This is a genomic window from Clostridium acetobutylicum ATCC 824 (assembly GCF_000008765.1).
In the GTDB taxonomy this organism is placed as follows: domain Bacteria; phylum Bacillota; class Clostridia; order Clostridiales; family Clostridiaceae; genus Clostridium_S; species Clostridium_S acetobutylicum.
Genome location: NC_001988.2, coordinates 57,672 through 115,342 on the forward strand (window position 1 = coordinate 57,672; position 57,671 = coordinate 115,342).

51 protein-coding genes and 2 pseudogenes (2 of these 53 cut by a window edge) are annotated in these 57,671 nt (G+C 31.2%); 25 read left to right on the plus strand and 28 right to left on the minus strand.

All coding sequences use genetic code 11. The features are described from left to right. Positions 1–283, plus strand: partial view of a right-handed parallel beta-helix repeat-containing protein gene (locus CA_RS19500; RefSeq protein ID WP_010890741.1) — the 3' end only. The gene continues 854 nt to the left of window position 1, outside the view; the window shows 283 of its 1,137 coding nt (coding positions 855–1,137); its start codon lies off the left edge, out of view; it ends in the stop codon at positions 281–283. Positions 284–345: 62 nt separating this feature from the next. On the opposite strand, the gene CA_RS19505 is transcribed toward CA_RS19500, so the two are convergent. The 6 genes from CA_RS19505 to CA_RS19530 all read right to left on the minus strand — a co-directional run bounded on the left by CA_RS19505 (position 346) and on the right by CA_RS19530 (position 5,647). After that, positions 346–1,452, minus strand: coding sequence for a hypothetical protein (locus CA_RS19505; protein WP_014519098.1), 1,107 nt, complete (start codon positions 1,450–1,452; stop codon positions 346–348). After that, positions 1,436–2,056 (minus strand): septal ring lytic transglycosylase RlpA family protein, encoded by a 621-nt coding sequence (locus tag CA_RS19510; protein ID WP_010890743.1) that lies wholly within the window; start codon positions 2,054–2,056, stop codon positions 1,436–1,438. Before CA_RS19510 ends, CA_RS19505 begins: the two co-directional genes overlap by 17 nt. Positions 2,057–2,446: 390 nt before the next feature. After that, positions 2,447–3,637 (minus strand): iron-containing alcohol dehydrogenase, encoded by a 1,191-nt coding sequence (locus CA_RS19515; RefSeq protein ID WP_010890744.1) that lies wholly within the window; start codon positions 3,635–3,637, stop codon positions 2,447–2,449. Between the two features lie 198 nt (positions 3,638–3,835). After that, positions 3,836–4,498 carry a CatA-like O-acetyltransferase gene (locus CA_RS19520; protein WP_010890745.1) on the minus strand — a complete coding sequence of 221 codons (663 nt, stop codon included), beginning with the start codon at positions 4,496–4,498 and terminating at the stop codon, positions 3,836–3,838. Positions 4,499–4,669: 171 nt separating this feature from the next. After that, positions 4,670–4,945 carry a CD3324 family protein gene (locus tag CA_RS19525; RefSeq protein WP_010890746.1) on the minus strand — a complete coding sequence of 92 codons (276 nt, stop codon included), beginning with the start codon at positions 4,943–4,945 and terminating at the stop codon, positions 4,670–4,672. Between the two features lie 228 nt (positions 4,946–5,173). After that, the gene (locus CA_RS19530; RefSeq protein ID WP_010890747.1) at positions 5,174–5,647 is read right to left on the minus strand and encodes a hypothetical protein; all 474 of its coding nucleotides are present in this window, start codon (positions 5,645–5,647) and stop codon (positions 5,174–5,176) included. Between the two features lie 312 nt (positions 5,648–5,959). On the opposite strand from CA_RS19530, the gene CA_RS19535 reads away from it, so the two are divergent. After that, positions 5,960–7,255, plus strand: coding sequence for an Nramp family divalent metal transporter (locus tag CA_RS19535; protein WP_010890748.1), 1,296 nt, complete (start codon positions 5,960–5,962; stop codon positions 7,253–7,255). A 373-nt stretch (positions 7,256–7,628) separates the two neighbouring features. On the opposite strand, the gene CA_RS19540 is transcribed toward CA_RS19535, so the two are convergent. Beyond that, positions 7,629–8,516 carry a fructose bisphosphate aldolase gene (locus CA_RS19540; RefSeq protein WP_010890749.1) on the minus strand — a complete coding sequence of 296 codons (888 nt, stop codon included), beginning with the start codon at positions 8,514–8,516 and terminating at the stop codon, positions 7,629–7,631. Positions 8,517–8,923: 407 nt separating this feature from the next. Here CA_RS19540 and CA_RS19545 point away from each other — a divergent pair, with 407 nt between their 5' ends. The 5 genes from CA_RS19545 to CA_RS19565 all read left to right on the plus strand — a co-directional run bounded on the left by CA_RS19545 (position 8,924) and on the right by CA_RS19565 (position 15,279). Then, positions 8,924–10,996 carry a M6 family metalloprotease domain-containing protein gene (locus CA_RS19545; RefSeq protein WP_010890750.1) on the plus strand — a complete coding sequence of 691 codons (2,073 nt, stop codon included), beginning with the start codon at positions 8,924–8,926 and terminating at the stop codon, positions 10,994–10,996. Positions 10,997–11,869: 873 nt separating this feature from the next. After that, positions 11,870–12,847, plus strand: a complete 978-nt coding sequence (locus CA_RS19550) for a mannose/fructose/sorbose PTS transporter subunit IIA (protein ID WP_010890751.1) — start codon at positions 11,870–11,872, stop codon at positions 12,845–12,847. A 33-nt stretch (positions 12,848–12,880) separates the two neighbouring features. Continuing rightward, the gene (locus CA_RS19555) at positions 12,881–13,687 is read left to right on the plus strand and encodes a PTS mannose/fructose/sorbose transporter subunit IIC (protein ID WP_010890752.1); all 807 of its coding nucleotides are present in this window, start codon (positions 12,881–12,883) and stop codon (positions 13,685–13,687) included. 19 nt (positions 13,688–13,706) lie between these two features. Then, complete coding sequence (locus CA_RS19560; RefSeq protein WP_010890753.1) at positions 13,707–14,618, plus strand: PTS system mannose/fructose/sorbose family transporter subunit IID; 912 nt, start codon at positions 13,707–13,709, stop codon at positions 14,616–14,618. Positions 14,619–14,904: 286 nt separating this feature from the next. After that, entirely contained in the window at positions 14,905–15,279 is a 375-nt protein-coding gene (locus CA_RS19565; RefSeq protein ID WP_014519099.1) for a DUF956 family protein, read from the plus strand. A gap of 104 nt (positions 15,280–15,383) precedes the next feature. Here the strand turns inward: CA_RS19565 and CA_RS19570 are convergent, their stop codons facing one another. Beyond that, a complete protein-coding gene (locus CA_RS19570; RefSeq protein WP_010890755.1) occupies positions 15,384–16,235 on the minus strand; it encodes a Cof-type HAD-IIB family hydrolase in 852 nt (283 codons plus the stop codon). A gap of 160 nt (positions 16,236–16,395) precedes the next feature. Further along, the gene (locus CA_RS19575) at positions 16,396–17,766 is read right to left on the minus strand and encodes an RICIN domain-containing protein (protein ID WP_010890756.1); all 1,371 of its coding nucleotides are present in this window, start codon (positions 17,764–17,766) and stop codon (positions 16,396–16,398) included. A gap of 608 nt (positions 17,767–18,374) precedes the next feature. Between CA_RS19575 and CA_RS19580 the strand changes: the two genes are divergently transcribed. The 3 genes from CA_RS19580 to CA_RS19590 all read left to right on the plus strand — a co-directional run bounded on the left by CA_RS19580 (position 18,375) and on the right by CA_RS19590 (position 21,425). Continuing rightward, positions 18,375–18,551 (plus strand): hypothetical protein, encoded by a 177-nt coding sequence (locus CA_RS19580; protein WP_010890757.1) that lies wholly within the window; start codon positions 18,375–18,377, stop codon positions 18,549–18,551. Between the two features lie 147 nt (positions 18,552–18,698). Further along, positions 18,699–20,894 carry a peptidase domain-containing ABC transporter gene (locus tag CA_RS19585; RefSeq protein WP_010890758.1) on the plus strand — a complete coding sequence of 732 codons (2,196 nt, stop codon included), beginning with the start codon at positions 18,699–18,701 and terminating at the stop codon, positions 20,892–20,894. Between the two features lie 12 nt (positions 20,895–20,906). Beyond that, the gene (locus CA_RS19590; RefSeq protein ID WP_010890759.1) at positions 20,907–21,425 is read left to right on the plus strand and encodes a hypothetical protein; all 519 of its coding nucleotides are present in this window, start codon (positions 20,907–20,909) and stop codon (positions 21,423–21,425) included. 108 nt (positions 21,426–21,533) lie between these two features. Here CA_RS19590 and CA_RS19595 read toward each other — a convergent pair whose 3' ends face one another. Continuing rightward, positions 21,534–22,235 (minus strand): YetF domain-containing protein, encoded by a 702-nt coding sequence (locus tag CA_RS19595; RefSeq protein ID WP_010890760.1) that lies wholly within the window; start codon positions 22,233–22,235, stop codon positions 21,534–21,536. Between the two features lie 187 nt (positions 22,236–22,422). On the opposite strand from CA_RS19595, the gene CA_RS19600 reads away from it, so the two are divergent. After that, positions 22,423–23,199 (plus strand): transglycosylase domain-containing protein, encoded by a 777-nt coding sequence (locus tag CA_RS19600; protein ID WP_010890761.1) that lies wholly within the window; start codon positions 22,423–22,425, stop codon positions 23,197–23,199. A 100-nt stretch (positions 23,200–23,299) separates the two neighbouring features. Here CA_RS19600 and CA_RS19605 read toward each other — a convergent pair whose 3' ends face one another. The 3 genes from CA_RS19605 to CA_RS19615 form a co-directional block, all read right to left on the minus strand. Next, positions 23,300–24,331, minus strand: coding sequence for an epoxyqueuosine reductase (locus CA_RS19605; RefSeq protein WP_010890762.1), 1,032 nt, complete (start codon positions 24,329–24,331; stop codon positions 23,300–23,302). 37 nt (positions 24,332–24,368) lie between these two features. Continuing rightward, on the minus strand, positions 24,369–25,547 hold the full coding sequence (locus CA_RS19610; protein ID WP_010890763.1) for an acetyl-CoA C-acetyltransferase: 1,179 nt from the start codon (positions 25,545–25,547) through the stop codon (positions 24,369–24,371). Between the two features lie 102 nt (positions 25,548–25,649). Further along, positions 25,650–26,234, minus strand: coding sequence for a TetR/AcrR family transcriptional regulator (locus tag CA_RS19615; RefSeq protein WP_010890764.1), 585 nt, complete (start codon positions 26,232–26,234; stop codon positions 25,650–25,652). 359 nt (positions 26,235–26,593) lie between these two features. Between CA_RS19615 and CA_RS19620 the strand changes: the two genes are divergently transcribed. Further along, positions 26,594–27,565 carry a tyrosine recombinase XerC gene (locus CA_RS19620; protein ID WP_010890765.1) on the plus strand — a complete coding sequence of 324 codons (972 nt, stop codon included), beginning with the start codon at positions 26,594–26,596 and terminating at the stop codon, positions 27,563–27,565. 230 nt (positions 27,566–27,795) lie between these two features. After that, the gene (locus tag CA_RS19625) at positions 27,796–28,056 is read left to right on the plus strand and encodes a recombinase family protein (protein ID WP_010890766.1); all 261 of its coding nucleotides are present in this window, start codon (positions 27,796–27,798) and stop codon (positions 28,054–28,056) included. 106 nt (positions 28,057–28,162) lie between these two features. Here CA_RS19625 and CA_RS19630 read toward each other — a convergent pair whose 3' ends face one another. Next, positions 28,163–28,813: a Crp/Fnr family transcriptional regulator gene (locus CA_RS19630; RefSeq protein WP_014519103.1), complete on the minus strand. Its 651-nt coding sequence runs from the start codon at positions 28,811–28,813 to the stop codon at positions 28,163–28,165. A gap of 110 nt (positions 28,814–28,923) precedes the next feature. Between CA_RS19630 and CA_RS19635 the strand changes: the two genes are divergently transcribed. Then, positions 28,924–29,688, plus strand: coding sequence for a class I SAM-dependent methyltransferase (locus CA_RS19635; protein WP_010890768.1), 765 nt, complete (start codon positions 28,924–28,926; stop codon positions 29,686–29,688). A gap of 368 nt (positions 29,689–30,056) precedes the next feature. Continuing rightward, positions 30,057–30,380, plus strand: coding sequence for a hypothetical protein (locus tag CA_RS19640; protein ID WP_014519104.1), 324 nt, complete (start codon positions 30,057–30,059; stop codon positions 30,378–30,380). Positions 30,381–30,404: 24 nt separating this feature from the next. Here CA_RS19640 and CA_RS19645 read toward each other — a convergent pair whose 3' ends face one another. Beyond that, the gene (locus tag CA_RS19645; RefSeq protein WP_010890770.1) at positions 30,405–30,608 is read right to left on the minus strand and encodes a DUF1648 domain-containing protein; all 204 of its coding nucleotides are present in this window, start codon (positions 30,606–30,608) and stop codon (positions 30,405–30,407) included. 180 nt (positions 30,609–30,788) lie between these two features. Beyond that, positions 30,789–32,003, minus strand: coding sequence for an MFS transporter (locus CA_RS19650; RefSeq protein ID WP_338121647.1), 1,215 nt, complete (start codon positions 32,001–32,003; stop codon positions 30,789–30,791). A gap of 172 nt (positions 32,004–32,175) precedes the next feature. Here CA_RS19650 and CA_RS20490 point away from each other — a divergent pair. The 3 genes and pseudogenes from CA_RS20490 to fabF form a co-directional block, all read left to right on the plus strand. Further along, positions 32,176–32,427 (plus strand): annotated as a pseudogene (locus tag CA_RS20490) (Tn3 family transposase); the annotation flags it as partial. A 619-nt stretch (positions 32,428–33,046) separates the two neighbouring features. Then, positions 33,047–33,613 carry a TetR/AcrR family transcriptional regulator gene (locus tag CA_RS19655; RefSeq protein WP_010890772.1) on the plus strand — a complete coding sequence of 189 codons (567 nt, stop codon included), beginning with the start codon at positions 33,047–33,049 and terminating at the stop codon, positions 33,611–33,613. A gap of 1 nt (position 33,614) precedes the next feature. Further along, positions 33,615–34,859 (plus strand): beta-ketoacyl-ACP synthase II, encoded by a 1,245-nt coding sequence (gene fabF / locus CA_RS19660; RefSeq protein ID WP_010890773.1) that lies wholly within the window; start codon positions 33,615–33,617, stop codon positions 34,857–34,859. A 637-nt stretch (positions 34,860–35,496) separates the two neighbouring features. Here the strand turns inward: fabF and CA_RS19665 are convergent. The 11 genes and pseudogenes from CA_RS19665 to CA_RS19715 all read right to left on the minus strand — a co-directional run bounded on the left by CA_RS19665 (position 35,497) and on the right by CA_RS19715 (position 48,494). After that, on the minus strand, positions 35,497–36,144 hold the full coding sequence (locus CA_RS19665) for an ABC-2 transporter permease (RefSeq protein WP_010890774.1): 648 nt from the start codon (positions 36,142–36,144) through the stop codon (positions 35,497–35,499). Positions 36,145–36,149: 5 nt separating this feature from the next. After that, positions 36,150–36,992 (minus strand): ABC transporter ATP-binding protein, encoded by an 843-nt coding sequence (locus CA_RS19670; protein WP_014519106.1) that lies wholly within the window; start codon positions 36,990–36,992, stop codon positions 36,150–36,152. Between the two features lie 38 nt (positions 36,993–37,030). Continuing rightward, on the minus strand, positions 37,031–37,261 hold the full coding sequence (locus CA_RS19675; protein WP_010890776.1) for an AbrB/MazE/SpoVT family DNA-binding domain-containing protein: 231 nt from the start codon (positions 37,259–37,261) through the stop codon (positions 37,031–37,033). A 223-nt stretch (positions 37,262–37,484) separates the two neighbouring features. Next, positions 37,485–40,460, minus strand: a pseudogene (locus tag CA_RS19680) (Tn3 family transposase). Between the two features lie 12 nt (positions 40,461–40,472). Continuing rightward, positions 40,473–40,985, minus strand: coding sequence for a tyrosine-type recombinase/integrase (locus tag CA_RS19685; protein ID WP_077836368.1), 513 nt, complete (start codon positions 40,983–40,985; stop codon positions 40,473–40,475). Positions 40,986–41,496: 511 nt separating this feature from the next. After that, the gene (locus CA_RS19690) at positions 41,497–41,829 is read right to left on the minus strand and encodes an inorganic diphosphatase (RefSeq protein ID WP_010890780.1); all 333 of its coding nucleotides are present in this window, start codon (positions 41,827–41,829) and stop codon (positions 41,497–41,499) included. Positions 41,830–41,847: 18 nt separating this feature from the next. Continuing rightward, entirely contained in the window at positions 41,848–42,747 is a 900-nt protein-coding gene (locus tag CA_RS19695) for an alpha/beta fold hydrolase (RefSeq protein WP_010890781.1), read from the minus strand. A gap of 378 nt (positions 42,748–43,125) precedes the next feature. Beyond that, entirely contained in the window at positions 43,126–44,811 is a 1,686-nt protein-coding gene (locus CA_RS19700; protein WP_010890782.1) for an alpha-amylase family glycosyl hydrolase, read from the minus strand. A gap of 425 nt (positions 44,812–45,236) precedes the next feature. Next, entirely contained in the window at positions 45,237–47,126 is a 1,890-nt protein-coding gene (locus CA_RS19705; RefSeq protein ID WP_010890783.1) for an endonuclease MutS2, read from the minus strand. Positions 47,127–47,550: 424 nt separating this feature from the next. Next, entirely contained in the window at positions 47,551–48,126 is a 576-nt protein-coding gene (locus CA_RS19710) for a TetR/AcrR family transcriptional regulator (RefSeq protein WP_010890784.1), read from the minus strand. Positions 48,127–48,254: 128 nt separating this feature from the next. Beyond that, on the minus strand, positions 48,255–48,494 hold the full coding sequence (locus CA_RS19715) for a hypothetical protein (RefSeq protein ID WP_010890785.1): 240 nt from the start codon (positions 48,492–48,494) through the stop codon (positions 48,255–48,257). A gap of 378 nt (positions 48,495–48,872) precedes the next feature. Here CA_RS19715 and CA_RS19720 point away from each other — a divergent pair, with 378 nt between their 5' ends. The 4 genes from CA_RS19720 to CA_RS19735 all read left to right on the plus strand — a co-directional run bounded on the left by CA_RS19720 (position 48,873) and on the right by CA_RS19735 (position 54,063). Beyond that, entirely contained in the window at positions 48,873–52,031 is a 3,159-nt protein-coding gene (locus CA_RS19720; protein WP_014519108.1) for an MMPL family transporter, read from the plus strand. Between the two features lie 199 nt (positions 52,032–52,230). Next, positions 52,231–52,599, plus strand: coding sequence for an ArsR/SmtB family transcription factor (locus CA_RS19725; RefSeq protein WP_014519109.1), 369 nt, complete (start codon positions 52,231–52,233; stop codon positions 52,597–52,599). A gap of 1 nt (position 52,600) precedes the next feature. After that, entirely contained in the window at positions 52,601–53,650 is a 1,050-nt protein-coding gene (arsB, locus tag CA_RS19730; protein WP_010890788.1) for an ACR3 family arsenite efflux transporter, read from the plus strand. 2 nt (positions 53,651–53,652) lie between these two features. Next, entirely contained in the window at positions 53,653–54,063 is a 411-nt protein-coding gene (locus CA_RS19735; RefSeq protein ID WP_010890789.1) for an arsenate reductase ArsC, read from the plus strand. A 49-nt stretch (positions 54,064–54,112) separates the two neighbouring features. On the opposite strand, the gene CA_RS19740 is transcribed toward CA_RS19735, so the two are convergent. Continuing rightward, a complete protein-coding gene (locus CA_RS19740) occupies positions 54,113–55,873 on the minus strand; it encodes a 1-deoxy-D-xylulose-5-phosphate synthase (RefSeq protein WP_010890790.1) in 1,761 nt (586 codons plus the stop codon). 128 nt (positions 55,874–56,001) lie between these two features. Between CA_RS19740 and CA_RS19745 the strand changes: the two genes are divergently transcribed. From CA_RS19745 to CA_RS19755, 3 genes are all read left to right on the plus strand, one after another. Beyond that, positions 56,002–56,460: a MerR family transcriptional regulator gene (locus CA_RS19745; RefSeq protein ID WP_010890791.1), complete on the plus strand. Its 459-nt coding sequence runs from the start codon at positions 56,002–56,004 to the stop codon at positions 56,458–56,460. Between the two features lie 100 nt (positions 56,461–56,560). Continuing rightward, positions 56,561–57,088, plus strand: coding sequence for a PadR family transcriptional regulator (locus tag CA_RS19750; RefSeq protein WP_014519111.1), 528 nt, complete (start codon positions 56,561–56,563; stop codon positions 57,086–57,088). 160 nt (positions 57,089–57,248) lie between these two features. Next, positions 57,249–57,671, plus strand: the beginning of a protein-coding gene (locus tag CA_RS19755) for an MFS transporter (RefSeq protein WP_010890793.1). 1,215 nt of this gene lie beyond the right edge of the window; the window shows 423 of its 1,638 coding nt (coding positions 1–423); the start codon lies at positions 57,249–57,251; its stop codon lies off the right edge, out of view.

A 57,671-nucleotide genomic window follows, 5' to 3' on the forward strand; every position in this document is an offset into this window, starting at 1 on the left:
TGACAATAAGGGTGCTGGATTCTCACAAAACAACAGTGCAGGAAATTTATATCTTAAAAACTGTGATGCTGACAGAAATGGAGCAAACAATATACTAAATGCTAATCAAAAAACTACTAAGTCTAATTTTAATTTCCCGTACAATCCTAATAACGGAAACGTATTTACTTTTGAAAATTGTACAACAACAGGGAAATGTACTATATACTCAGAGGCAAAGGTTATAGGTGGAACTGTATATGCAACAGCTCCTAATAATCCACTTCCAAATATAAATGACTAATTAAAATAAAATATTATTAACTTATCTAATAAAATGGATGCCAACAAAACTGGCATCCATTTTCAATACTTAATATTTAAATCAAAGATTAAACTAGAGGTTTCAGGTTTGAAGACTTCTTGTAGTTTTTTTGAATTTATATTATAACTAAAAACAGCTGTTGGATAACAGGATAAGCCGGCTATGTTTGATTTTTTACTATTTTTTAATACGCCGGTAAAGTATATAGTGTTTCCATCTTCAGAGGCTGCTGCTAAAGGGGGATGTGAAAGCTCGCTGACAATTGAATCTTTTGAGTTTTGTAATGCACTGTTGGTTAATATTGTAGTTAAATTTCCAGTGCTCAAAGTCAATTCGTAAATTCCTAGTCCAGAATTGCCATTTATGTCAGAACCACATATAATAATATTCTTACAATCATGGTCATAAGAAATATTTTCTACCGTCGAAGCTTGCACTTCAGCAACCTGCTTTGAATTACTTCCATTTAAATCTGTTTCAAGTATAGTATGAAGTATTGGAACATTTTTTCCCTTATTTTCATTCCATTTTTGTAACCTTAGGCTACTTGAATCAGTAGACATAATCAATTTATTATTTTTACTATCAAAAGCGTCTACTTCTCTGTCAGAATTGGCACTGTCTATTATGTTTTGAGACTTTGTATTTAAATCTATTTTTCCTACTTTAACCTGTTTTTCATTAGAGCTAGTTAAAAAGAATACAGAGTTATTATCTGAAATTTTAGCATGTGATTTACCGAATTTATCATTAGTAACCCTATGAGTTTGATCATTAGTAAGGTTATGTAAATAAATTTGCCATGGATCATTATCCCCTAAAGCGTCTGCATAGGCTATTTTAGATCCATCATTACTTAAATCTCCGGTGACAGCTACATCTTTATTTTTTATAAGATAATTCTTTGTATTGTTTTTGACATTTATTGATAGTATACTGCCTTTATTGTTTTTGGAGAATGAAGAAATGACAATATTATTATGTGATGGTTTCACTGCTTTAGCTGTTTTATTTTCAAAAGTTGTATTTGCATTATTACATCCAACTAATAAAATTGGTGAAAAACTTATTATTGCAATAAGTTTTTTGTAATTTACTGCAATAATAAGTTTCTTTAAGAGTATGTTTATTTTACCAATAAATTGCACCGTAGAATACTCCATCATCAGTATTTGCAACTTTTGAAAATGATTCTTGTGACATATCTAAGATTCTTCCACTTACATATGGTCCTCTATCTAAAATTCTAACACTGGTTGATGCCCAGTTATTATTTTCATTATAAACTGATACTTGTGTATAGAAAGGTAGAGTTTTGTGTGCAGCACCGTCAGATGCTTGGTCGCCAGAAGCTGTACCACCAGACCATATATCATACCATGAAACATAACCTTGTTCTTCATTTGAATCTGAAGCCTTAAGAACTTTATTAGCTTGTACACTTTTAGCAGCGCTAGAGTTGCCAACAACAACTGGAGCACCTAATGCGTCATAAACTACAGTCATATTAGACTTAATTTCAGGAAGATCAGTAGATGCGGTAGTGTTTACTTTTGCTGATGCTTTTAAAGTGTTCTTTACAGCGCCTTGTTTAACTACCTTCATTTGCTTGTTTGAGTTATACTGTATTACGGTTCCTGGAGTCATGTGAGAAGGTACTTTTTTTGTATCAAGATTTTTAGCAAAAACTGAAGTTGATTGAGCCACACATAATAATGTCATTAAACATACAAAAGATTTAGCTTTTTTCATAAATAAATCCTCCCATATTTTTGCATTTCATACTACTTATTGTAATATGCTCTTACATATTACCACATAATGTATTATATGTAAAATAATAATGTGCTATATATTTTGACTAGTTGCGATATTTTTACACATTTTATGACAAAAAATATGGAATACGCAAGGAAAAATAGATATAATTTTTGTATGTAAACATATTTATGTTAATATATTGTCCGTTTTTGTATGTAATTTAAAAGTTCATTAAATCAAAATATACTTTAAAATTGCGCTCATTAAAAAGCACTCGTTAAGCAGCGAGTGTTTTTAGTGGATAAAGATTAAGTTTTACAATTTAGTAAGAAAATAATGATAAATATGTGAATGATACTTAGCTGCGAGCTTTATTTAATATTATTTCAATGATTCAACAACTTTTTCAAATTGTATTTTGTCCCAGATTACTGGCACAGGATAGCTAGGATTAGCTTCCTTCATAGCTCTATTAATGATTTCAGGAATATCTTCTTTTTTTATAGAATCTAATTTATCAGGAATCTCCATAGATTGATTCATTTTCCTAATTGACAAGATAAAATTTTTAGCTTTTTCCATCTGAGTTTTTCCAGGAACACTAGTAGCATCAGCTAATTCAGCAAGATTTTTGTAAATAGCCTCACCGTAAGCTTCTAGCACTACGGGTAATATAACTGCATTTGCCATACCATGAGGAACTCCATACAAACCGCCTACTGCATGTGCAATTGCATGAACATATCCTACGTAGGATCTAGTAAAAGCAACACCAGCATAGTAGGAAGCTTTTAACATATTTTCACGCACTTCTATGTGTTTTCCATTATCATAGGCTTTTTTAAGATTTTCAAATATTAGTTTGACAGCATCTAAAGCATATTTTCTTGATTCTTTAGAACTATATTTATTGGTATATGCTTCAACTGCATGTGTAAGAGCATCCATTCCTGTGATTGCTGTGAGATTTTTGGGAAGTCCACAGGTTAATTCAGGATCTAGTACTGCGTATTTTGGAATTAGACATAAATCGCTTACCGCATATTTTAGGTGAGTTGAACTGTCTGTTACAACTGCAGCTACTGTTGTTTCTGATCCGGTACCGGCAGTTGTAGGAACAGTGTATAGTGGAGGAAGCTCTTTTCTGATTTTCATAAGACCTGCCATTTGACTTACACTTTTTTTCGGTTTTACAATTCTAGCACCAGTAACCTTAGCGCAGTCCATTACAGAACCACCACCTACTGCTATGATTCCTTCGCAAGCTTCTTTTTTATAGAACTTTACAACAGCCTCGATACATTCAATGGTTGGATCAGGTTGTACATCATCATATATTACATAAGATATATTTTCTTTTTTTAACTCATCAAACATTTCATTTAAACTGCCGCGCTTTATTGATCCAGCAGTTGTAATAACTAAGACCTTTTTTACACCGTCATTTTTTACCTTATAAGGCAGTTTACAGATACTTTTGCTTCCAGATATGATGTTCGGCATACGCCAAGGAAGAAGTCTTTGAGCCTTACTAAACATATATTGCTGAAGACGATAATATGTATTTTTCAATTTGAGAGTCTCCTTTCTTTCTGGTAACCATTAGAAATAGGTTAACTTTTAAAGGTTTTTTATACTGAGGCCTTTTAGGCATACTGTCACTTTATGGTTTATTAGTTAAGCTTATACCTATGTTATACTATCAGGTATTATTTGTAAAGTGTTCTACTGCGCCTATAAATGGAATTAACTTTTTATTTTTGGGGGGATTTATCTAATCCACTCTTTTGGATGACTCATTGACCATTGTAATTCGTCTAAAAGCAGCTTTATATGATAACCATCTACTGTAGCATGATTAACCGTAATAGATAAAGGCAGCGTAATTATACCATTCGTTTCAGTAAATCTACCAGCTTCAAAAATTGGTGCATAATAATTTTTTGCATTTTGTAATTGCATGGATAAACTATTGAAGCTAAACCACGGAATACAAGATATGATATAGTTGTTGGAAGGTGGTGCGTCCTTTGATAACATAATACCATGATTATTTCCGTATTCTCTAATATCCGAAATATAATTTTTATAGAACACCTCAAAATCCTCATTATATTCTGTCCAAAGAAATGTTATTGTTTTATCATCTTCATGAAATATTGGATAAAAAGGAGTTCGACAATCCCAATATCCTAGCATATCGTTTTGAATTGCCATAAGAAATTCTTGATGCCTTCCAATAGCTCTGGTTACTAAATAAACATATGCGGGAAAGAATTTCAAACCCTTATTTTTCAATGTGGCTCTAAGGATTGTAACATCAAGTGTTATGTTAATTGAATAAATAAGTGTTGATACAGTTTTTGTAAAGTAATTATATGTGTGTGCTCTTGGATATGTGTTCATGTCAATAGCGTGAAAATTTGAATTCATATGATTATACCTCTATTTCCGTACAATTAATTTATAATCAAATTATAATCTCATATCGCATACTTTACCTAGCTCATAAATAATTCTGTAGTAAAGTTGTCCGTTCTATGAAAATAAGAACGGTAATTTTTATATCATCTAAATTGATAACATAAAAATTACCGTTTGCTTTTATATTATTTGTTTTTCTTTTCTTATTATTCTTCTAATGCTGTACTCAGTGAGATAAAATTGTTGAGCAAGTTTTTTAACAGACACTCCTTGTTTATATCTATCAAAAATATCTCTATTCCTTTTTTCTAAAATGTCTTTTATACCGCTGTATTCTCCCCAAGCTTTTTTGCTATTGCTTTTTCTAGGAATATATAGATAAATACCATCAGCATAATTCTGAATTAATTCAATAATGTTCTGTGGCAATATATTTTGTGCTTTTTCATATTTCATAGTGTATGCTCCTATCTACATTTAATCTGTAAATATAAAGCAAAGTCCACACAAAAATATTTTAGCCTGTACCAGTCAAAACTAAGCTTCGAACAAGACTTCTCTTATATTTTTATGTAGTCTTTGCACGAAGCTTTGTCTCACAATACATTCTGATACTTGTCGCATACATAGTCACCTCTTTATGTGTTTTATTGTGCTTTGATTTAAAATATTTGTTGCAGTAATCTAAAAACCATTAGCTATAAAATTTTCCTTTAATTTATCACAAAAATCTAAAAATTTAGGAGGAACTTTATCTAAATTCTTTTCTGCAAGAGCTTTTAAGTTATCAGCATATTGAATAAAGTCACCAGGATTTTTATTCTCATTGGAGCTTGAGAGAATATCTTTAGGAATAGGATGAATTCCGTTAATGTCCATTAAAACCATCATATCAGCTATCGGTCCAGTCATATCATAATATGGGCTGCAATCTACATCTTTAAACTCACTTAACGTATCATCAATAACTTTTTTTGCTCTTTGGGCAATAGTGAGATTTTTACTGCTGTCAGAAATATTTATTGTGTCTGAATTTGCAGTTTTTGTAGGTTCGTTTTTAGAATTACTTCTGCTGTTATTATTTTGTGGTGCTACTTCAGTGATATTAACAGTATTTGTTTCTCTGTTATTTATGTAATTAGTTCGCATTTTAATCATAAGTATACCTCCATAAGATGTAGCATAGTATTATTATCGCACTAATACCTAAATTATAAATATATTGATTTATTTGAAAATAATAGTGTATATAAAATTATTATTTCACCTAAATAAGTTCAAAGAGCTTGTTTTCATATTCATACCTCCTTAATATAAATGCCAATGTTTTAACAACCAAAATCCTTAGCAGTAACACTTTTAGTGTAAACTTCATAGTGTATTGTAGGTCCCAAATTTAGTTTAATCTAACTTTCTTAAAGCTATGTAACATTTTGGGGCGATACATGAGGTAAAGAAGGTAGTGTATATATGGATAAGTTAAGTATACGTGAAGACAACTACAATATAAAACATAAAACAATTTCGTTAAATAGAGCTTCAAGTGTTACAAGAAATTTAAAAGGATTATTAAAGTTTTTAGGACCAGCTTTTGTTGTCAGTGTAGCCTACATTGATCCTGGTAATTTTGCTACAAACATTAGTGGAGGTTCCAGCTTCAATTATAATCTTATATGGGTTATTCTTTGGAGTAATTTGATGGCTATATTTCTTCAAACTATGTCTGCAAAATTAGGAATTGCAACTGGCTGCAGCTTACCTGAAATGTGTGCTAAGGTTTTTTCAAAAAGAGCAAATTGGATATTTTGGATTGTTGGCGAGTTGGGTGCTATGGCAACGGATTTGGCAGAGTTTATTGGAGGAACTTTAGGCTTGTATTTATTATTTAGAATACCAATGATTTATGCAGGACTACTTACAGGAGTTTTAACTTTTATAATAGTTTACATGGAAAAGTATGGTCAAAAGATGGTAGAAACCATAATAGCTGCTTTAATAGCTGTAATATGTGTTGCCTATACAATAGAGTTATTTCTTGCCAGGCCAGCGTGGACACAGGTAGGAATGCATACTTTAATTCCGAGTTTACCTAATGGAGAAGCTGTTCTAATAGCGGTTGGTATGTTGGGGGCTACGGTTATGCCGCATGTAATATACCTTCATTCCGAATTGGTTCAGCATAGAAATACAAATTCATCTGATAAAGAAAAGTTGCATCACTTAAAGATGGAGAAAATCGATATACTTATAGCAATGAATATTGCCTTTGTTGTCAATGCGGCAATGGTAATTGTATCTGCAGCCGTATTCTTTAAGCATGGAATAAAAGTAAGTACAATAGAAGAAGCACATAGATCACTACAGCCTTTACTCGGAAATTTATCCAGTGGTGCCTTTGGAATAGCGCTTTTAGCATCAGGATTATCTTCATCCGCCGTAGGAACGATGGCAGGGCAAACTATTATGAAAGGCTTTGTTAATTTAAGCATACCTATAAATTTAAGAAGAATTATAACTATGCTTCCAGCACTAATTATCATAGCTTTAGGTATAAATCCAATGAGAGTATTAGTTTTAAGTCAAGTTGCTTTGAGTTTTATACTTCCGTTTCCTATAATTCAAATGCTTTTAATAGCTGGGCGTAAAGATTTAATGGGAATTTTAGTTAATAAGAAATTTACTAAAATTGTAGGCTTTATAATTGCAACCATGATAATTTTGCTGAATATAATACTTTTATATTTAACCTTTACAGGTCAAACTTAAGGTTTAAAAGGTTTTATTGTAATCAGGATATAGCAAAGATTCAAATTCTATTTTCCGTATAAATCATTGCCGTATCCTGTTAAAGGTTTAATACTATAGTATATTAAGTTTTTATATAAATTATTACTAAAATATAATTATTTAAAAATTGAAGCACTTTGTGATTATACTAGTGCTTTTATTTGTGCTGTGCTAATTGGCCTTATTTCACATATTTAAAGTTGTTTTGAAAATGTTGATTCCAGTAACAGCAGACTAAATAAACTTATGAATCTAACAGCTAATGCATTAAAAAATTTAAAATAAAACAGGAGTTTACTTTTCTAACTCCTGCATGTAAAAATTGTTTTTCATCTTTAAAACTTGATTTTAGCTACGTTATTGATGCTTCATAAATCTCTTTAATGGAGTTTGATAGTGTTTCATTGAATTCTTCGTCTGTTTGATCAATACTTAAGTTCTCAGATAGCGCCCTTGAAAAGCTAGCAATTAAACCATTATTACGGGACAACCTTTCGTTAGCTTCAGATTGACTATAGCCTCCAGACAAAGCTACAATTCTAACAACATGTGGGTCCTTCATTAAATCGCTATAAAAATTATCCTTAGTTGGTATTGAAAGTTTAAGCATTACTTTCGTCTCTTTATCAAGATCTGATAAGTGTTTTGAAATTTCAAGCTTTAAAAGTTCCTCTGATTTTTCCTTATCAGTGCTTTTAATATCAACCTCTGGTTCAATGATTGGAACTAAACCTTGATTAGCGATTTTATCTGCTAATTCAAACTGCTGATCAACAACCATTTTAATACCTTTAGAATTAGCCTCCTTGATAAATGAACGCATTTTTGTTCCAAATATATTTTTTTCTATGGCGGCTTTTAAAAGTTCATCTAAATTAGTTATTGGCTTCATAAGCTGCACACCATTTTCTAGTTCACTCAATCCTTTATCGATTTTTAAAAAGGGTACAATATTCTTTTCATTCCAGAGATAATCAGCCGTGTATTTATGATCAATAGTTCTATACATTGTATTTTCAAATAATATAGCTCCCAAAATATATTTTGAATTGAAGGCTGTACTTTTTATGATACGTTTTCTCATCTCATGAACTAAGTTAAACATCTCTTCATCATTAGAATAACTATTTTCCTTAATTCCATATTGAAGTAATGCTTTTGGAGTACTGCCGCCACTTTGGTCTAGTGCAGCAATAAACCCTTTATCTTTACTTATACGATTCATTTGAGTTTCATTCATTACACCTTACTCCTTCCTTTTTAGAGCTGCATTTTATTTTTACAATATATAGTATAAGCAATGCGCAAACATTTAATTTATGAAATTATATTTAAGTTTTATTGGAATGAAATTAGGGCTATAAGTAAAAGAGTTTGATAAAGCTCCATAATTAATAACAATTTGTGATTATAAGAAAATATTGTATATATATGGGCCTTACTAAAATTGTAATAAATGATACTTACATGGTATACTAATTTTATAATATTTGCTAATAATTAGGCGTTTTACGATATATAATATTAAAAATTATTAATTAACTTAGTGATTTCAAATTATGAGTAAGCTTATTCGTGCATTAATTATTATTAATGTCGGCGTGGGTAAGTACTCTCAAGCAAATGAAAAAATAAGGAGGATCTATAATGGCAAAAATAATTAAACACTTAATAAATACCACAATAGCGGCTGCAATAGTTTTGACCATAGGTACTGGAGTACATGCAGCGCCAATTTATAACCAAAAGCATGAACTAGTACAACCAGACGGAAGTAAGGTAGAAGTTAAGATTACTGGAGACGAGTATTATCAACAAATCGAAAGTATGGATGGATATACTTTATGTAGAGATAAGAATGGATGGATTTGCTATGCACAGTTAAATGGAGATAAAACTGACTATATTTCAACAGGAGCTGTGTATAAGGATAATACACTAAACGATATGAAGCTTTCAATTAAATCTGATAATACAGCAGGAATTAAAAATAAGCTTCAAAAGCATTTAGAAATAAAAAAGGATGCCATAGAAAAGAAAGCTGATGCGGTAAGACAAAAACTTCACGCAATGGACTATAGTCCTAAAGAAATAAAGAAAAACAGCAATAACATTAATGGATTGTTAGAATCTAAAGTTAAAGCATCTAACATAAGCAATGTAAATGGACTAGCTGTTTTAGTAGATTTCCCTGATAAAAAAAGCGATATACCAAAAGCTGATATAGAAAACTTTTTTAACGGAGTAAATTACACAGGGTATGGTAACAACGGTTCAATAAGAGATTTCTACTATGACGTATCTGGCGGAAAGCTTACTTATACAAACAGTGTAATTGGATTTTATACAGCAAAACATCCTAAATTTTATTATGATGATATAAATGAGACTACAGGATCATATGCAAAAGCTGATGAACTTGCAGATGAAGTCTTTGATTGGTTAAAAGCTTCTGGATTTGATGCTTCAAAAATAACAACTGATTCAAATGGATATGCAAAGGCAGTTAATATTCTTTATGCAGGGACAGCTGATGCAGGTTGGGCAAAAGGATTATGGCCCCATCAAGCTTGGTATGGCGGTTCTGATAGTATGAATGGCGTTAAGATACAAAAATACGAGATGTCTGATATAGAAAACGACTTGTCTATATATACAATATGTCATGAAAGTGGACATATGATTTATGGATATCCAGATCTTTATGATTATGATGGAGATTCAGAGGGAACTGGAGGATACAGCTTAATGAGTGGAAGCAGTGATTATAAGAATCCTGTACCACCAGATCCATATTGCAGAAATGTTATATCTGGATGGAATGCACCAATAAGTATGAATTCCTATGGAAGTGGAACTAAATTTGATGCTGTAGCTAATGCTAATGGAAATCAGTACTCATATAGATGGTCAAGCAGTAATCCAAAGGAATATTATTTAGTGGAGAACATTGAGAAAACCGGTAGATATGCTGGTGTTCCAGATTCAGGACTAGCTGTTTGGCATGTAGATGAAGCTGGAGATAATTCTAAGAATAATATGACATCAAATAGCCATTATTTAGTGTCTCTTGAGCAGGCTGATGGAAGGTTTGATTTAGAGAAGAATGTAAATGGAGGAGACACAGGAGATTTATTTAGAGCAGGTTACAGAGATGCCTTTGGAGATAATACTTTTCCAAATTCTAAATGGTGGAATGGAACAGCTTCAGGATTAAATATATCTCAAATTAGCGGTTTGGGAAGTGACATGACCTTTGTTCAATCAGGCTTAGTTATAAACAATCCATATACGAATATAGCAGGACAAGCTACTGCATCAACTTCATATGTGTCTGACTGGGAGAGCATAAGCGCCTTAAATGATGGAAAAGATCCTACAAGCTCAAATGACAGAAGTGGTGCTGTGTATGGAAATTGGCCAAAAACAGGATCTCAGTGGATAGAGTATCAATTTAATAAACCATTTACTATATCAAGTTGTGATGTTTATTGGTTTAAAGATGGACAAGGAATAGATGTACCAGCTTCATATACAATATTATATTGGGATGGCAGTGCTTGGCAGTATGTTAAAAATCCCAAGGGCTTAGGAACAGCTATTAATAAATATAACACAACTACTTTTACTCCAGTAACAACAAATGCTATTGCAATACAAATGGAGTCAAACGGTAATTACTCAACAGGTATACTTGAGTGGAAGGTGTTTGGTAAATAACGTTAAATACAATAATAAAAGATGATTTCTATATTTGTGTAGAAGTCATCTTTTTTAATATTATTGATAGCTATGATTTTTCCTTAAGTAGTAATAATTGTATAGTAGAAAAGTTATTTCTACTATGTTTGTTAAAATACTAACTTAACAATGGGATATACATAATTGCGTATAAATTTAACTAATTAGGAATAAAATATTGTAATAATGATTATCAAGATTTTAAAAAAAATAACGAAACAATATTCAGTACAAGTTTTAATACAATTGGTGTTATAACCCTTGAGTTTAAGCATTTTTAAACATTATAAAATTTATCAAAAAATACATTGAATGTGAGCAATCACGTCAGAATATTTTCAGATATATAAAATTTTAATTGAAACATTAAATAAAACGTGTTATGATACCAATGAGGGTAAGGTAACGTTTTCTTAACTATAAATTTCCAATTTGTTAACAAAAATATTGTTTCCAAAATAGCTTAATAAGGGAAAAGGGAGGATTGTTCGATGTAATAATTGCAGATATAAATTTTTTTTTCACTTATTAATGAAAACGTATTAATTTTGGCATTTGATATAATTTTTAACAAAAATAAAGATAAACTGCAAATATTTGGGGTGTATATTTCTTTGGAAGGAAGAGAATGCTAGTAAACCGTATTTCTCCTTATAAGAAATACTCTAAGATATTTTTAAAGTTAAAAGAACGTGACATTGAATTAGAAATTTCAAAAGTTCCAGGGGGTCGAAAAAATAATCTTTTTAGTTGATTCAGAAAGAAATTCACAATAATTAATTTTGGTTACAGGTTTTCCAGAACTTTTTTATAAATTTTTCTGTAACAAATAAAAAAATAGGAGGTATAAAGATGGTAGGAATTATTCTTGCTAGTCACGGAGAATTTGCTAAGGGTATCTTGCAATCGGGTGCGATGATTTTTGGAGACCAAGAGAATGTGCAAGCGGTTACATTAATGCCTAGTGAAGGCCCTGATGATGTTAAAGCAAAAATGAAAGACGCAATTGCATCCTTTGACAACCAGGATGAGGTTTTATTCTTAGTTGATCTTTGGGGTGGTACACCATTCAACCAGGCTAATAGTCTATTTGAAGAACATAAAGATAAATGGGCAATCGTAGCTGGTATGAATCTACCAATGGTAATTGAAGCTTATGGTGCACGTCTTTCAATGGAATCTGCACATGAGATTGCAGCTAGCATTATAAGCACAGCTAAAGAAGGAGTTAAAGTTAAGCCTGAAGAATTAGAACCAGAAGATGCTGGTAAAGCTTCTCAGGGTTCTGCAAAGCAATCTAATACAGGTGCACCTGGATCATTCGAATATGTTTTAGCTCGTATTGATTCTCGTTTACTTCATGGTCAAGTAGCAACTGCTTGGACAAAAGCTATGCAACCTACAAGAATTATTGTAGTATCAGATGCAGTAGCTAAAGACGAGCTTCGTAAGAAATTGATTCAACAAGCTGCTCCTCCAGGAGTTAAAGCACATGTTGTACCAATTAATCACATGATTAAACTTGCAAAAGACGATCAACACTTTGGAGGACAACGTGCAATGCTTCTTTTTGAGAATCCAGAAGATGTACTAAGAGTAGTAGAAGGTGGCGTACCTCTTAAAACAATCAATGTTGGTTCTATGGCTCACTCTACTGGTAAGGTTCAACCAAATAAAGTACTTGCTTTCAATCAAGAAGATATTGATACCTTCAATAAGCTTAAACAATCTGGGTTAACTTTTGATGTCCGTAAGGTTCCAAATGATTCAAAAGGAAATATGGACGAAATAATTAAAAAGGCCCAAGACGAACTAAATAAACAAAAATAATCTAACTATGTATATAGTAAAGGAGGATTAACCGTGACTCTAAATATAATTCAAATGGGATTAGTAGTTATTGTAGCGTTTCTAGCTGGTATGGAAGGTATATTGGACGAATTCCATTTCCATCAACCAGTAATTGCTTGTACTTTAATCGGATTAGTTACAGGTAACTTAGTACCTTGCTTAATATTAGGTGGTACTCTTCAAATGATTGCCTTAGGTTGGGCAAATATAGGTGCTGCTGTAGCGCCTGATGCAGCTTTAGCATCTGTTGCATCCGCAATTATTTTAGTTCTTGGAGGACAAGGAAAAGCAGGAGTTTCTTCAGCTATTGCTATTGCTGTTCCACTAGCAGTTGCAGGGCTATTATTACAAACTATTTGTCGTACAATTGGTATAATCATTATACATCGTATGGATGCTGCTGCTGAAGAAGGAAATATAAGAAAAATTGAAATGTGGCATATTATTGCTATTTGCATGCAGGGTGTACGTATTGCAATTCCAGCAGCTTTGATTTTAGCAATTGGTGCTGGTCCTATTCGTTCATTACTTCAAGCTATGCCTCTTTGGTTGACAGATGGTTTAGCAATAGGTGGTGGAATGGTTGTAGCTGTTGGTTATGCAATGGTAATCAATATGATGGCTACAAAAGAAGTATGGCCATTCTTCGCAATTGGTTTTGTGTTAGCAACAGTTTCACAAATTACACTTATCGGACTAGGTGCAATTGGTTTAGCTTTAGCTCTTCTTTACTTATCGCTTTCTAAACAAGGCGGCTCAGGTAAGGGTGGTGGATCAAATACTGGTGATCCATTGGGCGATATTATCGATAGATACTAAGAAAGGAGAGAACACGAAAATGGCAAATGAATTAAAATTAACAAAGAAGGATCGTATTTCTGTTTGGTGGCGTTCAACTTTCATTCAAGGTTCTTGGAACTATGAAAGAATGCAAAACGGTGGTTGGACATTTGCATTAATTCCTGCAATCAAAAAATTATATAAGAATAAAGAAGATCGTGTAGCTGCATTGAAACGTCACTTAGAGTTTTTTAACACTCACCCATATGTAGCTTCACCAATCATTGGTGTAACATTAGCCCTAGAAGAAGAACGTGCAAATGGTGCACCAGTTGATGATGTAACTATTCAAGGTGTTAAAGTTGGTATGATGGGACCTTTAGCAGGTATCGGAGATCCAGTTTTCTGGTTTACTGTTAAGCCAATTTTAGGAGCATTAGCAGCTTCACTTGCTATGAGTGGTAACATTCTTGGACCATTTATATATTTCTTTGCTTGGAATGCCATCCGTATGTTATTTATGTGGTATACACAAGAGTTTGGTTACAAAGCAGGCTCTCGTATTACCGATGATCTATCAGGTGGTTTACTACAAGACGTTACAAAAGGAGCATCCATCCTTGGTATGTTTATTTTGGGATCGTTAGTTAATAGATGGGTATCTGTTAAATTTACACCGGTAGTATCCTCTGTTAAGTTAAGTGATGGTGCATATATTGTTTGGGATAAACTTCCGGCTGGAGTTAAAGGTATTAAAGAAGCTTTGATTCAGCAGTCATCTGGTTTGTCGTTAACGGATCATAAAGTTACAACACTACAAAATAACCTGGATTCATTAATTCCTGGACTTGCAGGATTAGCAGTAACATTTATTTGTATGTGGTTACTTAAGAAGAAAGTATCTCCAATTGTTATTATTTTTGGTTTATTCATAATCGGTATTGTTTTCCATTTAATTGGTTTAATGTAATATTTCTTACTTAGCCTGGGCTTTGGCTAAACATATTATTGATTTTAATTTAATATGTTTAACTTAAGCCTAGGCTTTTGTTAAGAAATAGATTGAGAAATAATTTTTATGTATCTTGAGACGCTTAATTATTTTATTAATAAAAATGTATGAAAAAACTGCGATAATGCATTCTAATATAAGAAGTGTTATATTATCCTATTTCTCTTACAATGGCTTCTTAATTTCTAAAAAAAACATATAATAAAAACAAATGATTGTATACATTAGAAAAGAGGTAGATCGTATGGTTCAATCACTCAATACAAAGGTTGACTTAGTAATTAATGCAACATCTTTTACAGGGTTTTCAGATTACGGCAGAATCATGATTGGAGACAAAGGTTTTGAGTTTTATAATTCCCGTGATTCTCGCAAATTTATTCAAATTCCCTGGGAAGAAGTAGACTATGTTATTGCATCCGTATTACTAAAAGGAAAGTGGATTCCACGATATGCAATTAAAACTAAAAAAAATGGTACATATACTTTTGCTTCTAAGGATGCAAAAAAAGTGCTTCGTGTTATTCGAAAATATGTTGATCCAAATCATATGGTTCATTCGTTAAGCTTTTTTGATGTAGTCAAACGATTTGTAAAATCAAGGTTTAAGAAGAGCTGATGAATTAATATGTAAATATAATTAAAGACATATCAATGAGATATGTCTTTAAGAAAGCCCAAAAGTACATAAATATTTATTTTTTCATGAGCTTATTTATATAGTTAGAGCTCTAAACCCTTCATATATTTGCTTAATGTATAAGCTATGCCATCTTCTTCGTTTGATAGGGTAACTTCGTCTGCTGCATTCTTTAACTCCTGCACAGCATTATCCATAGCTACTCCTATACCAGCATATTTAACCATTGAAATATCATTATGTCCATCTCCAAAGGCAATCATTTCTTCTTTTTTATACCCCATAGGAATTAGTACCGTATCCAGTGCTTTAGCTTTATCAATTCCTTCAGCAGTAAATTCAAAATAGAAATCTGCTGTAAACATACAGTTTAAGCTTTCCTTAAAGGGTTCCATCATTTCTTTATAATGTTTTTTTAAATATTCAGGCTCCCCAGCTGTTAAAATTTTATTTAAAGGATAGTCTGCAAAGGCAGCCAAATCATGTTTCTCACATAACTTAAATTTATTATTACGTGACTCATATTGAATTATGTTAAAAGGTTCACCTTTATATTGTATCTCGTTATCAAACACATCATTAACATACATATAATCACCTTTGTCAATCATGGGCTTAACCTCAAATTTTTTCATGTGTTCAAGTACTGCTTGTCCTTGATCGATGCTCATTGTTTCATTAAACAAAATTTTATTAGTTTCACAATCAACAACTCTTGCTCCATTGAAAGAAACCAAAAGCCCATGATTTTTATCCATCTCTAGTTCCTTGGCAAAATCCATTAATCCTGAGGTAGGTCTTCCTGAAGCCAAAATTAATACAGCACCTAATTCCTGGGCCTTTTTCAAAGCTTTTTTTGTTTTCTCTGATATTATTTTTTTACTAGTAGTTAACGTACCATCTATATCCATAATAATTACTTTTACATCACTCATAGTCTACCTCCTAGCTTTTTATTTAATTATACTAGTAATTATATATATGGACAAGACAATTAATGCTGCAAAAATATATAGTAATTATTAAATATAAATGGTAAAGTTGTGTACCAGAACTCTGCTTAAACAACAGGGCTAATAAAATATAACATTACAATTAATTTGCTGATTCAAATGACCATAGTTGATTTTTATTTCCTGAATAAGACCACTGACATACATTTGTACCATCAGAAGTTCCCAAATTAAAATCATCCAATACCTTAGTTCCATTACTGCTCTTGGTTGCAATAGCATATAACCCGTTTGTTGAAGAAGCTTTTACAGAAAATCTTTGAGCATCTCCGCCATATGCATTAAAGATTTGAATGTTGCTTCCATCCTTATCCTCACCATAGCTTACGTCAAGCATATAATCACCTAATGCACTCTTTAATGTAACATATCCATCTCCTACATTTGTTAAATACCATTTTTGTCCGTTAGATTTTGAACCTGTACGAAGTTCAACATTTTGACCAGCTTTTCCTATATTATCTGTTACTTGAAGATATTTTTGAGCATTAACATTTTTAAGATAATACCATCCATTATTTAATGTTACAGTACTTCCTACATTAGTAGTAGGAGCTTGATTTGCTGGAAATGCTAGCTGAAGAAAATTCCACATAGCAGGTCTCCAAACACTACCATCGTGGCCGCCACCTTGAACTGACAACCAGTAATGAGGAATGCCATTCTTAACGCAGAAGTTGTGTGTAGCTAAGTTTGGAGGATAAAAGCCATCCCAATCAGAAGTTCCGCAGGAAAGGAGCAATGTCTTAAGTTTCTTCTTTGCTTCAGCACCGTTATTTGGGAACATATTCTCATCTGAAGGATGATTAAATGGTGTAGCAGAAGATGGACAAATGTGGTGGAAGGTATCTAAATGTCCAATACCTTCAGCGAAGGTTACCCCACCACCCATGGAATAGCCGTAAAGTCCACGATGATCAGCATCAGCAATAATTGGATAATGTGATTCCACGTATGGCATGACAACATTAAACAATTCCTGATGAGAATCAACGTTGTTGTTATCCATTGCTACTATTATTACAGGTTGAATTTTTCCCTGACCGATAAGATTATCAGCTAGAGTACTTGAATCGACGCACCAGCTGTCGAAAATAGTTGAAGGCCAAGAATTTATGCCATGAATTGCATAGATAACAGGATACTTTGTTTTTGAATTATATCCTGGTGGTGTGTAGACTACCATCTTTCTCGTGCTCTTAGTTACTGATGAATAATAGTTGACATCTTGAACCTTACCTGATGGGTAATTACCATGTTTGTCATATCCAGCAGGTGGCATTGTTGGAAGTGCAGTTGCTGATGAATTGTTAGTTGTCGATTTTATTTGTACAGACTTAGAAATGTTTAAACTTGCATTTGAAGATGCTAGCGCTGTAACATTTGTTATTGTAGCAGTTTGCATAAATAACAAAGTAGTAGCTAGACCTAATATTAATTTTCTTTTTAACATAAATATTCCCCCTTAAAATTAGTGTTTTATTGTTTATAGATCTTTTCATTTTATAAACACATATAAATTTATAATTTTGCATTAAAAAAATATTTTTACTATTTTTATAATAATATTATTACATTAATTATGATCATAGTTATAAGTTTAAAATTATAAGCGTAAAACTTCAATATGCATATGTTTCAATGATAATACCAAATATTTATGCACGTGCATAATAATCAATATAAAATGTTAAATAATATTATTACATATATAAAAGTAAAAATTGCTTATAAACTATCTTTGAAAAATATTATAATACCATTTAGAAAATTTTTTGTTGAATCCTGGGTACACAATTCATTCCATAAAATTTCATCTTTTTTTAAATTGATTGTCTAAAAGTGATAGTTAATGAATTCATGTTCTTAGGCTAGTATGTATACTATAATGGCAAGTGCACAGGTGTGCTTATTTATGAATTCACAATAATTATCAAATAATGTTACAAAAGTATAATAAATGTAAAATGTACAAAAAAGTACTTGAAAAGTAAAAAATATACATGTAGAATATAAGTATGGTAGAAATTACCGATTTCAAAATAAAGGGAGGATGTTAATATGTTAAATTTATCAATTGAAGAACAAAAACAAATTCTTGGGGGAAGATGGAAGGCTGTCGTTTATGATCCATCTGGTAATGTTTATGCAACAGCATATTTTAGTACAGATTCTGCAGCAAGAGATTGGGTAGACGAAAACTATCCAAATTGTGTAGCTAACGTATATGAAGTTTAAAAGTAAGATTATAATACATAACAATTTAATATTGCTATTTTAATTGTTATGAATTGAGAGCTGATTTCATTTTGGAATCAGCTTTTCTTACAAAAAGTTCAATAAAATAAGCTATTAATTATTATGAAAAATAAAAAAGGTGAGGCTATGAGTATACTGAAAAAATATTATTGCGTAAAACAACATGATATACAAGATTGTGGTCCTGCGTGTTTAGCAACAATATCTAAACAATATGGATTAAAACTTCCAATATCAAAAATAAGAGAAGCTGCAGGAACAGATTTAGAGGGGACATCAGTTTATGGAATTGTACAAGCTGCTCAAAAATTAGGATTTAGTACAAAAGCGGTAAGAACATCTAAAAAGGAAGAAATATTTAATAATCTCCCAACTCCATTAATAGCACATGTTATTATAGATGATGTGTTGCTTCATTTTGTTGTAGTACATAAAATCACAAAGAAATATATATTAATAGCTGATCCTGGCAGAGGGATGATTAAATATAAGCCTGATGAGTTTTTTAAAATATGGAGTGATGTATTAATTTTTCTTACGCCTACAGCTAAGTTTGAAAAAGGTGATGAGACTAAAGGAATTTTTCAAAGATTCTGGGGACTTGTTAAGGTTCAAAAAGGTCTTTTATTGAATATATTTATAGCATCTATATTGGTTACAATTTTAGGTATAGCAGGTTCATTTTATTATGAATTTTTAATAGATGATATATTACCTAATAATCTTAAAGCTAGCTTGCATTCAATATCTATAGCTATGCTTATATTATTACTTTTTAAGATAGTAACTGAATTTTTTAGGAAAACGTTGTTATTGTATATGGCTCAAAACATAGATGTTCCATTGCTGCTTGGATATTATAATCATGTTGTAAAACTTCCTATGAACTTTTTTGGTACAAGGAAAGTAGGAGAAATTATTTCAAGATTTAATGATGGAGATAAAATAAGAAATGCTATTTCATCAGTTACATTAACTTTAATGATTGATGTTTTAATGGCAGTTGTAGGCGGAGCTATTTTATATCTTCAAAATTTGAAATTGTTTTTTACTTGTTTTGTTCCTATAGTTTTATATCTAATATTAGTGTTTGGATTTAAGAATAAACTAAAAAAAGTTAATAGAAGGGTTATGGAGGATAATGCTTCACTAACTTCATATTTAGTTGAATCCTTGGAAGGTATAGAAACTGTTAAGGCTTTTAATGGTGAAGGATTAGTAAGGCTGAAAACAGAAAATAAGTTTTTAAAGTTTATGAAAAGTTATTTTAAACATGGATATACTTACAATGTACAAGGAACATTAATGGACACTATAAGTGGGGGCTTTGGCATATGTTTATTGTGGTTTGGAGGTAGTCTTGTTTTAAAAGGAGAAGTTACCATTGGAGAACTTATAAGCTTTAATGCACTTCTTGCTTATTTTATTCAGCCTATAGGAAGATTAATAAACTTGCAGCCACAGCTTCAGGAAGCAATAGTTGCTAGTGATAGATTAGGGGAGATATTAGATTTGGAATTAGAAAAATCTGATGATGAAAGTATAAAGCCTGAAACTCTTGCTGGTTGTATATCTTTAGAAAATGTAAGCTTTGCATATGGTATGAGGGATAATGTTTTAAATGATATAAATATTAGTATACACAATGGAGAAAAGATTGCGTTGGTAGGAGAAAGTGGCTCAGGAAAAACAACGATTGCTAAACTTTTAATGGGGTTTTATAAAATAGATCAGGGAAAAATAATATTGAATAATTATTACATAGATGACATAGATAAAGAAACTCTAAGGAGTAAGATAAGCTATATTTCACAGGATTCTTTTTTCTTTTCGGGAACTATAAAAGAAAATTTAGAGTTTGTAGGTGATGATGTAACTTATGAAAAAATGGTTGATGCTTGCAAAAAAGCTCATATACATGAATATATAGAAAGCTTACCCTTAAAATATAAAACTCCTTTAGAGGAAAAGGGCTCTAATCTTTCAGGGGGGCAGAGACAGCGATTATCTATAGCAAGAGCACTATTAAAGAAACCTGAAATATTAATAATGGATGAGGCAACCTCCAATCTTGATTCTATAACTGAAAGGGCTATACAAAGAACTTTAGAGGAATGCACAGAGAATGTAACTACTATAGTTATAGCACATAGATTAAGTACTATTAAAAAGTGTCAAAAGATTTATGTTATGGACAAAGGTAGGATAATTGAAGAAGGCAGCCATAGAGAATTATTAGATAAAGGCGGATATTATTATAGGTTATGGACTGAACAAACATTAGATGATGAAGAACAGAAAATAGTATCTAATTGTATATAGGAGGAAGCTAAAGTGAGATATAAAATTGAAGACTTGGAAGATTTAACAGATGCTAAAAGTTTTATGAATGGCTATTTAGCTTCATGTTCATATAAGTTTTTAAAATATATTATTTATATAATAATAGCTATTTTAGTTTGTATAGTAATATGGTCCTTATCTGCAGAAAAATATGTTACAGTAAATGCTTCTGGTGAAATAGATACTAAGAACAATGTCTGTAATATATATATTGAAAATACTAGTATAGGAAGCATAAATGAAAATAACAAAGTTCAGATTGAAATAGTATCTTTACCAAGAAACGAGTATGGTGTGTTAAAGTCTACAATAAGTCGCGTAAGTCATGATGTAACAGTTGATCAAAATAGCGGCAGAAAATATTATACAGCTTCTTGTATTCTTCATAGTAACGTTCTTAAAAGTAAAAATGGAGAAGCTGTAAAAGTAAAAAATGGAATGGAAGCTAAGGTTAGCATAATTACTTATAAAACATCATATTTCAACTATATATTAGAAAAAGTAATGTGATAGTTAGCTTTTTTAAATACAGCGGGAGCATTTAGTATAGATCAGAGGAGAATGTATATGTATTACATTCTCTAACTTTATGAAGTGGTAATTAATTTTATTGATGACTTAATATTTTGTGTTCTTTCTTGCTTTTTTTGATACATATAATTTTTTTGTGTTGTCTATTCCTGCATAAAATACCTCGGATTCATTTTTTATATTTTGGCTGTTTAGCTGTGAAAGTAGCCAATCTATATCTAGACCTGCCTTATATAAATTTTCATCTAATATATTTCCGTCAATTATTATATCTTGCGTAAGTCCTGTACTAGTAACATTGATATTCATATTACTAGGAGTTAGTGGTTTTTGGCTTGCCTTTGGTAATACTGACAGTTGACCGTCGATTTCTATTATTGCAAATTCTACATCGGCCATATTAAATATGTTTTTTTCCCTTAATTTCATTAATAATTCATTAATTGTAATTCTACTCTCCTTCATATTTTCTTCAACTATATTTCCATTATCGACCAAAATAATTGGCTTGGAATTGATTATTTCTCTTAATTTAAGACTTTTAATATGTATATAGCCAGTTATAATTACTAAAATAGATAAAACAGTAAGTGCAGTTACAGAAGATATGGATGTGAATTTCTGGCCAACAATAGAATCTGTGATTATTGAACCCATTGAAACTCCCATAACAAAATCAAAAAATGTCATTTGAGATATAAGTTTTCTTCCCATTAGCCTAGTTAGAAACATTGCTATAAGGTAAACAATTACACTTCTAAAAACTGTATTGATTAAAGGGTCTTCCATATATTTAAATTCTCCTTTTACACTAATTAATAAAGTACTAGAGCTTATTATTCCACAAAACTTAAATTAATTTACGCAATTTTAATAAGGTTTATAGCTTTTATACTAAAAAAGGAGAAAAGTTTAAGAAAATAAGGTATACTAAATTTAATATTAAATTGTATTGCTATATTGAAAGGAATATAAAATGCTAGAGAAAAGAAGCAAAAAAATAAATATAATAAAACGTTTATTTCTATATATCTTAGTATTTGCTGCTGTTTTTGGTGGAATTGTTTATCTAAAATATGCTCCGACTGTTAAGGCTCTACATAATAGTGCAGCATTAAAAGTAAATAATTGTTCAGAGATTACTTTTAAGAATAAATCTATGGATTTGAATAACGGTAAATTAATATATCTAAAATCAAATGAAATTCCTGAAGAAGTAAAAAATGCTTTTATTGCTGTTGAAGATAGGAATTTTTATAAGCATGGAGGTATAAGTGTAGAAGCTGTTTTTAGAGCTGTTTATTCGTTCTTTACAGATGGAGGTAAAATAACTCAGGGTGGAAGTACTATAACTCAACAGTTATCAAGAAATGTGTTTTTAAATTTTAATAAGAATTACAAAAGAAAATTAGAAGAAATGTTTATTGCTAGTGATCTTGAAGAGAAATTCACAAAAGATCAAATACTGGAATTCTATATAAATAATATTAATTTTAGCAATGGTGCATATGGTATTGAGGCAGCTTCTGAAAAATATTTCAGCACAGAATGCAGCAAATTAAATCTTTCTCAAATATGTTTATTAGCAGCTATTCCTAATGATCCAGAGTATTATAATCCCTTGGTACATTTGAATAATACTTTACAGAGAAGAAATTTAATACTGGAAAAGATGAAGGAAAATGACTACATAACGGACAAACAATATAAGGAAGCTGTAAACTACAAAATAGTTTTAAATCCTAAAGATTAGTTAGGAATTTTAGTATTTTATATTATCTATTGCAGCCTTTAAAATAGCTAAAAACTTATCTATATTTTGCGGATAGATAAGTTTTTTTATCAATAGATTATTATTGAAGAGAGAGTTCACTGCAAATCAAGTTAGCCATTTCACTTATTTTATTGTTTGCATTATTACAAGCATTTACAAGTAATGGTTTATAACTTTCACTATAGTTATTACCTATATAACACAATGCATCTATTTTCCATTTCCAAAGATCTTCCGGCGATAGGTAGAAAAATTTAGGTTGTACCTTTTCGCGATAAAAATCTTCATCCATATTTAAAATATTTTCTGGAGTTAATGAAGGAGCTAATTCTGCGAGGCCAGGAAATTCCTCCTCATCCTTCCATTTTCCTTTATTCATTGGACATGCATCTTGGCAAATATCACAACCATAAATACAGTCTCCAAATTTTTTTCTTAGAGGTTCCTCTGGTAAATTACGTCCACCAAAAGTTGTTAAAAATGAAACACATTCTGTTGGTGACATTGTATAGGGCTCAGAAAGGGACTTAGTAGGACACGACATTATGCAGCGATTACATGATTTCGGACACTTTTTAACGTTGTTTGTTTCCTTTAGCTCCATTTTCCTATCAGTTACCCAAGCTTCAAGATGTACCCAAGAACCAGATTCTGTGTATAGAAAATTATTTCTACGAATAATGCCAACTCCAGCTTGTAGAGCGGCCCAGCGCATGCCAACCACTCCGAACTTCTGATTTGTCTCTACCTTTAAGCCAAGTTCTTGCATGTACTCTTCTAGTGCACGATTATTTTGATATTCTTTTGTATTTTTATCCACACGGGTATCAAATAAATATGCTTTAGCTATGTGTCCATTTAATTCTTGAGGAACCTTGTATTTTCCGTATACTGACGTAAGTACTACCACAGATTTTGCCCACGGGTATATCTCCTTAGGTTTAATTAAACGCTCTTGACTCTTGTAGAACATTTTTGATTTTGGGATTTTTTCCATGCGTTCATTAAACTTATCAGCATATTCATCTATTAAATTAATTGGAATAATACCACACTTTTCATAGCCTAGTTCATAAGCTTTCTTTTGAATACTTTCCGCAATTGTATCCATATTGAACCTCCTTAATAACTTAGTTATATATAACTATTTAGTCTCTTTCAACTACGAGAGCTGTTCCCTGACCTCCACCAATACATAGAGTAGCAAGACCTTTTTTTGAATCTCTTTTTTGCATAGCGTATAGTAATGTTACTAAAATACGTGCACCAGATGCACCTATTGGATGTCCAAGTGCTATAGCTCCACCATTAACATTAACTTTACTCATATCTAAATTTAAATCTCTAGTTACTGCTATACTTTGAGAAGCATATGCCTCGTTAGCTTCAATTAAATCTAAGTCTTCAGGTTTTAAATTAATTTTATCTAAGGCAGCTTTAGTTGCATAAAAAGCTCCATATCCCATTATTGATGGATCTACCCCATATGATCCGTAAGAAGTAATCTTAGCAAGTGGTTTTATTCCGAGAGCGTTAGCTTTATCAGCGCTCATTATTACTAGTGCTGCAGCTCCATCATTTAATCCGGATGCATTACCTGCTGTAACAGTACCATTTTCCTTGAAAATAGGTTTAAGTTTTCTTAATGCTTCAATAGTGTTTCCGAATCTAGGAAATTCATCTTGATCAAAGACTATTTCACCTTTTTTAGTCTTTATTAATACAGGAACTATTTCATCCTTAAATTCTCCATTTTTAATGGCTTTTTCAGCTTTTTGTTGTGACATAAGTGAAAATTCATCTTGCTCTTCTCTTGTTATATTCCATTGTTCTGCAATATTTTCTGCAGTTACTCCCATATGATATCCATTAAATGCATCCCACAAACCATCCTTTATCATTTCATCAACTAATTCACTATCTCCCATTCTTTGACCCCATCTCTGATTGTTAATCAAATATGGTGATCTAGACATATTTTCCATACCACCTACTACAATGGTATCAGCATCTCCAGCTTTTATAATTTGAGCTGCTAAACTTATAGATCTTAAACCTGAACCACAAACCTTATTGATTGTAAACGCAGGTGTTTCTAAAGGTAATCCTGCTTTTACTGCTGCTTGTCTTGCTGGGTTTTGGCCTAATCCAGCTTGAAGTACATTTCCAAAAATAACTTCATTAATCTCATTTGGATTTATATTAGCTCTTCTTACAGCTTCCTTTATTACTATAGCTCCTAACTCTGTTGCAGGTACATCCTTTAATGTTTTTCCATATGCTCCTATTGCAGTTCTTACAGCACTTACTATTACTACATCTCTCATGTTTTACTCCTCCTAAATAATAATTTTATAGAATAGACTGGTTTGTTTATTTCGATTAAAGTTATGTACATTTTTTTATATAACTTCTTAGCCTCCCTTTAACTATTTCACCTCCTTGAAATCCTCATACATTTTTATAAGATCTTCTTGCATGGTTTTTAGAGTATTTATATCCTTACCAATTCTATAGTACACTAAATATCCTTCATATATTGCAAAAGCACGATTTGCTAGTATATATATATTATCTTTAGGTACTCCAGAGTGTTCAAAAATTGAAGCAAATAAATCTATTAATTCTTTTATAGATTTATAATAACATTTTGAAATATCGGAATCCAAGAAAGCTATTTCTAATCCCAATACTGCAAAAGGGCAACCATAATGTTTTCCTTTTTCTGCTCCCTTAATCATTTCTCCTACTAAGGATATTATAAATTCATCCCACTTCTTATCTTTTGAATTTATTTTTATCCATCCTAAAAGTTTTTTTTCAAAATACTCTGAAACACTAATGGCTAAATCTTTTTTACTTGCAAAGTGAAAGTAAAATGACCCCTTTGGCAACCCTGTCCCTGATAGAATATCATTAATACCTGTACCATTATATCCTTTTTGTAAAAATAATTTCGCAGCACATTCTATTAGTTTTATTTTTGATTCTTCTCCCTTGGTTGTCTTTGCCATTTTATATTCTCCCTTTATCAATTTCTTTAATTTAATATTAGACCATTCTGTCCATTTTGTCAACTGCTTTTTAATTTTTGTTATATAATTTATTATAATTAGTACTATATTAATTCTGTCAAAAAAAAATCTTCTAGAATTAATTCAAGCTGGTATTTGTATATTTTAAAAAAAGTATAAATAATTTTTTTAAAATAAAGACGTTTTAATATGTGTATTAAAAAATAATCATATCTAAAATATAAAAATAACGACAAACATAAATTTGTCGTCATTTTATGGTATTATATAGTGTATGATAGTTATTAGTTTAGCTGTTATTCCAAATACCGAAGATTGAGGTGATTTAATTGAATAAAATGCCTATGACCTTAACTGGGTTTCTTATTTACATGACTAATATTAAGGGAAAATCCAAAAGAACTCGAAATGAATACAAGAATGATTTAATTCTTATGTTAAAATATATTAAAGTTATAAAATATGATATTAATACGAATGGTATAGAGAATGTGGATATCTCAGATATTGATAATGATTTTATAAAAGCCATATCTCTTGAAGATTTATATATTTTTTTAGAATACTGTGAAGATGAAAGACGAAACGGAGCATATTCCCGTGCAAGAAAAGTTGCTGCTATACGCTCATTTTTTAATTATCTTACTACGAAAAAAAAGATATTAGATTACAACCCAGCGCAGGAGCTGGAAAAACCTAAGCTTCCAAAACGTAATCCTGTTTATCTAACTATAGGACAAGCCAACACATTTTTGTCTGGAATAAAAATGAACAAACATTACTATAGAAATACCTGTATAGTCACCTTGTTTTTAAATTGCGGTATGAGAGTATCTGAGTTATGTAATATAAATATTAATTCTATAAAAAACGATATGATATCAATAATCGGAAAGGGAGATAAAGAGCGTACTGTTTATTTAAATGATATGTGTATAGATGCAATTAATAAATACATAGAGAAGGAACGTTCACTACAGAAAAATATAAAATGCCAACAAGCTTTATTTATATCTCAAAAAGGAACTCGAATAAGTGTGCGAACTATCGAAAACCTAGTAAAAAAAATAAATGAAGATTCAAAGCTTAATATAAATAAACTCACTCCCCACAAATTACGTCACACATTTGCTACAACAATGTATCAAGCAGGAACAGACATTATTAGTTTGCAGCAGTTACTAGGACATAGTAATGTTTCAACAACGCAAATATATACGCATGTTACGGATGATAGATTAAGAGAAGCCACAAATAAAAATCCTTTCAATATTCAATTTAATAAGAAGAAATCTATAAAAGAACAATAAAAAACTCCATAATTTTCTCTATATAGGATATTATTTCTGTACATAAGTATACAAAAGAAAAGGGTTGAATTGAGTATGATTTTATCATTCAGTATATTTTTTTATTGTAAATTGTTCTATAAAATTCACATGTTGTTCTATTAGTAACATGGCAACGATTAGTGTAAAAAGGGGTAATACCGGCGGACGTGTCATGTACTGAAAAGCATATACCATATTGAGGGAAATTAATGTTTACTTTTATGGCTGGAATAAGTCAATTTGAAAGAGATCTAATAAGCCAAAGAACAAAAGAAGGTCTTGCTGCAGCAAGAGCGCGTGGTAGAAAAGGTGACAGAAAACCAAAACTCGATGATAATAAAAAGAAAGCAATATATGAATTATATCAGCAGAAAAAAACAACAGTAAAAAATCTGTGCAGTATGTTTAATATAGGTAAACCTACTCTATACAAGGTTATAGAAGAAATTAGTAAAATCAAGGTATCATAGTTATATTTTAAAGTTATAATTAATACGCAGTTGTAATTTTATGCGTCATAATCGTATAATATGGAGACCATTTATAGAATCTCTATTTTTCTTTATAATTAATAGATTATGTTTCTAAAAACTTCAAAAGAGCATTTTTGTTTAATATGAGAATTTTTTTATATTTAGTATTAATCCATTGATATTGAGAGAATTTGTTTAAAGTTCTGCTTACCGTAACTCTACTTACACCTACAGCCTTTCCAATATCCTCATGTGTACAATTAATAGAGCAATTATTAGATAGACTCACATTTAGTAGGTATTGGGCAATTCTTTTTTCTGCTGGTAAAAATGAAATACTGTCAATTTCATTTGATAACATTCTTACCTTTTTCGATAGAAGCTCTATGAAATTCAAAGCAAGAAGTGGCTCTTTTTGAAAATATAACATAATGTCAGATTTATTAATATTGATGATTTCCGAATCTGAAAAAGTTTTTGCCGATGACATTCTTGGAAAGCCATCAAAAAAAGAAGCTTCTCCAAAAATTTCTCCCTTTTTATAAATTGCCAAAATTTTTTCTAAGCCATCTGTGGAATTTACAAAAACTTGAACTCTTCCTTCTTTTAGGTAATAAAAATTTTTAGCAATTTCTCCTTGACGATAAATTATTTGATTATCTTTAAACATCTGTGCAGGTCTTGTCTTAAAAGTTTCAAACAATCTAGTAGGAATACCTATTTTATGGAGTAAAAACAAATCCCATGTATTCAAGAAAAAACACCCCCATTTAGTAATTATTTTTTAATTGTATCATAGTTTACATTCTTCATAAAAGTTTTATGTGATAATATAATAAAACAATTTATGGAGGTAGCAAAAAAATGAAATGGAATAGTAATCTATATGATCATAAACATTCTTTTGTAGCAGAATACGGTAAGTCTATGATTAATTTTGTAAATGTGGGAAAAGATCAAAAAATTTTGGATTTAGGATGTGGTACAGGGGTATTAACAAATGAGCTGGCAAAAAACGGTGCAACTGTTATTGGAACAGATTTATCAAAAAATATGATTGATAAGGCAAAAACTAATTATCCTAACTTAATCTTTCAAGTGAAGGATGCAACAAATTTGTCTTTTAAAAATGAGTTTGATACTGTTTTTTCTAATGCGGTTTTTCATTGGATATCAAATCAAGAAAAATTGTTGCATTCTATTTATACTTGTTTAAAAGATAATGGGACATTGATTTGTGAATTTGGAGCACAAAATAATATAAGTCAAATACAAACTGCTTTTGAAAAGGTAATAGAACAAAAGGGATATTCTTATTGTTCACCATTCTTTTTTCCTTCAAAGGAAGAATATAAGTTATTATTAGATCAAGCTGGTTTTGAAGTAAAACATATCATTGAATATGATAGACCAACACCACTTGCTGATGGTGAAAAAGGACTACGTAACTGGATTTGTCAATTCTTTGCAAGTGATTTACTAGAATTTTCAGATGAACAAAAGGAGCAAATATTATTTGAAACAGAAAAACTTTGCAAAAATAGCATATGGAAAAACAACCAATGGGTAGCAGATTACAGACGTATTCAAATTATTGCGGTTAAAAATAAAAACAATGGTACCAAATGAACATAATAGGTAATTACATTTTTTAGGTTCGGAATATTCCTATATTGTTTACTAACTAAGGCCACGTCAGGATATTAATTCGAGCATGTAATGGCACTGATATTGTCTTATTATAAAAACATACCATTTCTTGATGCTTTCATGAAAAACAGGATGGATGAAAATTCTGTAAATAATTTTGTGTAAACTTTAGAAAAATAAATTTTAATTTATTAAGGTTGGGGAGTAAATATAAGACTTCAACCTTATTTTGCTTTAAATGTATCTTTGCATTATAATTATATTATACATAACTATAAATAGTTTCCTTTGATGGGTGATTTTGCTTGACTATAAAATGTATATCGATATTAATGGAGATGAATATAATGAATAAAAAAATTTTTTTTGGATCTTTTACTATTATAGCTTTTTTAGTTACTACTATGGCTGTTTATAAAAATACTCATGCTATATTAAAAGCATCAGACACTAATATAGCAAAAAATTCAAATAAAGTTCATATTAAAAGCAATTCGTTTAATCCACTAACTGCAACAGATAAAGAATTGATTGAACATGGATATCCTTCTAAGCCTAACGATAAAGACGGTATAGAGGCATGGAAAAAGGCTGTTTCTGTAAAAGTTGTAAAACTAGAATTTGGTTCTCCACGTCCTGATGGTAGTCATAGTATTATAGTAAACCCATAATATAAATTTTTCAAGACATCATGCTTATTTCTTTCTTATTCTTGTAATGTATATCAAATATGGCAATGGTGTTAATGCAAAAATAAAATATTTACTTCCATATCTATTAGCATCACCTTTATAATTGAAATGTAATGGTATTTGATCTGGTAAAACTAACACTATTAACGCAAGTACAACTAATGGAATGACACATAAGGCTATCATTAACTTTTTTTCTTTTTTCATAATAGACACCTCCGATGTGGTACAATAAAGTTGTAACAGCTCGACCTAGTAGATTATAATATCTATTTTTTATTAAATTTACATTATCTGCTTCCTTAAACAAGTACAGGAATATTTCCACTCATCTCGATATTCCTACAAGTATAACAACTCATCTACACTATACACATACTTAAGCATTCAATTTACCGAATACTTTTTATAAATTATGCAGGATACACCCAAAAGAGGAATTACCACTGCACTAATTGCTATTAACAATGTAAGCATTCCGAAAGCCTCCACTATAATTCCTGCAATTGGATATAAAATCATTGTGGATGTCGATACCATAAAAGATACCATGGATAAAAAGGTTGATCTTATGCTATCATCAACATAAGCATTAAATGACTTCATCGCAATTGGATCTAAAACATCTATTATTACATAGAGTAATGCTAATCCGATGAATATCATTTCCTTATTTCCTCTCAGCCCAACGAGGGAGACTCCACTACTCATACATAGAACGGTGACTAATACAAGTTGCCCATATCTTTTATTAGAAATTCTATATGCCTGCGTCGCAACAATTCCTCCTATAAAACTCAACAGCATAAAAACGGTACCTGTTTGAGTATTTGAAAATCCTATTTCACTTATATAATCTGGCATAATTCCAAATACGGTATTGATCACACCAAACGTAAGACAAACTAAACACATCATAAACACTATATGAGGACTGTTTCTCACTTGTAAAATACTTGTTAAAAAGACCTTTATTGAATTTTTTCCATTTTCATTTTTTCGCAAAGTCTTCTTAACATTATGTTCTTTGACTGTCATAATGGAACCTATTGAAATTATTGTCATTATGCATTGTCCAATATATGGTATAGAGTTATTTATTGTATATAATATTGTTCCTAGGCTAGTTACAATTCCAACAGAAATTGAAGATATCAATTGATATCTTCCTCTAATTTTGTCATACTCAGCTGCGTATCCATCTGCTCTAATATTTTCATAAAATAACGCATCATCTGCTCCACTTATTAGTGCTCGTCCTATACCTTCAATTGCAAAAGCAAATGCTAATATGACAAATGGATTCTCTGCATTTACGACAAGTCTCGAACATATAAGAAGTTGTGCAGTAGCAGACAATATCAATCCGTAAGTTGTAATGTTCTTCTTTTTAAAAAAATCTCCCAACATTCCAGACGGTACTTCCATTACAAACTGGGTAATAGAAAAAATAGATTGCAGTAATGTGAACTGAACAATGCTAATATGCACACACTGAACAAGATATAATATGTTTACGATCCTTGTTAATCTCATTTGTACACCAAATGTATATAAATAGTATTTAATAATTGATAATTTACTTGATTTCATGCCATACATCCTTTAATTTTTCTGCTAGTAGCTGGGTATCATCCTATAAAGAAAATCAATGTCGTACTACATTCTCTACCTTAACTTATTCTATAAAAAACACAAAATACCTCCCATGGGATATAGAAGCATATATACAGTTGTGTGTAAAATATGTATATAATTAATGTGGTAAAATATCAGCAAACAAATTGAATATCAAGAACTTTCCCTGTTAAGTATTCACCTGCTACAAGATTGCTTGGTATATGTAAATACATTGATGATACAGCAAATATTACCTAGAAGGAAATGGTAAGATGTGATGTTACCTTAAAATTTAAAAGCTTTGACTCCATTAATCTATAATCATGTAAATCCATATGGAAATTTTGACTTAGATATGAATGAAAGAATTCCAATAGATACTTATATTATTTCAGGACAAGCATAAATATATTTCCTCAGTATGGCATATGCTTTTCAGTACATGACACGTCTGCTGGTATTACTCCAATTATAAGATTAGATCCTAAGATCTAAGAGAAATTTTGTTAAACTTAAAAAGAAACGGAAAATCATTACTTATAAGTACACATATGTTAAACATTGCTGAAGATTTATGTGATGCCTTTTAATTATGAAATCAGGAAAAATAATTGTGAATGGAACATTGTATGAATTAAAAAAAATGGCCTTTTTTAAATCTGCCTTGATAAAACTCTTCAAAATAGATCACTCCCTGTTAAGTAAAAATATGCTGTCTCTTTAAACTCTATAGCTGTTTTACCATATTGATATGCTACTAAAGCTCCATACATATTTTTATTTTTTAGATTGTATTATAGCATTTGTTATATGCTATAAAATTAACTAGACCACTCAATTTTATCCAGCTAAATTCACCCTTTTACTGCATTATTACAATTATACGACTTTAATTATTTGTTCTCTTTAAGAATAATGCACATTTTAGTAATTAAGCCAAACTGTCTTGACACAAAAATGTGAGTATGATAAAGTAAACTTACTTACTAGTAAGTAAGTTTACTTTATCAAAGGAGAGTACTTATATGTCTAGCAAAAAAGATGACATCATTTCTTTAGCTGTAACCTTGATTAAGAAAAAAGGATTCCTCGCATTAAGCTATGATAATATCTCTAAGGAGATGAATATAACAAAGACGGCAATTCATTATTACTTTGAAAAGAAAGAGGATCTCGGCATTGCCGTATGTGAAAAGTTGCAAAAGGGATTAGTACAAGATTATGAAAAAAGCCTAAATCAAATTATGAATGGTCAAGATGGGCCTTGGTTTTTTGTTAGCTCCCGAATTAGCACAATAGGCGCCACTGAGATGTGCCCTATTTCGAGTTTACAGGCTGACTATGAGGAGTTACCAGATCGTATGAAGAATATGTTGGAGAAAATCAGTAGTAGCGAAATGAAATTATGGTCGTCGCTGGTAAAGCAATACGCTTCTGATGCAGACAGCGAGGCACTCGCTAAAACTTCTCTCTTAAGTGTAAAAGGAGCGTTGCAGTATCGGCGGGTACTTGGGGATTCGGCGTTTTCAAACATGATGCAGTCTATTCAGGACCAATTTTTCGAATCATTAAATCGTATGAGGAGGTGTTAGAATGAGGAGAGTCGTTATTACAGGTTATGGTGTTATTTCGTCTTCCGGTAATGATGTGGATACTTTTTGGAGTAACATTGTCAATGGAATATCGGGAATAAGAGAAATAACTGATCCCTCGTTTTCGAATATTGCATCTCGCATTGCCGGATATATAAATGATTTTAACCCCTATGAATATTTCGATAAAAGAGAAATAAGGCACTATGACTTATACACTCAATATGCATTTGCGGCAGCAAAGCAAGCTATTGACAATGCAAATGTTAAGGAAGGTAACTTTGACACAAGTCGTGTTGGTATTTATGTTGGCTCTGGAATAGGAGGTATTAGCACAGTACTAAATAGCCATAAGGCTTATTTGGAGAAGGGTACACGCCATGTGTCACCATTCATGATTCCTATGATGATTAGCAACATGGCTTCTGGTGTTATAGCAATAAAAACTGGATTTAAAGGGCCGAGTTTTTCTCCGGTGTCCGCGTGTGCAACGGCTAATCAAGCTATCGGAGAAGCATTTTTAAGTATACGGCATGGATATACAGATGCGATTATTGCAGGTGGCTCAGAAGCCCCTATTAATACGCTTGCGTTTTCAGGTTTCGCAAATATGAAAGCTATGTCAACTAATAATGCCAATCCAACCGAGGCCAGCCGTCCATTCGATAAACTCCGAGATGGATTTGTTATGTCTGAAGGTGCCGGTATTCTATTCTTAGAAGAATTAACACATGCCAAAAGACGTGGAGCAAAAATATTGGGTGAAATTATTGGATATGGTTCTACTACAGACGCTTACCATATTACTTCGCCAGACTACCATGGCGCGGCACGGGCTATGGAGATGGCACTGGAGATGGCGGATATTTCGGCCTCTCAGATTGACTATATAAACGCCCATGCCACAGGAACAAAAGGTGGAGATAAATCTGAAACCAACGCAATAAAAGCCGTATTTAAGGAAAACGTGAAGAAACTCAAAATAAGTGCAACTAAGTCAATGACAGGACATTTATTTGGAGCTGCTGGTGGTATTGAAGCCATTATTACACTGAAAGCTTTAGAATACGGCATTATACCTCCTACAATCAATCTGAAAAATGTTGATGAAGAATGTGACCTTGATTATGTTCCCAACAAAGCGATTAAACATGATAGCAACTTCGCGATTTCCAACGGTTTTGGCTTTGGAGGTCACAATGCTTCTCTTCTCTTCAAAAAATGGAATCCAGCTATGGAATATTAAATCCAATAATATTTAATGGTATTCACTAACTTGTTGTTTCACTGTTATATTCTGGATATCCGTAATGTAGATAAGACGCTTTGCTGAGTTGCAAAAATATGTATAGATTACTTTTGCATCCATAATTTAGTGGTAAGAACAAAGCACATTTATACTTTGTTCTATTTTTTTATGCTTAAGCCAATATTAGCAATGGCGTTATATTAGTTAAGAATTCCTAATACTTTAGATAAAGTAATAATTTTAATATTAAATTTTATTATTAATCAAATTAAAGAAATAATAAAGTTGGTATTCCTATTTTAAATATTTGGCCATGAATTTTCTTGCTTGGGCAAATATTTAAAACAAAGATATGCAAGTTACTTTTCCCTGAGTGCATATACCATACGTAAAGTAGAGTTGTTGGCGGTACCCCTGATATTAAATTTCTCTTATAGGGGTAGTAACCGCAAAACGCGGATTTTATACGTTAAGACATATATCAGTATTTTAACTATTCTAAAATATATTTTAAACATATTCCTTAAAAATAAAAAAGGTAGGATTTGAGTCACACTATATGAAGATAGCGAATTAACCCAACTTCACATTATGCTAAGAATAATTATAATATTTTACAAAATACGATTCACTATCAAAGATCCAATTTATCAAAACTGTCAGCTGATTTTTTATAAGCCAGCAAGGTTATTGCTGTATATAGGATAAGGCCCAGAAAAAGTACTGGGATCTGCTTTATCTGTTTTTCGATGCTTACACTATCACAATAATCTCGCATATAAGGAATGACACGAAGCATTACCTCTGCTATTACGATATAAATAATCATCATAGTGGTTGACTTGAAAAATGGTACTCCGATTTTATAACCACTCTTATAATATTGCGTAAGAAAAATAAAATTGAACAAGCCAAGCATGATAAATGATAAGCCTATGAATGCAACATTTGCTTCAATCCCTACCTGATTATTCATAAGAATGAATTTATCCCTGATAAAAGCAAATGGAATGCAGGCGATAACCTGTGCCAGTTCAATACAAACCACTAGATAAAATCTCGCCTTTACGATATCCCTTTTCCGAATTGGCAATGCCATCATATAATATACATCACAATTTTCACGGTTTACTTGGAATACAAAGAAAATTCCCAAACAGGTGTAAAAAAATGTGACATAATACGGGTAATTGGGAATACATAAAAGTGCACTTAAACTTAAGAAAATATATGCAATAGGATGCATCGAAAGTTTAAACTCTTTATACATTAACTCTTTCACTGTCGTCACTCCTTTTCAATGTAAATCATTATGGATTCCAAATCAGCTGGTAAAATTTCAACATCTCCATCAACTGGCAGATTTTCAGTAAAAATCAGTCCGCAAAAACCATCCGCGTGCTTTTTAAAGCTTATCAATTTTTTACTGATTGCCTCAGTGAGATGATCTGATCTTCCTTTTACAATCTTGTAAGCGTCCAGAAATGACTTCTTATCCGTACTTGCAACAATCTCTCCATTTTTTATATATGTAACATATCTTGCACATTTTTCCAAATCAGATGTAATATGGGTAGAAAACAGTATACTTATCTGTTCTTCTTCTACCAAAGTGATAAATAAATCAAGCAGGTCATCTCTTGAAACAGGATCAAGTCCACTGGTCGGTTCATCAAAAATCAATAATTGGGCATGATGTGATAAGGCCAATGCGAGTTGGTATTTTACTTTCATTCCTTCAGATAACTCATCTGCCTTTTTCTCCGGATCTAGATGAAAACGCCCTAAGTATGATTGATAAGCCGCCTCATCCCATTTTTCATAAAACCTTTTGGTAACTTCTGTGATGGTTTTTAATTTTTTCTTCGGATAATAATTGACTCCCCCTGATACAAAACCAACTTTCTGCTTGATTAAAAACTCATTATCAGAAAAATCCTCCCCGAAAAATTTAATAGTTCCACTATCTGCGTGAACATAATTAAGCAAAGCTTTTAATGTGGTAGTCTTACCTGCCCCATTACGTCCGATAAAACCCATAATTGTCCCCTGTTCCAGGGAAAATGAAACATTCTTCAATACAAATTTCTCATATCTCTTATTTAAATTTTGTATTGATAATACGTCCATATGCACTCCTCCTCTATTTGATTTTCTTAATTCCTCTGTTATTTTGCTTCCTCCGGTTTTTCCTGTGCTACAAAAACTTCTTTTGCAAACTGTAGATAGCCATCACTCTGTACAATAGCAATTCCCTGATCTTTATCTGCTAGTAAAAGTAGCATGTCCCCTGGTTTTATATCAAATAAATCCCTTGCTCCTTTTGGAATTACAATCTGACCCTTTTCTCCAACTTTAACCGTACACATAAATTTTCCTTCTGGTATCTGCATTGGCATAAATTATCATTCCTTTCAGTATAATTTGTTTTATTAGTAAGACTTGTATAACTTATTATACTTTTTGTTAAGTTATATGTCAACAAAAAAAGAGAAAGCACAATCTTCGCTTTCCCTAATTCATATACGTTATTTATCAATAATCTTTACTTCGTTCTTAAATACAACTAAGACCTATTTATCAGTATATCACTATAGTAAATATAATTCTAATTTTTATAAATTATTGCAATATCTCCCTCAAAGGTCTCATATTATCTATTAAATTGTAATCAGAACTATCATCAAGGTTATACTGACCAATAAAATTAATGTGTTCCCATCCAAGTGGAGAAACGTGTCTTAGAAGAGATTCGTCAACTCCTTCTTTTTCCTTAAGTTTCTCAACTGCTTTAGGTAAGTACATGGTATTCCAAAGAGTTATGGAGTTTATAATTATACTTAAAGCAGTAGCTCTCTGTAACTGTCCTTGAATATCTTTTTCATGGAACATTCCATATTTCCCAAAGAATATTGCTCTAGCCAGTGCATTCATTGCCTCCCCTTTATTCAATCCTATCTGAATTTTTCTTCTGAAATCTTCGTCTGATAAATAATCCAGGATAAAAATAGTTTTTTCTATTTTTCCTAGTTCAGTTAATGCTTTAGCTAAGCTGTTTTGTCGTGAATAGGAACCTAGCTTGCCCATTATCAATGATCCAGAAACTTTACCTTCCTTTATTGAGGATACAGGTTTCAATATATCATCATAATTTTCTTTTATAATTTTAGTATTTATCTTACCTTTTATAACTGATTGAATATTTCTAAAGTCTTCTTTTCCTTCAATACAATATAATTTACAGTCTGATATATCCCTAAGTCTTGGAGCAAATCTGAATCCTAATAAATGTGTTAATCCAAATACCTGATCCGTATAACCCGCCGTATCTGTGTAATGCTCCTCAATTTCAAGTTCTGTTCTATGATTAAGAAGTATATCAATTATATGAATTGCATCTCTTGAATTTGTATTTATAATACCTACTCCAAATCTTGAATATTGATCACTTACAGCTGAATACATTGTCACTCCTTTTTCTAGTCCGTAATGAGGATTATAACTTGCATTTAAAGCTTCAACTGCCGATTTAACTCTTACCCCATCAGAAGATGAAGTGCTGCCATCACCCCAATGTACAGCATAAGGTTGTCTATGATGATAATTTGTGATAGCTGCCATAGCTTTTTCCATATTATCATCACTCATTCTCCAATTAACTACATTACTCATCTGTTTGTAGCTTATTCCTTTTACTGCTTGTTCCATTTTCTTAAGTCCTATATTTGTACCAAGAGCCATAAGTGAAGCTGTTATACATGATCTTTCATTATCTTTTGGTTCCTTGTTAGTTGAAGCATGGATTAGGTTATTATCAAAAGCTGTAAATTTAGAAATATCTATTATTATATCTGATAAATTTACCCTAGGTATTAAGCTGTAAAGCTTAGTAGCTAACTCTTTTGCCTCATCAGGAACTGCTTTTTCTAATCTTGATAATACAAATTTGTTATCTTCTATAGATACACCTTTCAATTTTTTTATATTATCAGACACATATTTTAATTTATTATTTAATAAATCCAATCTAGCTTTTAAATATTCTTCAGCATCCAAAGATACTTTAAAATCAGTATTTTCAGCTTTGTACTTTTCCCATTCAGAATCTGTTATCAAATATTCTTCAAAGGGTTTATGTTGCTTGCTTCCAACAATTGATATATCACCAGAACGAACTGCATTTTTAAGTTCAGTGAATACTGCTAATTCATAATATTTCTTATCTATATTACCTTCTTGATCATATACGTATTTTTCCCATTGATTAGTTACAAAATCTAAGGGAGCACCTTTGGGTACCTTTCTTTTAGTATTTGCATTAAGTTCTTTTATAGTTTCCATTGCTTTTAATACAGGTTCACCTTTTTTTGAAGCTTTAAACTCAAGAATTTTCAGTAATCTAGGGGTATATTTTCTGAGTGTGCTATATTTTTCAGCTATTAAGTCCAAAGAATTATATTCTTTAGGTCTAGTAATTTCAGATGTTTCATTTATTGAGCTTACGAATTCATCCCAAGGCATAATATCTTCAATTGCCTTAAAATCAACTGCTGTCTTACCTTCTTCTTTAGCTTTAATTATTATCTTACCAAGATCTACATAATTAATTAGACCTATATTTGCTATCTTTCCATTTTTCTTCATAAGATTTTCCTACTCTTTTTTACCGAAGGATTGCATATTTTTTATCTGAATGTCATGGATTTCAATAGCCTGATCTATAAGTTTTCTGCAAAAGTTAACTAAATATATTGAAAGAATAGAATATCTTTTTTTGTCATCAAATCTTTTAAAATCATAGGCTTCATAATTTGATCCTAATTTATATAATTCGTCAATTCTATTGTTATGTATTCTGCTTAAATCAATATTTTCAAGCTTTAAACTGCGAATATATTCAATTCTATCAGCAACTGAATTGAAAGCTTTTGATGATGACTTTCCTGATATTTCACGAAGCCATGATAATTTAGTTTTTTTCTCTGTACTTTGAACATTTATCAAAATATCAAGACTTATCTTTTGTTCATTTGATACTGATGTAGATATTAAATCAAAAATTTCATTATCAACATACTTTCTAACTTCAATAATAATATTTTCAATAGTTACTATAGAAGGCAGCAAAACTTTACATTTTTTAAGTTCATTAATTGCTTCTATAATTAGATATTTTAGATTATTATTTTTTAAGGCTTTATCTATTAAATAATTAACTAAATATTCTCTATCGTTAGTTTTAAATCTTCTATACCCATATAGTTTTAATATTTCTTCTAAATGTTCGTATCTTGTAGGTTGTCGCTTATTGTATGATTGAAATTCAAAAGTACTGATTTTTAATTGTTCTGAAATATATAATATTATTTCAGAAGGTATATTTTCAAAATCCATCAAAGTCCACCCTGTATATCTAATTATACAGAGCTGAACTGCAAATCCTAATTTATTGCTAGTTTTTCTATGTTTATTTATAACTTGTATATCTTCATCTGAAAGCATAAAAAATTTTTCTGTTTCAAATGAATTTGCATTATTGGGAAGCTTCATATATTCTTTTCGCTCTTTGCTAGTTAAAAACTCTCCACCACGTGCCATTTAATTCACCCCTTATAAATTAATGTTTAAATAAACATCATTTATTTCTTCTTGAGTTATTCCAATATATCGTTTTGTCACAGACTGTGATCCATGATTAAGTATTTTCATAAGAGTTTCAATTGGTACACCCTGCTTCCAGGCCATAAAGCAAAAAGTTTTTCTCATACTATGGGTCCCTATATGAGTACTCAACTTTACATTATCCTGTATGTCCTTAAATATCCTCCAAGCCATTTTTACACTTAAAGGGCTATTGCCTCCTTGTCTTAATTTAAAGATATATTTATCACCAGATGGCTTATCTGCATACTCCAAATACTCCAAAAGAGCTTTTTTCATAGATTGATTTATAGGAAAAACCTTTTGTTTGCTTGTCTTTTTTTCAATTAGCCTAATTTCTTTTTTTAGTTCTCCAATTTCATAAAAAATATCTTCCCATTTTAATTTTACAATATCGCTTACCCTTAGAGCTGAATTTATACCTACAACAAATATAGTATAATCTCTTAAATTTTTCCAGATAGATAATTTTTTACTGCTTGAATTTCTCTTTTACTTTTTATTGGATCTACTGTTTTACTTCCTTTTTTCATTTTATCATTTGCCATTTTTATCCCTCGCTTAGTTAGTATTATCACTACTATAATTGTACTTTAACTAACTTGTTTTGAGTAAAAAAATAAGAGTTTTATCATTTAATGATTAAACCCTAGATATATCAATGTTTTATGCTGATGTTATATACTTTTTTGAGTTAGAACTATTTGGTATTAATTCTAAGTCAGAATGTTTTGACAAAGTATATTTTTGGTAATAACTGTCTTAACGTATATTTTCCGCGTTTTGCGAGCACTACCCGCTTTTGTGTAGTCTGAACGCAGCTATGCCTTAATTCACCTATTAATTGATTTAATTGTAGGATTATATGTTCAAGTTTACTTTTTTTATGAGTGTCATAATTTTTATTATGTAATCTAATTTAGAAAGTATTTTAATATAAAATAGATATAACCCATATTCTTATTTTTAGTATCTAACAAGTTATTATTGTAGATTTAAAAAATCTTTCTTGAAATTCTACCAATGCTTTTATCTGATCTTTGTTATATTTGTTTAATTCTTTACAAACCACTAATTTATCCTCAACATCATTTATTCTCTTTATTATTGCTACAACATACCCTTCATATGTCTCTAAAGGTTCAAATTCTCCAATAATGTATACATCGATTTCTTCTCCATCTCCTGCTATTGTATTAGGGATAAAACCATAATTTAAAGAGTATATAAAATCATGTTTAGGATGCTTAGATCCTAATGATCTATCCACTTTAACTTTAACGAGTTTTCCCAAATAAGCCTCCATATAATTTCCTCCCTGTTTTTATCGCCAACATGAATGAGACGTGTCTCTCACCAGACTAACAATAGCTTCGACTATGCATTTCCAAGTTCCCTTAGGCATATCATGTCCCATTCCTTCAATCAAAAGTAATTTAGCATTAGGTATTGTACGTGCTGTATCTTTTCCTGCTTCAACAGGAATCAATGGATCTGCTGTCCCATGAATCACCAGTGTTGGAACTCTTAATAATGAAAGATATTTTCTCCTATCTCCATTGGCAACCAGCGCTGCATTTTGGCGTACAGCTCCTTGCGGATAATAACAGCGATCATAGCTTTCTTCAGTATACCGTATTGCACGTTCTTCTTCAAAAGGAAATCCTTTGCTCCAAAGCTTCTTCCACATGTGTACAGTATACTCAATATATGCACCACGCTGATTTGGAGGTGTTGCTGTAACAATCTCCAATGTTTCTTGTGATATCTTAGGATTATTCGGATTACCTGTAGATGACATAATAGAAATCAAACTACATATACGCAAAGGATGCCTATAGGCAAAAACCTGTGCAATCATGCCTCCCATAGAAGCACCACATATATGAGCCTTCTTTATTTCTAACGCATCCAGCAAACCAGCCACATCATCAGCCATATCTTCCAATGTATATGCTGTCTTAATTGGTTTTCCCTCTTGTGCCGCCTGATATATTTTACTCATATCAGGAATACCAGCAGCATCAAATTTTGTAGACAAGCCCGCATCACGGTTATCAAAGCGTATAACTTGTAAATTATGCTGTGCCAGCATTTCACAAAAATCTGATTCCCAAAAATTTAGCTGAGCACCATTTCCTGCAATAAGTACTATAGTAGGATTTGTCCTTTTTCCAAAAACCTCATATTCAATTTGTATTCCATTTGTATTTACGTGTGCCATCGCATATATCCTCCTAATACAATAGTATAAAACGTATGTTTATTAATTTCCAATTGCGTTGTACTTCTGTATATAATGGTACCACTCTTTACCATGATTTAAAATATATTCTTCGATGTGAAAAAGTATCTTTATTAGCCTAAATTAAATTGTAAATAGACTTATTTTTTCTGTTTAAATTTTTTTAATATGAGATACATAAACATAGCACACAATAAAAAATGCAGTCAAATTAATGACTGCATTTTTACAATTATTCTATCAAAGCATCATGAAATCGTTTTCCCTACTTCTACTTTTCTCTTTATTTTTAAAAATATTATATTATGTGCCTTGAAATATACTTACGTAAACGATTAATTATTTTATTAAGTTTCTTTATTTAGCAATATTAAATTCCCAATTTTGATTATTATTATTGTCCCATGTACTTCCGTTTGTAAAGACCATATTTAATGCACTTGAAGCCTCATAAGGAACAGTTACTGTGGCTTGCCATAAATTATTACCTAGAGATGTCATACTAGTATCTTTTGTACCTTTCCAGCTGTCATAGCCCCAATGCATCTTTATTAATGAAGAATTTTGTAAAACTCTTGCAGCTGCATTATAGGTTACAGTAATATTTTGGCCAGGAACTGGAGATTGAGGATTAACTTTAATTACATCATTCCCAGGATTAGGCGTAGGTACATTATTATAAAGAACAATAATTTGACCTCCAGGAATGTTTCCAGTTATTCTGCCATTTGATACGTTAAGAGTGCAATTGGCACTTGCCTTGTTAGTGTAAGAACCATCTTTTAAATTAGTCGCTGAGTCAATGGGCGTGTCCCCGCCAACATTTACTATTACCATACCTTGGTTACCACGTTCTATCATAATAGTTTCATTTCTTGGATTTCTCAAATATTCACTTTGGCCAGCCATAGCATTATGGAATTTATTTACAGCAGCTATATCACTATCCTTCCAAGAATTATCAGATGGCCTTATGAAAAATTGAGGAGTAAGTTGTGCTCTTGCATCTAATATTGCAAATCCCATTTTTATGTTCCAATCACTTGTACTTGAAGATTGATTATGTTCATAGTTATCATGACTTTCAACATAGCATAAAGCTTGGCTTGATGGAATATTATGATCACTAAAATTGATATTTAAAAGACCATTTAAGTTTTTGTTTTGAACCGCATTTCTTATAGTAGATCCATAGGATTCAGCTGTAATATCAAAATATGATCTGTAAACCTCATCATTATCGCCGTAATCTGGAAGAACTTCGCCATATAAATATAGGTTATTTCTGTTATGAAGTGAACTTAAAACTCTGCCCCAATAATCAGATGCCCAAGGTTTACCAGAGTCTTCGCCGCTATTAGTTTCAATATGTTTAGCTGAATCAAAACGAAAACCACCAGCACCAGCATCAATACATTCATTTAGAAATTGAATTTCCATATCTTGAACATCGGTTCTCTGGGTTGCTAAATCAAGAAGTCCACCAATATCTTTTTGAGTTACTTGATACCTATCCTTATAATCATTGCAGCTTCCTTGATTGTGATATAGTTCACGGTGTTTTAAACTATCGTCTACTGAATTATCCCATTGCCCTGGTGAGCTAGTTGCTACATGATTTAAGAGAGCATCAACCATAATTTTAATTCCATATTGATTTGCTGCTGAGCATAAATTTTTAAAATCGTCGTAAGTGCCAAGTTGAGCATTCCCGATATGGAAGTTGCATGGCTGATATAGTAACCACCAATCACCAGCCTTGGGAGTTCTTTGAACTGGAGATACTAAAATAGCTTTGTAACCATCGTCTTTAAATTCTTGCAGATGATCCTGAATATCCTTGAATCTCCAGGTAAAGGCTTGAGCAATTACACCATCTTCAGTTTTCGCTGGTAAGTTACTTGTTACCGGTTGCACATTGTAAGTTACGGCTTGTACATTTTGAAAACGATTACTTATAGGATAAAAAAGTGATCCACTAAATGCTGTTAAGGTAACTACTACCGCAAGTAAGCTTTTTCTTAAAGAAAATATTCTTTTCATTAAATAATACCTTCCTTTTTTTAATTTTTATATAGTTAAATGATAAATATTACCTATATGTATATATATTACATCGAAAAACCATTATTGTCTATATAGATTAGTTTAATAATATAATAGAGTGGCGATAAAGAAAACTAATATTGAACGTAAACTAATAGAATTTTACTTAGATATTTATAATTTTATTAAGATAATTTTATAAAATTGGAATAAATATGTACAAGCTTATTTTTACTCAATTGCTATTATTATCTTCTCTAGTATAACAATTTGTGCTATTTGGTGTTTTTAACTAATGTAAAACAAGGCAATTGTTTTTAAATTAATCTAAAGAAAAGGCGTACCAATAGTTGATACACCTTATAATAATCTTCAAAAGTGAATATTCAATTCATTTTTAATACACTCCCGTAATATTATATCTATTTTAAGCGATTTTTTTTAAGTTCCTTCAAAGCCTTTTTAGACCCTCTTTCTATATCTCTTTCTAGCTTTCTTTTCTTGTAATTAGAAAATATTTGATTTAAATCATATCCTTCTGGATATAGCTTAGAGGCTTTAATCTCTAATTTTAACCTTTTGTGGTTCACACTAATAAATTCTTCATTAAATAAAATAGTTACATTGTTGTATGCGTCTCTTTCTTTGTAAACAATGGCACTTTCCTTCTTGTCAATCCAAAGAACCTTATCTCCTACATTAAATTTATAACCTTCATCTTTGTGTTTTTCAATATTCTTTTCATTGATAATTTTACTGTTTCTTATTAATTCATAATTATAATTTTTGTTTTCCATGTAGCTTCTAGCTCTTTCAATTACATTATCTGAAATACCCATTTTCTTTGATATATAAAGAGCGTTACTATCGCCTGTCTTTCCTATATTAAGCCTATATAATGGATCTAATGTGTCACGTCTGAACTCCATTGCTGCATTTTCAAAGTCCGGGTGCTGCTCTGAAAAGTTCTTAATCTCTCCATAATGAGTGGTTGCTACTGTTATACATCCCTTATGATACACTTCCTCTAAAATAGCTATTGCTAAAGCCGCACCTTCATTTGGTTCTGTTCCGCTGCCAATTTCATCAAACAGCAGTAATGTTGACTTATTGCTTTCCCTTACTATATAAGCTAAGTTCTTCACATGGGATGAAAAAGTGCTTAACGCATTTTCTACACTTTGATTATCGCCTATATCTACAAATATCTTGTTAAATACAGCGATTTCTGTACCTTCTTCAGCACTTATATGGAAGCCCGATTGAACTGCAAGTGTCAATAGCCCTAAAGTTTTTAAAACCACTGTTTTTCCTCCTGCATTGGGTCCCGTAATTATCAATGACCTATATTCTTTTCCTATTTCAAAGTCTAAAGGTACTCCATTTTTAATTAAAGGATATCCTCCTTTAACTATTTTTATATAACCATGCCCATTTAGTTTAGGCTTTATCCCTTTTATATCGCTGCTATATTTTACTTTTGCCCATATCATATCGTATTCAGCTATTACCTCTATATTTATTTTAATTTCTTTTATTTTTTCATATAGCATTTCTGTTAAGGTAGCTAATATTTTATATTCCTCTAAGGTCTCTTCAATCCTTAATTCTGATAGTTCAGAAGCGTATCTAGCTACCACATCTGGTTCTACAAACACAGTGCTGCCCTTTAATGAGGTTTCAACAATTTTACCTTGAACTTTATTTTTAAAGGCAGTTTTTATAGGCACTGTATATTTTCCATTTCTTTGACTTACAAAAAATTCTTGTATATACTCCTTGTTCACAGGGTTTTCCAAAAATTTCTCAAGTCTTTTTTTTATTTGATCTTCGCATATATCAATTCGTTTTCTTATTTTTTTAAGCTCTTTCGAAGCATTTGAAGCTACTCTATTCCCTGATATTGACGTATTTATTTCTTCTTCTATATAACTTAAATCTGTTATATTTAGGCTGTAGGAGCTTAAAGTTGGAGCATACCCTTCCTTGCCCTTCATAAATAATTTAAGCTTTCTTGAGCCTCTTAAAAAGTTTTCCATCATACTTAAATCTTCTGGAGCTAGAGATGCACCTTTTTCTATTTTTTCTATGAGTGGCTTTACATTAAATATTCCGTCAAATGGTATATGATAAGAAGCATCTAAAAGTGTCCTTCCCTCAGAGGTTTCATCTAACCTTCTATTTACCACATCTATATTTATACTTGGTTCTAACTTATCTATTAAGGCTTTACCCAGGCCACTTGCACAATATCCTTTTACTATTTCTTTTAATTCATGGTAATGTAGTTTTTCTAGCGTTGTATTATCCATTTTGAAATTCCTTCCTCAACTTTATTCAAGTCAACGAAACCTGGGTAGATTTCACGGTATTAATTGTAAAATAAAAAAGCCATGGATACTCCACAGCTTTAATTACAAAATTAATAAAGGGTAATAACCCCAAAAGTAGTTTCGTGGACTTGTATCTATAAATAGTAATTAACTCCATAACAATTAGAAGTCCTATAACCTCAATTTTGGAATTAATATTAAGTTACCTATTTTAGATACTAAACACTCACAAAATTACCTCTCTTTTTTGAAATCTACCTAATATTAAATATTATATATCAACGTATCCACTTTATCAACATATATAATAAAGAAAAAAGCCAGAAACGCTTTCTTTATATTACATTGATGTTTCCTCAATTAATATATAATATTTTTATTTATATTTATTGCAGTCAATGAATTAAAAAAATAGTTCAGATGCACAGGAAATAATATTGCTCACTTCCTTTGAAAGTTCATCAATAGAATACTCAAGATCACCACGAAACCACACTTGGAACATATTAATAATTCCACCTGCAAAGAAATTTACTCGTATGCGAAAGGCAGGTGTGTTTTTTATGTTCTCAGGAACATCACTATCAAATTCCATATAGTTAACAAATATAGTTTTAAGTCTCTCAAGAAATTGTTCAGCTCCATTGGAATTGATTAAAGTTTTATAGAATTCGAAGTCTTCTTTAAGCCAATTTGAAACTTTTAAAAGAATAGGCTGTGGATTTTGAAAGAAACATTTATAATTAAACTCACCTAAAGATTCCAACATTTTTTCAATTACTTCATTTCCAATTTGGTCGGAAACCGCCTTTACATCTTGATAGTGTGCGTAAAACGTTCCGCGATTAATGTCTGCACGCTTAACGATATCGGTTACTGTGATTTTATTCCAATCTTTTTCCTTTATTAAATCTGCGAAAGCTTCTCTTATTAGCTTTCTTGAACGTATTGCACTTTTATATTCTGCTTTTTTATTCATAAATTATCTTTAGTGAGAAAGTGCATTATTCGTACCAAGCTCTCACTAAAGCTCACTTCCTTTCTTTTTATACTATTTTCTGTATATACCATATTAAGAATTCATCATATAAAAGCATTATGATGTAATTAACTCTCATCCTTTTTTAAGATTTTTACAGGTGCGTATCGTCCACATTTAGGGCATTTCACATAGAATTTAGTAAAAGATGTAAAGGAATTGAGTTCATTTCCGCCAATATCAAATACATTAAGACATTTTGTACGTTGAAAATTGTGTTCTTCCTTATACCTTAAATTACCCAGTACTAAAATTGGAACTCCAAAAGCAAAAAAAAGAAAACCTAAAGCAATAACTATTACATTCATTTAATAATTACCTCCATGTGATTTTAAAAATAAATTCACATTATTTCATCCTTACTTTATAAAAAATTACGAGTACTATTTACTTAATGCTTCTTATCTCATCTAAGTATTATACTTACTTTCTTATCCTCATATATCTCTGCTATTATCATTTACTATCCATACTATTAATCCTAAATATAACATAAAATCTCCTTAAATATCTATTAAAATCCAACAAAAATGTTTAAATTATATAATTTTAAACATAACCTCAAAAATTGATTATTGTTTGTTATATTCAAGATTATTATAATACATATATAATCAAAGTTCAACATATGTACTATTTTGATTTTAGTTATGATTTTGGTAAAGATAATGTTTTTGAAAGGGTTGATGAAATTGAATAAGTTGCTTAATAAAAGCTATTTATCAATTGTTTTTTGGGCACTGATTCTCACAGTTATTTTATTCACTATGCCAGACATGGGCAAGCTTGTAAGAGATAAAGGTCAGGTAACAATTGGTAAAGAATACTCATATTCTACTGCACAAAACATACTTAATAAACTAAATGATGTTAAAAGTAGTGACAAAGTGCTAGACGTAATAATGGTGTATCACAGCGATAAAAAACTTACGGACAGTGCTTTAAATGAAATAAAAGATAAGGTAACTAAATTAGAAAATAATAAAAACAAATATAACGTAAAAACAGTTCTCAATGTATTTACAAATAAAGATATTGAAGACCAGGTGATTTCTAAGGATAAAACCACATTGCTTGTGCCTATAAGTATAAAGCAAAAGGGTCGTACAACAGAAACTATTAGGAATGAAATCACAAAGGTTATGAAAACAGATAAGGTTACAAGCTATTCTACAGGTTCAGATTTTATTTCAGAAGATTTTTCAAAAACTATAGAGGCTGGAGTTAAAAAAACAGAGTTAATAACTATTTTTCTAATTATAGCTATACTAATTGCAGTTTTTAAATCACCAGTAACCCCATTTGCTACACTTGCAACTGTTGGTTTAAGCTATTTGACTTCTTTAGGTATTGTATTACAGCTAGTTGACAAATTTAATTTTTCTATATCAAATTTCACAAATGTATTTTTAGTACTAGTTTTATTTGGCATAGGAACGGACTATACCATGCTGCTTTTGACAAGATTTAAAGAAGAGCTTAATAACGGCTTAGATACAAATTCCGCAATAATTGTAACTTATAAAACAGCGGGAAAAACCGTAATTTTAAGTTCTCTTACAATACTTATTGGTTTTTCCTGCCTCATGGCCTCACAATTTAAAATATATCAATCAGCATCAGCCGTGGCGGTTGGCGTTGCAGTTTTAATAATTATGATTTTTACGTTTTTGCCTGCACTTATGAAGCTGTTTGGAATACATCTTTTTTGGTCACCTTTTAAATCGTCAGGACACTCAAGTAATAAAGCATGGGAAAAAGCAGCTACTATTTCAACAAAGTATCCATTTTTCGCTTTGATTCTTGTACTAGCAGTATGTGGTTTAAGCTATTTTTACACCTCAAGTCTTTCCTTTAACAATTTGAAAGAAATAGCTTCAAATTATCCATCGGTAAAGGGCTTTAATATTGTATCTAAGCATTTTGGTGTTGGAAAAGCACTACCTGTAAATGTAGCTATAGAAAATGATTATAGATTAGATAACCAATACACTTTGTCTGAAATAGATGAAATTACAGAAGCAATTAAATCCGTCAAAGGAGTTAAAGAAGTATGCAGTGTAACGCAGCCTAAAGGAAAAAAAATAAAGGATTTGTATATTAAAGATCAGGCAAATTCTTTAAATGGTGGATTAAAAGATGCAGATGGTGGAGTTAATAAGATAAATAATGGTTTAGGTGATGCTGTTTCTAAGCTGCAAGGAGCTAAAGTGGACACAAACTCCCTTGATAAACTTCAAAAAGGCGCAAATGATTTGTCTTCAAATATGGACTTAATAAATAAAGCTACTAATGAACTAAAAAACGGCATGAATAGCGGAGTACAAGGTTCAAAGGATTTATCTAATGGTATTCAAGCGCTGGATGACTCTATAGGTAAGCTTCAAGATTCTACTAATGATCTGCAAAATGCATATACTGCTATAGGTAAAGGATATGGGCAAGTTGGAGAAGGACTAAATAGCCTTCTTCCACAGGTTAAGAATTTTCAAACTGCATTTGGCAGCGTTATTTACATGCAAAGCCAACTTGCAGCAAAGCATCCTGAGCTTAATTCAGATCCAACCTTCGTTACCATGCAGCAGACCTCGCTTAAGTTAAACTCCAAGCTGCAAGATATGGTAGATGCTATTACAAAACTAAAGGCAGGTTTGGATGAAGCTAATAGTTCTTTAAAAAAGGCTAACAATGGACTTAGCCAGGCTCAAAGTGGTATTGGAGCAATGAAATCAGGTTCAGAAGCTTTAAGATCAGGAAGCTTAACTATGGCAAATAAATTAGCAGAAGCAGCCGATGGTCAAAATAAAGTAGCTAATGCAATGGGACAATTAGATGAAGGTTCGAAACAGCTTCAAGATGGCCAAAATCAACTTATAAACGGAATTAGTGGAATTTCCGATAAGACAAAGCAATTGACAGATGGCCTTTCAACGGCACAAAAAGGGTTAACGGATATTTCAACAGGTTTAAATGATGCAAATTCATATATTGATAAATTACAAAAGTCTAAAAACTCGGAAACCTTCTTTATTCCACAGGACAAAATTAATAATTCAGACTTTAGTAAATCAATGGATATGTACATGTCAAAGGATAGAAAAATAACAGAAATAAATGTTACTTTAAACATAGATCCATATTCAGAAGATGCTATGAAAATAACTGATAAAATAAACAGTGTAGTTGCAGCAAAAATTAAAACTTCAACTTTAAAGAACTCTAAGTTAGGAATATCAGGAATATCACAAATGAATAATGATCTTAAAACAATGTCTCAAAAAGACTTTAATAAGTCAAGTATAATAATGATCTGTGGCATACTTATTGTTCTTTTAATTGTTACAAGAGACTCCTGGATGTCTATATTCATAATGGCTTCGTTGGTAGCATCCTACTATATTGCCATTTCAATATCAGGTTTATTATTTAATAATGTTTTAGGAAAAGGAGATTTAAGCTGGAATGTACCTTTTTTCTCATTTATCATGATTATTTCACTGGGAGTAGATTATAGTATATTCCTTGTAATGAGATATAGAGAAAATTTGGACTTACCATCAAAAGAGGCTATAGTGAGTGCAGCTAAAAGCGTTGGTGGAGTTATTTCTTCAGCGGGAATTATTTTATCTGGAACTTTTGCAGCTATGTATCCTTCAGGGGTACCTACATTAATGGAGTTATCTTTAACTGTTATACTGGGAATTATATTACTTTGCACAGTATTTTTACCAATCTTCATCCCAGCTATGATTGCTATAAAATCTAGTATACTTAATAAATTTGAAAAGGAAGAAACTTCTAAGGAACTAGATATACATTCTAATAGAAAGGTAAGTAATCTATAAATAAGTAAGTTACTATAGTTAAAAGCAAACCCCACAATGGCCGTGGGTTTGCTTTTTTGCTATATATTAATTTATGTTTTAACCAAGATACTTTACATAAATGCTGGGACTTTAGGGAGATAAAAATAAGAAAAATGTGCAAAAATTAGCTTAATATTATATGATTATAATCGAATATATTCATATAAGGAGTGATGAAATGAATTTAATACAAGTGATAAAAGCATTGTCCGATGAAACTCGCATGAGAATATTAAATTTACTTGAAAAAGGTGAAATGTGTGTTTGTGAAATGGAAGAAATACTAGACATAAGTCAATCCAATGCTTCACGCCATTTAACAAAGCTTACAAATGCTGAAATTATTAATTACAACAAGGTAAGTAAATATGTATATTACAAAATAAATGAAGACGTTATAGAAACTTTTCCATTTATAGAGGAAATCATTAAAAAGCATGCACTTAATCTAGAACAATGTAAAAAAGATTTACGACAATTAAAAAAATATAAAGAAAGTGGCCTTAACTGCGATGAGTTAAAGGAAACTAAATTAGGGGGAAAATAAATTGAATAAAACATCAAAATTATTTTGGCTTGATCGTTATTTAACTATATGGATTTTCACTGCAATGGCAATCGGTATACTTTTAGGATGGACTTTTCCAGGGCTTTCTACTACATTGTCAAGTTTATCAGTAGGAACCACCTCTATTCCCATGGCTATTGGACTTATAGTTATGCTTTATCCACCACTTGCAAAAGTTAACTATAAAGAGCTCTATAAAGTTTTTAAAAATCCCAAAGTTTTAGGTTTATCACTTTTACAAAATTGGATTGTGGGACCAATTTTAATGTTTATAATAGCAATCATATTTTTAAAATCATATCCAGCATTTATGACTGGGCTTATATTAATTGGTCTTGCAAGGTGCATTGCCATGGTTATTGTATGGAATGGTTTGGCCGATGGAGATACAGAGTATGCAGCAGCTCTTGTGGCCTTCAACTCAATTTTTCAGGTTATTTTTTATTCAGTATACTGCTATATATTTATAACAGTTTTACCAACAGTATTTGGGTTGAATGGTTATAAAGTTGATATTTCAATGGTAAAAGTAGCTGGTTCTGTAGCCATTTATCTTGGTATACCATTTGCAGCTGGACTTCTTACAAGGCTAATATTAGAACCTAAAATGGGAACTGAATGGTATACAAAAAAGTTTGTACCTAAGGTGAGTCCGCTAGCATTAATTGCTCTACTTTTTACTATAGTAATCATGTTTACTTATAAGGGAAAATATATAGTTGAACTTCCGATGGATGTTATAAGAATTGCAGTTCCTCTTTTAGTATATTTTATAATAATGTTTTCGGTATCATTTTTTATAAGTTATAAATCAGGAATAGATTATAAAAAAACAACAACTCTATCATTTACAGCCGCAAGCAATAACTTTGAACTTGCCATAGCCGTTGCAGTTGCAGTTTTCGGAATACAGTCAAAAGAAGCCTTTACGGCAGTTATAGGTCCTCTAGTAGAAGTACCTGTTATGATAGCACTCGTAAATGTAGCTCTATACTGGAGAAAAAAATATTTTAGTAACGGAGGAAAATAACTATGAAACCAAAAGTAGCATTTATATGCGTACACAATTCCTGTAGATCTCAAATGGCTGAAGCTCTTGGAAAGCTATTTGCAGCTGACACCTTTGAAGCGTACTCCGCCGGCACAGAATTAAAAGATAACATAAATCAAGATGCAGTAAGAATTATAAGGGATTTATACGACATTGATATGAATGAAAAACATAAATCAAAGCTTTTAAAAGATCTTCCAAAGGTCGACATAGTGATAAAAATGGGCTGCAATGTAGTATGTCCTTTTGTGCTCTCAAAACACACAGAAGATTGGGGCTTAGACGATCCTTCAGGAAAAAGTGATGAAGAATTTATAAGAACGGCAAAAACCATTGAAGAAAAAGTTAAGGATTTAGCTAAAAGAATTATAAATAAAGAAATTGAATTATAAATAAAAAGTACAATAGGGTACACATGAAGAAATGTGTACCCTATTGTACTTATTTTATAATATTCATAATATCTTCTACTATCTGAACATCTGTAAGTCTATTCTTTTTCATAAGCTCATCAGGAACATAACGATCTAATAGTTCCTTTTTAATACCATAATTTAATACCTTCATATCAGAAGCACCGTAATATCTTGCAATCTTTTCACCAAAACCACCATCTAAGATACCGTCTTCAAGGGTAATTACAAGTTTATGTTCTTTTTTAAGTCCTTCAAGTAGCTCTTCATCAATTCCTGTAATATACTTTGGATTAATTAAAGTAGCGTTAATACCATTTTCCTGTGAAAGCTTTTCTGTAACTGACTGACCAAGCTGATAAAAATCTCCAAGTGCAATAACTGCAACATCCTTTCCAGCTTTTGTAACCTCATATTTATTTAGTTTAGAATAATCTGTGTTATCTACTACTCCGCTTTCTATTACTCCCATTGCAGGAACGCGAATTGCTACTGGGTGATCTTTCTGTATCATTGCCCACTTAAGCATTGCAAAATATTCTTCCTTACAGGTTGGAGCTAAGTATACCATGTTTGGAATGTTACTCATCATGCCAATATCGTATAACCCAAGATGTGTAACATCGTTCATTCCATAAACAGATGCTGCAAATACTAGCAATACTGCTGGATTATTATTAATGCACAAATCCTGTGAAAGCTGGTCATAGGTTCTCTGAAGAAATGTACTATACACTCCATAAACCGGATTTCCACCATTTGCTGCAATTCCTGAAGCTAAAGCAACTGCATGTTCTTCCGCAATGCCAACATCAACAAACTGTCTGCCTGCTTCGTTCCTTCTTTCTTTCCAAAATCCAAACACTGCAGGAGTTCCTGAGGTAATCGCTACTACTTTGGGATCACGCTTCATATAATCTAATAAATATTCTCCTGTTAGATTTCCATAATTCTCTGCACTTCCCATAGAAACCTTTGACGCTCCTGTCTCTAGTACAAAAGGCATTCCCCAGTGCCACTGCTCTTTGTTCTTTTCAGCAAATTTAAAGCCTTTTCCTTTAACCGTATGAATATGAACAACTACTGGCTGCTTTGTATCTTTAACCTTATTAAATACTCCTATTAGCTGTTCAAGATCATGTCCATCTTTTACATAATGATAATCTAAGCCCATTGCTTTAAAGAAATTGCATTCACTCTTTCCTTCTGTATCACGAAGTTCTTTAAGATTCTTATATAACCCGCCATGATTTTCTGCAATTGACATATCATTATCATTTACTATAATTATCATATTTGTTCCTGTTTCTGCAGCGTTATTTAGTCCCTCATAGGCTTCCCCACCACTTAGTGAACCATCTCCAATTATAGCAATTACATTGTCCGTTTCATCTTTTACGTCCCTTGCCTTAGCAAGACCACAAGCAAGACTTATTGATGTTGAAGTGTGCCCTATGTTAAAGAAGTCATGCTCGCTTTCTTCTGGATTGGAGTAACCAGATACTTCATCGTATTTTTCTGAATTAATAAAAGCCTCTTTTCTTCCAGTAAGCATTTTATGAATATAACTCTGATGAGAAACATCATAAACAATTTTATCCTTTGGTGAATTAAATACATAATGCAGTGCAATAGTCAGCTCCACAATCCCAAGATTAGGGCCAATATGTCCTCCATGCTCACTTAACTTCTTAAGCAGCACCTCACGAATTTCTGTACTTAAATCTTTCATTTCATCTATTGATAATTTTTTTACATCCTCTGGGGAATTAATTTTTTCTAAATACATATTTCATCCTCCTACCTTGCTTTTATATATCAAGTTGACTCACACTCTCTTGCGTGATATTATCATCATAAACTTGAGAGTGTACTCTAAGTCAAGAGAATTTTAAAATTTTTTTAGGGGGAATAAAAATGTACTATACAATTAGCGAAGTATCCAAAAAGATTAACGTATCTCCTCACACCCTTCGTTTTTATGCTAAAGAAGGTTTAATGCCATTTGTTGAACGCAGTAAAAGCGGTATTCGCATGTTTAAAGATGAGGATTTTGAATCTCTTTTTATGATTGAATGTTTAAAGAAATCTGGAATGTCAATCAAAGATATAAAGGAATTTATGAACTGGTGTATGCAGGGCGATGAAACAATTGATCAGAGGTTAAATATGTTTAGACAGCAGCAAGAAAGAGTTATAAAACAGATTGCTGAACTTAAGGAAACCCTTGATTTAATCAAATATAAATGTTGGTATTATGAAACTGCACAGGCTGCTGGGACATGCGATATACATACTTCCTTAAAGCTAGAAGATATTCCAGAAACCATTCGAAATTTAAAAGAAAATATGGGAAAGATGTATTGTCATAAATAATAAAGCTATAAGAACTTATATCTTCAAAAGAAATAGCTTGTTGACAAATATATTATATACTACTATACTTTATAGTAGTATATAAATGGTGGTGATTAAATTGTCCTCAATAAATTTGATAATACTTGGCTACTTACAGCATAAAGAAAAAAGTGCATATGAAATGGTTAAAGATTTTGATAAATGGAATCTTACGAAGTGGTTAAAAATTAGTAATCCCTCAATTTATAAAAACATAATTAAATTATGTGATAATGGGTATTTAAATTCAAGGATTGTTAAAGAAGGCGAAATGCCAGAAAAAACATTATACTCAATGAACGAAAAGGGAAACGCATATTTTAATGAATTAATGGAGGAAAGTTCAAAAAACATAGGCAATGTTTACTTAGAATTTAATGCATTTTTAGTGAACATAGAGAATTTACCAAAGGAAAAGAGAAGAGAATATCTTGAAAACTTCAAAAATAAGGCAGAAGAACGTAGTGCCTTCGTGGAGTCAGTTTATAATTACGAAAAGCAGCACACTGAAAAACCTGGCTCTGAATTCCTTATAATGGATCTATATAATGAATTCTATCACATTTTACAAAAATGGTCTGAAAAAGTTTTTGACCATTATAATTAGTAATCTCATGTCTCTAACAATTACTTATAGATATGCCGTTTAATTATCCAAATTCACAGTGGTATATCTTTATTGAGAGACATTTTTTTCGCCCAACTACTATACATTATAGTAGTCTATTATATACTAATATATTTTATATCTTTAGGAGGTTTATTTTATGAATAAAAAATATCAGATCATTTCTTTTATAGCCATTGTTTTAGGTTTTTTTATGACATTACTAGATACAACTATAGTAAATATTACTTTACCTAAGATGACTGAATACTTTAATACTAATATGAATCATATTTCCTGGGTAGTAAACGCCTATAATCTAGCTTTTGCAGTTATTATACTGACGGCTTCAAGATTAGCAGATCAATTTGGCAGAAAAAAAATATTCATAGGGGGCGTTTTTTTATTCACCATAGCTTCATTATTGGCGGGTATTTCAAATTCTCTTGAAGTACTTATATTTCTTCGAGCACTTCAAGGACTATCTGCAGCCTTTGTTGTTCCTGTTACAATGCCTCTTTCTGCTGAAATATTCCCACCAGAAAAGAGAGGAACTATTATGTCACTTTGGGGAGCTTTCGCC

What these genes read in the sequence shown, in the direction of transcription:
- CA_RS19510 (WP_010890743.1), bottom strand. Translation starts at nt 2,056, where the DNA reads ATGAAAAAAGCTAAATCTTTTGTATGTTTAATGACATTATTATGTGTG.
- CA_RS19520 (WP_010890745.1), bottom strand. Translation starts at nt 4,498, where the DNA reads ATGAATTCAAATTTTCACGCTATTGACATGAACACATATCCAAGAGCA.
- CA_RS19525 (WP_010890746.1), bottom strand. Translation starts at nt 4,945, where the DNA reads ATGAAATATGAAAAAGCACAAAATATATTGCCACAGAACATTATTGAA.
- CA_RS19530 (WP_010890747.1), bottom strand. Translation starts at nt 5,647, where the DNA reads ATGATTAAAATGCGAACTAATTACATAAATAACAGAGAAACAAATACT.
- CA_RS19535 (WP_010890748.1), top strand. Translation starts at nt 5,960, where the DNA reads ATGGATAAGTTAAGTATACGTGAAGACAACTACAATATAAAACATAAA.
- CA_RS19540 (WP_010890749.1), bottom strand. Translation starts at nt 8,516, where the DNA reads ATGAATGAAACTCAAATGAATCGTATAAGTAAAGATAAAGGGTTTATT.
- CA_RS19545 (WP_010890750.1), top strand. Translation starts at nt 8,924, where the DNA reads ATGGCAAAAATAATTAAACACTTAATAAATACCACAATAGCGGCTGCA.
- CA_RS19550 (WP_010890751.1), top strand. Translation starts at nt 11,870, where the DNA reads ATGGTAGGAATTATTCTTGCTAGTCACGGAGAATTTGCTAAGGGTATC.
- CA_RS19560 (WP_010890753.1), top strand. Translation starts at nt 13,707, where the DNA reads ATGGCAAATGAATTAAAATTAACAAAGAAGGATCGTATTTCTGTTTGG.
- CA_RS19565 (WP_014519099.1), top strand. Translation starts at nt 14,905, where the DNA reads ATGGTTCAATCACTCAATACAAAGGTTGACTTAGTAATTAATGCAACA.
- CA_RS19570 (WP_010890755.1), bottom strand. Translation starts at nt 16,235, where the DNA reads ATGAGTGATGTAAAAGTAATTATTATGGATATAGATGGTACGTTAACT.
- CA_RS19575 (WP_010890756.1), bottom strand. Translation starts at nt 17,766, where the DNA reads ATGTTAAAAAGAAAATTAATATTAGGTCTAGCTACTACTTTGTTATTT.
- CA_RS19580 (WP_010890757.1), top strand. Translation starts at nt 18,375, where the DNA reads ATGTTAAATTTATCAATTGAAGAACAAAAACAAATTCTTGGGGGAAGA.
- CA_RS19585 (WP_010890758.1), top strand. Translation starts at nt 18,699, where the DNA reads ATGAGTATACTGAAAAAATATTATTGCGTAAAACAACATGATATACAA.
- CA_RS19595 (WP_010890760.1), bottom strand. Translation starts at nt 22,235, where the DNA reads ATGGAAGACCCTTTAATCAATACAGTTTTTAGAAGTGTAATTGTTTAC.
- CA_RS19600 (WP_010890761.1), top strand. Translation starts at nt 22,423, where the DNA reads ATGCTAGAGAAAAGAAGCAAAAAAATAAATATAATAAAACGTTTATTT.
- CA_RS19605 (WP_010890762.1), bottom strand. Translation starts at nt 24,331, where the DNA reads ATGGATACAATTGCGGAAAGTATTCAAAAGAAAGCTTATGAACTAGGC.
- CA_RS19610 (WP_010890763.1), bottom strand. Translation starts at nt 25,547, where the DNA reads ATGAGAGATGTAGTAATAGTAAGTGCTGTAAGAACTGCAATAGGAGCA.
- CA_RS19615 (WP_010890764.1), bottom strand. Translation starts at nt 26,234, where the DNA reads ATGGCAAAGACAACCAAGGGAGAAGAATCAAAAATAAAACTAATAGAA.
- CA_RS19620 (WP_010890765.1), top strand. Translation starts at nt 26,594, where the DNA reads ATGCCTATGACCTTAACTGGGTTTCTTATTTACATGACTAATATTAAG.
- CA_RS19625 (WP_010890766.1), top strand. Translation starts at nt 27,796, where the DNA reads ATGTTTACTTTTATGGCTGGAATAAGTCAATTTGAAAGAGATCTAATA.
- CA_RS19635 (WP_010890768.1), top strand. Translation starts at nt 28,924, where the DNA reads ATGAAATGGAATAGTAATCTATATGATCATAAACATTCTTTTGTAGCA.
- CA_RS19640 (WP_014519104.1), top strand. Translation starts at nt 30,057, where the DNA reads ATGAATAAAAAAATTTTTTTTGGATCTTTTACTATTATAGCTTTTTTA.
- CA_RS19645 (WP_010890770.1), bottom strand. Translation starts at nt 30,608, where the DNA reads ATGAAAAAAGAAAAAAAGTTAATGATAGCCTTATGTGTCATTCCATTA.
- CA_RS19650 (WP_338121647.1), bottom strand. Translation starts at nt 32,003, where the DNA reads ATGTATGGCATGAAATCAAGTAAATTATCAATTATTAAATACTATTTA.
- CA_RS19655 (WP_010890772.1), top strand. Translation starts at nt 33,047, where the DNA reads ATGTCTAGCAAAAAAGATGACATCATTTCTTTAGCTGTAACCTTGATT.
- fabF (WP_010890773.1), top strand. Translation starts at nt 33,615, where the DNA reads ATGAGGAGAGTCGTTATTACAGGTTATGGTGTTATTTCGTCTTCCGGT.
- CA_RS19670 (WP_014519106.1), bottom strand. Translation starts at nt 36,992, where the DNA reads ATGGACGTATTATCAATACAAAATTTAAATAAGAGATATGAGAAATTT.
- CA_RS19675 (WP_010890776.1), bottom strand. Translation starts at nt 37,261, where the DNA reads ATGCCAATGCAGATACCAGAAGGAAAATTTATGTGTACGGTTAAAGTT.
- CA_RS19690 (WP_010890780.1), bottom strand. Translation starts at nt 41,829, where the DNA reads ATGGAGGCTTATTTGGGAAAACTCGTTAAAGTTAAAGTGGATAGATCA.
- CA_RS19695 (WP_010890781.1), bottom strand. Translation starts at nt 42,747, where the DNA reads ATGGCACACGTAAATACAAATGGAATACAAATTGAATATGAGGTTTTT.
- CA_RS19700 (WP_010890782.1), bottom strand. Translation starts at nt 44,811, where the DNA reads ATGAAAAGAATATTTTCTTTAAGAAAAAGCTTACTTGCGGTAGTAGTT.
- CA_RS19705 (WP_010890783.1), bottom strand. Translation starts at nt 47,126, where the DNA reads ATGGATAATACAACGCTAGAAAAACTACATTACCATGAATTAAAAGAA.
- CA_RS19710 (WP_010890784.1), bottom strand. Translation starts at nt 48,126, where the DNA reads ATGAATAAAAAAGCAGAATATAAAAGTGCAATACGTTCAAGAAAGCTA.
- CA_RS19715 (WP_010890785.1), bottom strand. Translation starts at nt 48,494, where the DNA reads ATGAATGTAATAGTTATTGCTTTAGGTTTTCTTTTTTTTGCTTTTGGA.
- CA_RS19720 (WP_014519108.1), top strand. Translation starts at nt 48,873, where the DNA reads ATGAAATTGAATAAGTTGCTTAATAAAAGCTATTTATCAATTGTTTTT.
- CA_RS19725 (WP_014519109.1), top strand. Translation starts at nt 52,231, where the DNA reads ATGAATTTAATACAAGTGATAAAAGCATTGTCCGATGAAACTCGCATG.
- CA_RS19735 (WP_010890789.1), top strand. Translation starts at nt 53,653, where the DNA reads ATGAAACCAAAAGTAGCATTTATATGCGTACACAATTCCTGTAGATCT.
- CA_RS19740 (WP_010890790.1), bottom strand. Translation starts at nt 55,873, where the DNA reads ATGTATTTAGAAAAAATTAATTCCCCAGAGGATGTAAAAAAATTATCA.
- CA_RS19745 (WP_010890791.1), top strand. Translation starts at nt 56,002, where the DNA reads ATGTACTATACAATTAGCGAAGTATCCAAAAAGATTAACGTATCTCCT.